Raw genomic sequence first — 57162 nt, 5'->3', positions numbered from 1 at the left:
CAAGCCGATCCGCTTCTAGAGCAGAAGCTTGCTTTTGCTCAACAATTTGCGGCTGAAACGGTGATTCGAGATGAAGACCTAATCTACAGCACCGAAACTAATTTGATTGAACAAGAGAGCGAGCAAGCCGATCGAATTGATGCTGAATGGCGAGAAAGATTAGAGGGGAGAGGCTGATTGTTTGGCAGACTTACCCTCACCCTAGCCCTCTCCCACCGGAGAGGGAACAAGAGCAGAATATCAGCTCCCCTCTCCCGTGGGAGAGGAGTTGGGGGTGAGGGCAATCCTCACTTCACGTCGAATTACTTCACATCGAATTACTTCACATCAATGGTGGAAAGCGCTGTGTTTTGGTAGTAATGACCGAGAATTTGCCGATAATTCAAATTCTGACGTGCCATATTATAGGCTCCCCATTGGCTCATGCCTAATCCATGACCAAATCCGCGACCGTTGATCACAAAACCAGTCGAGGTTGACTTAGTATTGCCCTTTGAACTGGCAACCACTTGCGGCGAAATTTGAGTTAAGTAAGTGCTTTTGAGACCTAAGCGATCGCGGAAAGTATCTCCACTAACCCGGACTCGCCGACCCCGATCCCCTACAATTTCAACTTCTTTAATACGCCCGCAGTTCGAGGTTTTTTTGGTCGGAGTGATGCTCTGGACATTTCCTACCCCAAAGCTGCCCAGTTGACTCGCGCTAACTGGCTTAGACCACACATTAACTGGCGATCCTTCATCAAACTGATCCTTAGTGCCGCGAAGATACGGTAACGCTTGAACCCAAATCTCCTCAGATTTGTCAGTACAGCCGCCTGCAGATGAGTGGAACACGGCATTGATGATTCGGCTATTACTGATTAGCACTTGCCCAGCGGTCGCCCCCACTGCTGCTTGAGTACCGCCCGATTCAGTTTGCACCCCGCCATAAACTTGCCATCCGGCAGTATTTCCGAGATCGAACAGTTGACTTCTCGACCCTTCTCGCTCATACAAAGCATAGCTACGAGCCGCTACCGCTTGAGCTTTCAGCGCTTCTTGAGGCCAACTGCCACTCATCTCGCTGCCCAACACGCTAAAGAGATAATGCTCCAAATCGACGTAGTTGATTACCGTTAGCCCCTTGCCCGTTGGCACGATCGCAACACTGCCGCGATACCAGCGATCGCCAATCCAAACCACACCGTTGGGATCATCTGGCTGAATCCGGATCGCGTTGCCTTGCCACCGATCGAGGGCCACCCCTCCATTTTTTGCCTGAGCCGCAAAGCCATTCATACCTTGAATTTTGCCTAGCGTCTGATTCGAGGCGTCTAACACTCGTGCATCAACAGAGCTTCCAACATTCACCTGAGCAACGTTTTGCTGAATCGCCACTCGCAAGATGACAGAGTTCGCGGCGCGGGCAGGTGGCGGTACGATCGCGGCTAGCGAGATCAAAGCGGCTAACCAAATTTTGTGAGGGGTGATCAGGGTTGAAGAGAACCGGAGGAGCGAACGAAATTTCATCTTCTGAACAGTCCTTACAGGGTAATTAGAGAGAATGGTTGCTACCTGAATTAAGTTGCCACGAGCCACCGAATTGCTAACATCGCTTAATATATGCGAATTTTCCAACAAAGCTACCATTAGTTCTGCTGTTATGCAGCATCCAGTCGCTGCCAAACGTCAGTATTCATCAGAAATTCATAGTTAAATTGGGCGCTGCTCTGAGGATTTACTACTGTTGTTTCGAGCCTCGCCTGCTTAACTCCGTAAAAATTGGGAGCAGCAGTTCTGACCGAATGCCTTGACCGGACTACCGAAGCGAAGGTTCCTGTGTCACCATAATAAGGAATGTGAAGTCACAGGGTTAATTTGAGTTGCAAATTACGTTTTTAGGCACAAGCTCTGGCGTTCCGACACGATCGCGCAATGTCTCCAGTGTGGCGTTGAGGCTCCCGCAGCGCTCCGAAATTTGGCTGTTTGATTGCGGTGAAGGCACTCAACACCAGTTCCTGCGGAGTGATCTGCGCATGAGTCAAATTCGCCGCATTTTTGTGACCCACATGCACGGCGATCACATTTTTGGCTTGATGGGACTGTTAGCGAGTTGTGGTCTCGCCGGAAACGTCGAAGAAGTGGATATCTACGGCCCACCCGATTTAGATGAGTATCTCAAAGCCTCTAGACGCTACTCTCAAACCCGCTTCGCCTACCCGATCCGGGTTCACACGGTACAGCCTGGCGTCGTGTTTGAAGATGAAGAATTTACCGTGAAATGCTTGCCGCTCAAGCATCGTGTGCCTGCGTTTGGCTATCGCATTGAAGAAAAGGATCGGGCGGGGCATTTTGACGTGAATAAAGCAAAAGCCCTTGGCATTCCGTCAGGTCCTGTTTATGGGCAATTGAAACGTGGCGATCGCGTCACTCTAGCTGACGGACGCACGATCGATGGTAAGGATCTCTGTGGCCCGACCGAAATTGGGCGAAAGGTCGTCTACTGTACCGATACGGTCTATTGTGATGCAGCGGTCAAACTGGCAGAAGATGCTGATGTTGTGATTCACGAGGCGACCTTTGCCCATCAAGAAGCAGAAATGGCCTTCCAACGGCTGCACTCGACCTCAACGATGGCCGCTCAAGTTGCTTTAGGAGCGCAAGCGAAATCCTTGATTCTGACTCATTTTAGCCCCCGCTATGCGCCAGGAAATCCGGTAGAACTTCATCATCTGCTTGATGAAGCGCGTGCCATTTTTCCAAACACCCAACTCGCCAAGGATTTCTGGACGTATGCCGTTCCGAGACGGTTATTGCCAGAGTTGACCATTAAGGGTTGACCCCTACGAACTGGACTTTAAGCGATCGCGGATCTTGAGCAACAATGCTTGAGTGCTGACCGGATCTCTAGGCTGAGGCGTCTCAGTGTCAGGCCAATTTGGCAGATCAAAACACGGGCAGCTTTCGGGCGGCATTCCAACCGCTCGGATCGGCACAGGCATCGCGCACCGAGAACACGGATTAATCTCCCAGGCAGAACTTAAAAGCTCGCTGAAGGGTTGCTCTGTTCCTTCGATGTAGCAATCGCCCGATTCTGGCGAACGCACAAAATTCCAAATGTCCTCAACCTCTTGGCTGTAGCGATCGCCCGCAATAATTGTTTTGGGCTGAATTGTCTCTTGCCCATTGCGAACCACTACTTTCTTCCCTAACTGCAACCAGTAGGCAAGATACTGTTTAACTTGTTGCTCAGATGCCATAATTTGTTTGAAGATAAACAACTACACCGGGTCGAGTGATTTTGTCTGAAAATTTATGGCAGTCTCGGAACAGCTATTCTCAACAGAATCACTATTTATGCCGCGCTCTTTCACATTTTATAGAACTGCGTAAGCTGTAAATTACATCTCATTATCTTCTATGGTATCGCGCTAGAACCGCTTCCAGTCAGTAATAAAGATTAAAGAAGCTTGTATCAAAACCGTTTTAATTTCTCCATTTAGCTTAATTTCTGTAGCTGCAAGAAAGTAATTAATGGTAGTTTTTCTACTTAAGAATTTACAGGTCTATCTACAGTTCTACAGTCGTTGCTCTATACGCTCTTGTCTAGCGTTTATGACTGTTGAATTTTGACGATTCAAGTTTAAGAAAGCTGTTGATCTAACGGACAACCAAGCTGACTCAGATTCAGAACATGTCCTCCAGTAACCAGGTAAACCGTATCAGCGATCGCACCTACGCAGCGAGTCAAATGCCCCAGGCGATCGCGAAACGTTCTGCCAATTGGGTAAGCGGGTACGACCCCCCACCCTGTTTCTTCTGACACTAGAATCACATTGCTTTTCACGTTTCTTAAATTTTGCAAGAAATTCTTTAGGTTTTGTTGCCAAATTTCATCATCTTGCTCTACTACATTGGCTAACCACGTTCCTAAAGAATCGATCAGCAGACAGTCATTTTCTGTTGCAGATAGAAATACGGATGCGAGTTCAATTTCAACCGACAGCGTTTTCCAGCTTGTCGGTCGGCGTTGTCGATGGAGGTCAAGGCGGGCTTGCCACTCGCGATCGCTCGGATTCTCTTGAGCCGTTGCCACATAGATGACTGATTTTTGAGCAGCAGTTTCTCGTTCTTGCCTCAAGGCAAGCTGTTCTGCCCATTCGCTTTTTCCCGATTTGGTCGGTCCAGTCACCAAGATAATCTGATTGGCATGGCTAGAATCGGCAGAATGGAAGGGATTTTGTTGCTCAAGCATTGTACAATCTGCACCAGAGATTTTCTGAAAATAAAATTAGTCGCTACAATAACCGCTACAGATTGCGCTTGCAATCCTACTCCAACGCAACATATAGTGGTCATCGAGTGGAACTCATGTAAAGCAGCCCCTTTGAGAGGAGACGAATGCCCATGAAACGAGATCTCAGACGAATTGAAGCTACCCTAAACCAGCTTAGCCAGAAATCAGCCGTAGCGACCGTTTCACGCACGCCTCAATCGAGCGATGCATCCGCTCCTCTCGTCTCCTTTGAAGTTCAAGCAAGAGTCTCTAAATCACCTGCCGCTAAGCTACCTGCCACTATACCTGCTGTAACTGAGGAGATGCCCCCACTTCAGGCTGAAGCGTTACCTTCAACGGTAGAGTCAAATTCCTCTTCCTCTGTCGCTCCTATTCATCCCGCGCCCGAGGCCAAAGAGAGTTTGAATCTGCCGAAGTTCAAGATGCCGAGCTTTACAAGCCATCGTAATAGCGCCAATCCTGCCCTCGCCTCAAGTCTATTAAAGGAACTGTTGACTATCACAGAAGGATGGCAAACCGATTTGGCTCAAGTGCTGCGCGACATTCAAGATTTATATGCAGAAGGCCCGATCGTGGACGGTTGGTTAGAGTCTCGTGCCACTGGTTCAGAGTCTAACCCAGCAGTGCTGCGTCATGCTGAACCTGATCGCTTATTGAACTATGTCGAGGAAATTTGCGCGACGCCCCAAGCCAACACCGCTTCTCAAACGCCAAAACCTGGATACTTTCTCTGCGGGCTAAATGCTGATGGTCAAGTGTGGTCAACGCCTTGTCCTCCAGAGCAAGTTCCAAGTGTTGGACTTGCGATCGCGCGTCATCACAAACTTCGCCAATTGCTCTCTCGCAAACAAGAGTTAGAACATCGCCTCAACCATCTGTCTGAAAGCTTGGTTGTGATGCACGGCCACCTCAAGGAAGAGCAGTAATGGGAGTTCGTGGGTACTCTGTCCTGTAGACCACACTAACGGCAGTGTTTCCGGGATCAGCTATGCTTCAACCCAAGCTTCAACCCAAGGTGTCAGCCATTATTTGCACCCATAACCGCGATCGCTATTTAGGGCTCGCGATCGACAGTTTGCTTCAGCAAGATTTCCCAGAGTTTGAAATCATTGTGGTCGATAATGCTTCGACAGATCAGACGCGTGAGGTGGTAGAAACTCGGCAGAGTGATGCTCGCGTGAAGTACGTTTACGAAGCCGTCACCGGATTATCTGTTGCGCGAAATACAGGAGCAAAAGCCGCTCAGAGCGAGATTTTAGCTTATTTGGATGATGATGCGATCGCCAGCCCTATGTGGCTAAGCAGCTTGTACGAGGCGTATAACGCGAATGAGAAGTTAGCGATCGCGGGCGGTAAAGTCACGTTGCTTTGGACAGACGGGATCACCGCTCCAGTTTGGCTTTCAGACGGGCTTGCCGGAAACCTCGGAGCGTATGATTTGGGCGATTCACTGGTTTACATCACTCAACCCGGACTCACACCCAGAGGCTTAAACTATTCGATTCGCAGAGCGTTTTTAGAGCAGATTGGTGGGTTTGACCCTAATCTAGGGCGGGTTGGCAAAAATTTGCTTTCTAATGAAGAACTACACATGACCAATCTAGCGCTCCATTCGGGCTGGCAAGTAGCGTATCTACCAAACGCGCTAGTCGCGCACCATGTTGCTCCCGAACGAGTCAAGCGACGTTGGTTTTTCAGTCGGGGTTGGTGGCAAGGCATCAGCGAATGCTATCGAGAGCAACTTGCTGGAGAGGCGGGAGTCGGTCAGTTTCGTCGCGGTGGTGAACGGCTGATTCGAGGGTTGTATAAATCCTTGAAGTTTGTCACCAGTCCATCTCAACGCTTTGAGAACCTAGTTTACAGCTATGGTCAGATTGGGTATTTAGTGAAAGCGTTTCAGGGCTTGGTCTCTTCTCGGCATTCTGTGAAACGCTCATAAAGCCCCGACCCTATAATCCTAATTTCATAAAATAGAGTCCTGATTTACGACTTCTGCATCTGCTGGATTAGACATTGAGCAATCCGATTGGCGGCTCCAGGTTTGCCCATACGACGATGCCCGTTCTCTGCGATCGCGCTCAGTCGATCAGGATTATTCAGCAGCGATCGTAAAGCCCCTTTAACTTGGTTGGGTTGCTCGACTAAGGTAACAGAAGCTCCCAGTAAACGAGTTTGCGCCTCCGCAAAGGCAGGTGTGAACTGAGGTCCTGCCCCTACGATCGCGATTGCAGGTTTTCCGAGTCCAACAAATTGTTCAGTGGCAGTTCCGGCCATCGCGATCGCAACATCGGCTCTTCCAATGCATTCTGCAAAGCGTCCTGGCATTAGTACCAGCGTTGATTTCTTATCACCGAGTCCAATCGTATAAGTATGGGTATCCGTTTGCTGCCAGCGATACTCTAATAGTTTGTGATGAAGTTCATCGAGATCGAGTTGGGGCGCGATCGCCGCTAGGCAAGCGACCGGGCGCTCTCCTACGATGCCATTGAGGGCTTGTAGAATCAGTTCCCAGTTGGCGAATACTTCGGACGGACGGGAACCGGGAATGAGGGCGAGGGTGAGAGGAGGGACGGAGGAGGAAGGAGGGAGAACAGGGGCACTCCAGTCTGAGTCGTCCGTCTCCAAGCCGTCCATCATGGGATTGCCTAGATCGAAGGCGGGAATGTTAAAGCGTTGGAGCGTGCCGGCAGTAATGCGATCGCGCGGAAAAACAGCCTTGCACTGCGGACGAGACATCAGCCAACGTTCCCAGGGTTGATAGATGCATCCGGTTGATCGTTCGATGCGATCGTCCCACCAGGAGGAGCGGGGCAACCATCCGGTCTCATCTCGCAAATAGTATTCTGATTTGGCGGTTCCAACAAAGGCAAAGGGTGCGCCGCTTGTCCAAGCAAACAGCATCGGCACAATGTCACCCACGGCTAAAATCAGCGCTGATTTGTGTTCTTTTGCCCACGATCGCACCGCTTTAATTTGCTCTAATGTCAGCTTGAGCAATCCACCTTGAAGGTCTCGTGCTAACTGTCGCCCGTCCATGTAAATGAAACCACCTGATGGCATCACTTTGACGGAACCAATTAGCGGAAATCCGGCGTTTTGATAAACGTGGCCTTCGCCTACAATCGGCAGGACTTCGATTTTGGGACAACCGGGATGCTGTTGCAACGCTTGAAGGATGCGGAGGGCGATGATGTCTTCGCCATGACCGTTGCTGAGGCAGAGGAGACGCATGAGAATGGGGGATAGAGGGAGACAGAGGGGCGTGTGTTGAAGCGAGTTAAGAGATGGCAAGAGGACTGAAATGACTACCTTTCTGATGAGCCAGCCTAACCTTGATCGCGCTCTGTCAAGCTTAACTTGAGGAATAACGGATAAAGCCATCTGGCTTTTTATTTCATCCCTCACCCCTGTAACAAAACCTTGTAAGATTTGGGGAAATTGAGTTCAGAGCGTTCTTGTGTTAGCTGCCTTACTATACGGTCAAGAAGATTTACGGCTAGAAATCGTTCCCGATCCGACGCCGCTTGCAGGAGAAGTGGTCATCCAAGTGGGCGCAGCTACGACGTGTGGAACGGATCTCAAAGTGTGGCGGCGCGGCGGTCATGCCAAGATGCTGACGCTTCCCACGCTGTTTGGGCATGAGGCGGCAGGGCAGATTGTTGCGATCGGAGCTGGGGTGACGGGTTGGAAGATAGGCGATCGCGTCGTTGCCAATAATTCTGCACCCTGTATGACCTGCTTTTTCTGCCAGCGCAGAGAGTTCTCCCTGTGTACAGATTTAAGGTTTAACAACGGCACGTTCGCCGAGTATCTGAAGATTCCTGCCGCGATCGTGCAACACAATTTGCTGCCGATTCCCGATGGGCTACCCGATGCGATCGCGGCTATGACCGAACCGTTGGCGTGTGTTCTACATGGCGTCACCCGCTCGAATGTCAAACCCCAAGATCGCGTTATTCTCTTGGGCGATGGTGCGATCGGCTTGATGTTTGTGGCCGCGTTAGCTCAACAACCGGTTGAGGTTTTTGTGTTTGGTGGCAGCGAGGCTCGGTTGCAAATTGCTCAAAAATTTGGAGCCGCGAAGACATTTAACTATCGACAAATCCCTGATATTCCGGCGTTTGTGAGGGATTTAACCGATGGCTGGGGAGCAGATGGTGTGATCGAAGCGACGGGCGTTCCATCGGCTTGGGAAACCGCGATCGCGTGCGCCCGTCCTGGCGCTACAGTCAATCTGTTTGGCGGTTGTCCGCGCGACACGACAATTACGGTCAACACCGAACAACTGCATTACAATGAACTGACTTTAAAGGGAGTGTTTCACAATACGCCAGAGTTTGTGCGATCGGCACTGGCATTTTTGGCGAGCGGAACCGTTCCATTTGAGTTACTAATTAGCGACTATCAACCGCTTCACAACTTAGAGCAAGTCTTTCAGAATATGAAAGCGCGAACGGTGGTGAAGGTTGCAATTGGGGGGAGCTAAGTGCGCCCAAAGCAGAAACGGCTAGTGTGCGTGGAGAATACAGGTGATTTACAGACTCAGATCGATTCTAGGCATAGGATTTTTTTTACTAATGGGAGCCACGTCCGCTAGAGCGCTTCCCGGACAATCGGCTAGCGAGGTGGCTTCTTGGATGCAAGCCAACCCAACCGTGCGTCCGAGCCGAGGAGAGAAGTTTTTAGTTCGGAAAAATGACTCGGCAGCCCAAAGTTTTTCGTTTCAAGCCTCGCTTTTATCGCCGGGCAGAATTACCGCTCTTTCCAAGGGTGGCATTATTCGCAGCGAAGTTCTGACCTTATTTGATGTCCGCAATGGTGTTAGCTTCAGTCGGCTCAAAGAGTCGCTGCGGACAATCTATGGGATGGGGATCTCCCAAGACTACGATCGCGCCACAACCATTTACACCTACCCCAACGATAAAATCGTCCAACAAGACATTAGGCGGGCAAATCCTCAACAGTCTGCCCTGCAAGGTGAACTCCGCCGAGGCGACCGCTACGCTTATTGGCTAGAAGTTGCCCAAACCTCAGAAGGACGTGCGAACTCAGGACGCCTGACGGTGTTTCTGCGAGACGACGTAGAAAAGCTGGTAGCCGAATTGAGACAGCGTTGATCAGGGCGGCCCAAACCCCTATGCAAAGTGGAGCGTATTTGCTGTGAAGTTGCGTCAACTAATTCCCTTTCTTGATACCACTGCCCAAGATTGGGCTTGGGAAGCCCGAATCTTGCGGTGGCTGACCTTTGTGTGGGTATTTGTCGGATTGGCAGTGATGTTCAGCGCATCCTACCCCGACGGAGACGCGAATTATGGAGATGGGCTGTATTTCGTCAAACGGCAACTGATTGCGATCGCCATCGGCATGATTGGCTTCAATATCCTCGTGCATTCCTCGCTTCGATATATTCAAGGCATTGCAGACTGGGTGTACTTCATTTTGCTCGCAGGTATCCTCATCACGCTGCTACCGGGGATCGGCACGTCAGTCAATGGTGGTGCGCGATGGTTTGCGATCGGCCCGTTCCTCATCCAACCTTCTGAACTGATCAAACCCTTCATCATTCTGCAAAGCGCCCGCATCTTTGGGCAGTGGGAACGGCTCACCTGGACAGTCCGCCTCACCTGGATGGGCATCTTCTGCATCATGCTATTTGCCATTCTGCTGCAACCCAACCTCAGCACCACTGCCCTTTGTGGCATGACCCTCTGGTTGATTGCCCTAGCGGCGGGATTACCTTACATCTACCTATGGGGAACCGCAGGCGCAGGAGTGTTACTCGCTACATTGAGTATTAGTCTGCGGGAATACCAGCGGCGGCGAGTGATGTCATTCCTCAATCCGTGGTCTGACCCCACGCAAGATGGCTATCAACTCATTCAAAGTTTGCTGGCGATCGGGTCAGGCAGCATTAGCGGAACCGGATTTGGACTCTCGCAGCAGAAATTATTTTATTTACCGATTCAATACACTGACTTTATCTTCGCCGTTTTTGCAGAAGAGTTTGGCTTGATCGGGAGTGTGTTACTGATGCTGTTGCTGTCGGTCTACGCAACGATGGCGCTGATTGTGGCGCGTAAAGCTAGAAATGCGATTCATCGATTGGTCGCGATCGGTGTAATGGTATTGATGGTGGGTCAGTCATTATTAAATATTGGGGTGGCGACCGGAGCCTTACCAACGACAGGTTTACCGCTCCCCTTCTTTAGCTATGGTGGAAGCTCGATGATCTCGAGCTTGATTTGTGCAGCCTTGTTGATTCGCGTCGCGCGAGAAAGCAGTGAAGCTGAGGTGGTTACGCTCTCTGACCGTCGCCCAAAAACACTAGTCGAGTTAAAATCCCGTCGTCCATCGCGTCCTACTCCTCATTTTTAAGGTGACGGGTGAGTTCTAGAAGGCGCTCAGCCTTTTGGCAATTGACGTGCAGGGTCAGAGGGACGTGAACTTATTTCACAGCGTGATCGTCATTAAGTAGGTGATCTTTAGAACGAAATTATGAATACTTTTTTAGCTCGCTACATCAGTCTCGGATTGGGCGCAACGATGATGCTTGCTAGCGTTCCAGCCCTTGCAGCAGAACGAGTTGTGCTGAAATATAAAATTTTGCGAGAATCGGTTTCTGTTAGCGAACTGACGACCTTTGCTGACACTGGACAAGCTTCTCCTGACTTGCAAACCTATTTCCGGTTGTCGAAGCAAAATCCTGAAGCGGTTCAGCGATCGCTAACCCGACAAGTGAGCGTCAGCCCAGTCTTGCTCGATCGAGTTCTCAACAGTCCGCTTGGAAATGGCGCATTAGATCAGTTGGGACAAGCGATTCAAACGCCGAAAGGCGGAGCAGAACGCCAAGCCCTAAGAGCCGCTCTCGTTTTGTCTGCAAGTGGTGATGGCAAGGTATCGATTTTAGAGATTTTGCAGAAATACCCAACTGAGGAAGTGGTGGTTGATGGCGATCGCGTTGAAGGGGCATATCGTCAGTTGAATCAGCTTGCAGAGCGCTTTAGAAACCCTTTAGGAAACATTTTTAGATAAGTAACACGAACCCAAACAACAGGGTATCTAGATCTTTAATTTCTTCAAGAAATTAAAGATCTTTGCACAATGAGAAATGCAGTAAGGGCGGCTCTTTCAAGCGGTGTCTACCTAGAAGATCACAACGCTGAAGCAGCCGCCCCTATTCAGTTTCAACCAAAATTCTGTAGAACACTAACCAATCGGCTAACTGCAAATTAGTACGCAAGAGTCTCTAAGGTTTCTCTCAGATAGCTGTGTACTAGGGTGTCTAAACTGAGGGCCTGAAACTGTTCATCTCCTGCATGTTCGAGTTGCCAGCGCTTAAAGCCAGAACTCCCTGCGATCGCCCGCTTCAAACTTTCCCAAACTTGAGGATTACCCGCACTAGGGTCAGAATCTCTAAACGATATCGATGTGTGAGGAATTGCCATAGTTCACCTTAAGTAACGACGGAGAGAAAGCAGCACAGACCAAAATAAAACCCTACAATACAAAGCCAAGTTCAACACGGCAATATAGAACTTGACTTTCTAACAAGCATACCGTAGGGAAATTAAACGTCTGTGCCTAGGACGACATTTAGGATTAGGATTACCCTAATGGGTCACTAGACGAAGAAGAATCTATCTGGGGACTGGAAGCGGCTGACATAGGCGGCTTAGAAGCTGCCAGAGATGCATCTGAAATAACGGGAGGCAAAATCTGATTCACTCGCAGACCAATCACCGAAAAATTGGGAGGAATCTGGTCTAGCACAAAGGTAGGAGCCGCTGCAAATTCTGATTCAGACGCTAACATCACCCGCAACACGCTAAGCGGAACCTGTAAAAACAAATTGGCAGCGAAAAAGCCGATCGCGGCTAGCAAAAGTCCGACTCCGCGCAAACTTGGAGAGATGGGCGTCAGATCAGCTGCAATTGGGGCAATGTTATAGATTTGATTCAATAGAATAACCAGTAGTACGGCCCCGCCGCCAATCCAATTTGGACTGCGACGAGTTCTAAACAGGGTGAGAATGCGGCGCTGATCCTCTGTCAGGTTCTCCGGCTTGATCGAAACGGCAAGCAAACTAAAAATATAAAACGGCTTCTGCCACTGCATCCAGGCAATTGGCACGATTCCGAGGACAAGAATGATGCTCAACTCAAACCACGTTGGAAGAGCAGGATCACCTGCTGCAAATCCCAGTAAGCATAAGAGTAAAGACGCGGGAACGGCTGCCACTCCTGCTAGATGAATCCACAGATACGGATCAGACCAGAACGATCGCATAGTCAACGCCTAATGGATAGCCATGATTCAGTATATGACGTTGCGCCATGAGTGCAAGGCGCAACTCTGAAGGAACCGCTGACAGAGCAGCGAACCGACAGACTTCACGAAGCAAATCCTTTTGAAGCTTGGCAGGGCCAATCGCGATCTCCAAATCTAAAGGATCTAAATCTAATACAAGAAGTGGCGCTTGTCCTCTAGCTGTCGCTAATCTCGTCAGAGGTGCGCTGCTGCTTTAGCTCTTGGAGGCGATGCAACAGCGTTTCAGTTTCGGCTTGCAAATTCAAAAATTTGGCTTGCTGATCGGCTTGATATAGCGTCTTCATCTTTTCTAATGATTTCGCTAATGTCAAGGCCGCATTCAGAGGAGGTTCACAAACAGCGCTGTTACTAAATTGCAGATTTGAAGCGTTAGATGCCATAGGACTTAGTAATTTGTACTTACTCACACCAGTAAACTATCTTAACCTAAACTTTACGCGGGGGAGTACTTTTAATGCATAGTCCAAGTGACGCGGGGTTGGGGTGGTTGTTCCAGGGATTAGCCTTGCTCATTAATGAACATTTACGCGTGCTGACTGGGGGTTGTTCCGTCAGTTCCGCTAATCAAACGCAGCGATCGCAGTAAACTAGAATCTACCCTTGTTGCACTGTAAGAAGTAGACTCCTGTGACCTTAAGCGCGTCTGTATCTCAATCCCCTTCGGAAGCTCTGCCCTCTGACGCCTTGCCGAGAGTGGCAAATTGGCGCGGTTTGATTCACACCTATCGGCGCTATCTGCCTGTGACAGACAGTACGCCAATCGTTACGTTGCACGAAGGAAATACGCCGTTAATTCCTGCCCCTGCGATCGCGGCAGAGATTGGGCGGGGTGTTCAAGTGTTTGTGAAATACGATGGTCTCAACCCGACCGGAAGCTTCAAAGATCGGGGCATGACCATGGCACTGACTAAGGCGAAAGAAGCAGGCGCGAAAGCCGTCATCTGTGCCAGTACCGGAAATACATCGGCGGCGGCAGCAGCCTATGCGCGACGAGGCGGAATGCGGGCATATGTGCTCATTCCTGACGGGTATGTAGCACTGGGTAAGCTGGCGCAGGCGTTACTGTACGGAGCAGAAGTACTCTCAATCAAGGGCAACTTCGATCGCGCTCTAGAAATTGTTCGGGAAGTCTCTGAGAACTACCCAGTGACGCTAGTGAATTCGGTAAATCCCTATCGACTAGAAGGGCAAAAAACAGCCGCGTTTGAAGTGGTCGATGTGTTGGGTGACGCTCCTGATTGGCTTTGCATTCCGGTTGGAAATGCTGGCAATATCAGCGCGTACTGGATGGGCTTTTGTGAGTACCACCAGGAAGGACGCTGTTCTCACTTACCCAAGATGATGGGATTTCAAGCGGCGGGTGCGGCTCCCTTGGTGGGTGGCCAGGTGGTAACACATCCCGATACTTTGGCAACGGCAATTCGGATTGGCAATCCGGCCAACTGGCAGCGGGCGATCGCGGTTCAAGAAGCGAGTCAGGGTGAATTTAACGCTGTGACCGATGATGAGATTATGGCGGCGTATCGGCTGTTGGCGTCTGGAGAAGGCATCTTCTGTGAGCCTGCAAGTGCGGTGTCTGTGGCGGGACTGTTGAAGCACAAAGAAAAAGTTCCGGCAGGGGCAAAGGTGGTTTGCGTGCTGACCGGGAATGGGCTGAAAGATCCAGATTCAGCCATTAAGTTCAGCGAAAACAACTTTAAGCAGAACGTTGAACCGCAGCTAGATGTCGTCGCGCACACGATGGGATTTTAGAAGGTTGCGGTTGACATGGACGATTCATAGGGCAATTCACCCAGAAGGGCGATCGTGCTTGTTCGATAGAGCGATGCGGCAGCTCAGCACTTGAGTCTATTTGTCCTGGATGGTCATTGTCGCGAATGATTAATCTTGCGATTTTAATTTTGTTAGCATATCCACTGCGTCACCCAACGCCATAGAGAGATTCTGACGAGTCTGGATGTGTTGGGCTTTTTCCGTCTCAAGCTCTTGCGCCAAGCGATCTCGCTCTGACCACACTTGAATCAACTGTGCTTTCAGTTCAGCTATTGTGTTCATCTGCTCGACCCTCTGTTCGATCTCAGATGAAACAATCGCCGCATCTGAGATTGGTTGGTGCAGATCTTGCTGTGCCGATTCTTGGGATGAAGCGAATTGCAGTTGGTCTAGCGTTTGCTGCATCGACTCTACTTCTTGGCGGCGTTGTTGTGCTTCAATCTCGTAGCGTTTTCGCCAGTTGTCAGCACTCGCATTAGCGGCCTCTTGCGACTGCTGCGCCGCTTGCAGTTGCCGCTTGAGATCTTGGATTTCGTTCAGCCACTGAACAACGTCTGACATCGCCTATCCTCCCTGTGATCCTTAGCTGATTAAGATACACCAAGTTAGCAAGGTAAGCGGCAATTGACTGCTGGAGTTAATTCTGTTGATCTAATGTTTTTGATTTAATATTTTTGAGCTAATGTTTCCGCCAATTCTGTCGAGCTTGGTCCAGCACGTAAGCAGAGACGATCTGAATTTCTTCGGAGGTTAACCGATCCCGATAAGCGGACATGTTGCCTTTGCCGTTGGTCACAATTTCAGCGATCGCGGCTTCTGTGCCATACCCATTCTTCTCCAACGCCTTCAGCTTCAACGTCTTCCCCCGCCTGATAATGTTTCCTCCATTGATGTGACATCCAACGCAGTGAGTCTCAAAGAGCGTTGCTCCCTGATCTGTCTCTGCCCTAACGGGTAGGACAACCATTGCCCATCCAACCAAGGCACCCAAAACCGCGATCGCAATTCGTTTCAGCACAGATCTACCTATTAACCCCTGCCTCAATCCTCGCACACACGTCTAATTCAAGGCACAATAACAAATGACGTGAGGAAAAAAGGAGTCTCTGTGCTGGTCAGAATTGGCGTCACGGTTTTGTGCTTTGCGATCGCGTTTGTCTTAGCCAGTCTCGTAGAGTATTGGATGCATCGCCTCATGCACGTGTCTGAAAAAATTGGAGAACGTCACCGCGATCACCATCGCCGTAATGAAGGACAGGGCGTGGTTTGGGAGTTTTTTGACTACCTTAAGGGCACGATCGTGATTATGTGTCTCCTGTTCTTTTACTCGCCGGAAGCTGGAATCGGTTGGTTCCTTGGCGGGTTTGTCTATGCGGCGTTCTCATCCTACGCCCATCAGCTACAGCACGAAAATCCAACCAAATGCTTCTGGATGAAAATGCCCGTTCATTATGTCCATCACAAATACGGCATGTGGCATCACAACTTTGGTCTCGCCGTCGATTGGTGGGATCACGCGTTTGGGACGTATAAGGCGGTTGATTGGCTAAGCGAGAAAGAATTGAGTCAGCCAGAGCGCGGTTATCTCGAATTGCGCTGGCGTTAGGGCAAATAGTGCATATGTGGAAAAGGTGGGGGTTAACCTCACCTTTTTTTATCTGAGTATAAATTACGAAAGATTACAATCGCTAACAATTTTGTGACCAGAAATTGCGAACTACAAATCTTAGATTAAATTTTTCGATCACTCTCTAGGGGCAAAATTTCGTCGTGCTATGGTTCCAACAACTGATATGGAGATAGGGACATGACTTACTTCCAAGAAGCGAAAGCCCATTTCATTGCTTCCCATCAGAATCCCATTAATCAAGCGCTCCATCATCTGACGAATCTGCTGGCGATCGCTGCCGTTGTCTACTTGTTTATCGATTGGCAAATCACGCTGCTGTGCCTGGTACTGACGCAAGTGTTTGCTCTCGGTGGACATGCTGTGTTCGAGAAAAACGAGCCTGCCTTTGTGAAATATCCCGGCATCACTATTCTCGCGTCCTTGCAATGGTCGTTTGAGAATTGGTTTGGTGTGCGCCAACTCTGGCAACGCTCCAAATCTAGAGTCAGAGCTTAAAGTCTTTGCCCTCATCCCCTAGCCCCTTCTCCCACGGGAGAAGGGGAATTGGATCTCTTACTCCCCTCTCCCACGGAAGAGGGGCAGGGGGTGAGAGCGTACCCTCTATTGCTACACACAAGCCTTCACGGAGTCCCTATGTATCAAGGTTTACTAGTTGTTGATGCTGACGCCCACAAGTTAGAAAATCCATTGATTATTCGCGACTACATTCCAGAGGAGTATCGCGATCGCGTGGGCTTAATTGTTGACAACCTCGGCGATCAGCGCATGCGAGTGATTGATTTCAATCCCCAAACTGGACAGAACGATCTCGTTCGGCTCTTTCCGCAACCCCAAGGATTGGGTAAGGGTGGGTTTCGGAATTTGCACCCCGAAACGACACTTGGAGCAATGTTTAACGATGTCCGTGTCGCTCACATGGATCAAGAAGGTGTTGATGTTCAGGTGATTTACGGGACGTGGAATCTCAGTTTTTCTAGCTACCTTGATAAGGATTTAGCGATCGCACTTTGTCGCGCCTACAACAACTACATGGCAGATGACTGTCGCAGCCATAGCGATCGCCTCAAGCCGATCGGAGTACTGCCGCTGCAAGATGTAGACGAAGCGGTAAAAGAAATGTATCGCTGCGTGAACGAACTTGGCATGATCGGCATCTCGGTCGCTCCGAATATTGCCGTTCCTCATCCCAAAGCGCCCGATGCTTTCCCTGAAATTCGCACCTGCAAAACGCTGAGCCATCCTGACTTTGAGCCAATTTTGCGGGCAGCCGTAGATCTCGATATTGCGATCGGGCTACATGGCGGACCCGGTTCTTACATGGTGGGTGGGCTGTCTGATCATACCGAAACCTTTGTTCTGAGCCATATTTTTGTGCAGCGCAACCAGCAGCAGCTTGCCCTAGCGCGGATGGTGTTTGATGGCGTATTCGAGCGCTTCCCGACGCTCAGAGTTGGCTTCCTGGAAGGAGGCTGCGGTTGGATTCCCGATCTGGCTCATTCGTTCCACGAGCATTGGGAGAAGCGAATTCGCGATTTTGATCCCAAGCATCCTTACCGTCCGTCATTGGTTGATTTCACAAAACTGATGATTCAAGAACGCGGTATCCACAACAGCAGCAACATCATGTCTCAGGCGAAAAACCTGTTTGATCTGATGTGGACAAAGCAACACGATCCCAGCAAGATTGACGACGCCAGCTTATACGAACACGCTGATCTGCGTCACCGCGATCCGATGGAGTATTTCGCACGCGGACAAATCTTCGCGTCGTTTGAATCCGATGATCCCGCTCCTGCCTATCTTCACACTGGGATGGGCGAAATGGGCAAACACATCGCCTGTTTCTCAGGAGACTATGGGCATTGGGACGGCGTCCTTCGCAATTGCGTTTCCTCTGTTGCCGAAGTGACCGACTACGATCGCGACCATCTCGCCCTGCTGTTTGCGGGAAATGCCTTGGCGCTATATGGCGATCGCTTAAAAAACACTCTGCCCCAAACCACAAGTAGTGATTTGGTTGGGGCCAGACGCTAGTAGTTCGTCAAGCGAAGAATGAGGGGTAAAGTGAATCCGTGTTCTCTTTTGATCCCTCCTTCGTTTGGCATTGAACCCCATCAAGAGAACCGTTTCGGGAACGGGTCGTTCTGATTCTCAGTCAGTCACCTAGACTAGATTTAACGATCCGCATCCACCCATAGTTCTAGTTCTCCCTCTATGCCCTCGATCGCTCGAAAAAATCTCTTTGAAGACATTCCTCGGTTTCTCGTCGCCCAAGCGGGCATTATGTTTGCTGTCAGCCTCGTTACGATCCAAATTGGCATCCTCAAAGGCTTTACTCGCTCCACCGCTCGCCTGATTGATCAATCCAATGTCGATCTGTGGGTGGCCGCAAAAGACATGGTGCATTTGGAGTTAAGTTCTGCGATCGTAGCTGAACGAGTGGTGCAAGCCCAAAAAGTTGAAGGCGTCGATCGCGCCGAAGCTTTGATGATTCGTTCCAGCATTTGGCGCGACCAGTCAGGAAATATCACCCCAATCAGAATTTTTGGATTTGATCCTAGTACCCGCATGTTTGCGGGCTTTGAGATTCCAAAAGGTAAACTTGACTCGCTCAAACAGCCTTACACCGTCATGGTCGATCAAGGCAGCTTGAAATTTTTGAGCCTAGATCAAGTCAGCGATCCTCCAGAGACTTCTCCAGCCAATCGCGGCAGCATTGGAGCGTTTGGGGCACTGCCCGCTCAGATTGTTGGACTTTCCAAAGATACTCAATCGATCGCCTCTAGTGTCTTTATCTTCACATCGCTAGAGAACGCAAACGCTTACGGTACGGCAGGTTTAAACAGTTCAATCAACTGCATTCGACAATCGTCTGGTGAGTTGTCTTGTGTCAATAATTTTGAAAATCAGTCTCTGAACGCCGCTCCGGTAGACGCTCCTCCCCCCCGTCGCCTGACGATCGCTGATCCAATCTCCTTTGTCATGATTCGCGCCAAGGCTGGGCAAGACTTGGGGCAACTGAAGCAGCGTCTCGAATCTACCTTGCCCGGAACGCATGTCTACACTCAAGCCCAAATGTCAACCATTACCCGTAACTATTGGGAACAGCGCACTGGTGTTGGCTTTGTACTTGGACTCGGGGCAACGGTCGGCTTCATTGTCGGTATGGTGATCGTTGGACAAATTCTCTACTCGTCTGTTGCCGATCACCTGCGCGAATTTGGAACTCTCAAAGCAATGGGTGCGTCAAACTGGGTAATATACAGCGTGATTTTGGAACAAGCGCTATGGATGGCAGTCCTGGGTTACATCCCTAGTATTGCTTTGTGTTTGGGGCTGGGTGCATGGACACAAGCGGCTAAAGGCATCATGATTTTGATTACTCCAGCGACGGCAGGCGGCATTTTGGTACTTACGGTGGTGATGTGTGTTGGTTCAGCCCTCTTTGCGGTTCAGAAAGTGATGCGGGTTGATCCAGCGATCGTCTTTAAGGCGTAGTAGAATCTCTAACCAATAATACGGCGATCTTCTGACAAACGATAAAACCGCGACAGAGCAAAGGTTCGGGCGCTGATGTGTCACACCTATCCTCCCTCCGCCAAATTTTATCCTTTAAAATAAGAGTTGAGGTTCTACGCCGTTTTCAGCAGAAGCCCGATTGCTCTAGGTAAACTACTTCTATAAGGAGGTTTTAATCTGAACTCCATCTGGATTCCAGATTTTCGATTAGAAGTAATCTTTAGCAACATCTGTTTGAACTGCTCCCCACACCATCGCTGTCTAAGTTTTGTCCGCCCTTTTTATTTAAACGAATGACTGCTACCTCGATCGAATTAATACACGGTTCTAGGAGTCACACTAGTACTGTTCGTTCTACATACATTGACCGGGCAGAGACAAACGCGATCGCTGCTTGTGGGATCGAGATGGTGTACCACACGGGTGCAGAAAACTATCAAGCCTTAAAACAAGTCGATCTAGAAGTTAAGTTTGGCGATATTCAGCTTTTGATGGGTCCGTCGGGGTCTGGGAAGACGACGTTCTTGTCAATCTTGGCAGGAATTTTGACGCCTAGCGGTGGCAGTGTACGCCTTTTGGGTCAAGAAATCACGAAACTATCTAGCAGCAAACTGGCGCAGTTTCGCCTAGAAAATATCGGTTTCATCTTTCAAGGATTTAATCTGTTTCCAGCGCTGACAGCGCTCGAAAACGTTGAAGTGGCTCTGAAACTAAAAGGGATTCGTAAGACGGCCGCTCATCAGCAAGCTCAAGAGTTACTAGAACAAGTTGGACTGAGTGATAAGGGGAAGCGCTTGCCGCAAGACTTGTCAGGCGGACAAAAGCAGCGGGTAGCGATCGCGCGTGCTTTGGCTGGAAATCCACAACTGATCATGGCAGACGAGCCAACGGCCGCTCTCGACTCTCAAAATGGTCATGCGGTGATCGAACTGCTGCGCAACCTTGCCAAGGAAAAAGGTCGCACCGTTCTGATTGTGACTCACGATCCGCGCATCATTGATGTTGCTGACCACGTGGCTTATCTTGAAGACGGAATTATGCGTGACTCATAATCGATAGATTACTAGTCGATAGACTGCCAGATCCTAGACTCAAGAGAAACAGTAGAAGAGTAATTTCTCTTGCCTGATGATGCCACTGCAATAGGTTTCTTGCACGTTTGTAAGAAGTTTACTGCAGTGGCATCATCATTTATCTAGCTCAATGAGCCTGAAGGTTTGCCATAACCGCTGCATCAGCCAGCACAAGATGATGAATTTGAGTTGCGACGGAAACTCAATCGCTAAATTGCACCACTCGTAACGAGATTCCATTGGAGCCTGTTAACGTTCCCTCCATAACTTTGAGAATAGAGAGAAAGACTAGAGGTAACGGCTCAAATAAAACGCTCCGCTTCGGGGTCAAAGACGACGGCTTTTGGAAGCTCTTTCATCGCTTTGAGAACCAACACATAATCATCGAAATACTCTAAGTCGGGATCGGCATCACAACTGATATCAAACCGGAATCCATAAGTCGCTAACGTGGATTGATCAGCGCGATCGCTGCCAAATAATTCCACAATGCCTTGAGTTTCTTCTAAAACGGTGGGAGAGGAATCTGCCCAGACGTATAGCGACCAATCATTAATAAACAGCGTCAGTTGAGATTCCTCTCGAAATACTTCGATTGCGCCACTCCGTCCTGCTGGCGTTGAACTGAGCGCCGATCGCAGTTTCGCCTCAACTTGCTGAAGCGACACCGAAGTGTCGGTAGGGAGTAACACCATTGCTGTGTATGACATCTAGAACGTTCTCACTCAACAATAAAGCCGATTTCCGAAAAAACTCGTGACAAGGAATTCTCTAGTCTTAATTCTTTAGTCTTCTTAATTCTTTAGTCTATAGAGGAAAGGGTTGCGAAAAATGCGTTTCCCTGTAGAATTGCACAAACTTATCAAACAAATCCTAGAGGCAGGTGCTTTGCTGGCAGCAAAGAATTTCAATTCGTGTAGATCATCCGTTCTAAGTATGTTATCAATGATAGAAATCACCCAATTTTCGTTCATAGCATCGGTTCGAGGCTACACTAAACACTGATTTTTACCGTTCTCTAACTATTGCCTGTGTACGTCAAGCGCGTTGAACTAACTAACTTTAAATCGTTTGGGGGCACGACGCCAATTCCGTTGCTGCCAGGATTTACTGTGATTTCAGGTCCAAACGGATCTGGAAAGTCGAATTTGTTAGATGCGCTACTGTTCTGTTTGGGTTTAGCAGGCTCGAAAGGAATGCGGGCGGAGCGGTTGCCTGACTTGGTGAATCAAACGCAGAGCAGCAAAGGCCGATCAACTGTGGAAGCGATCGTCACGGCGACGTTTGATCTGTCAGATGAATTGGATGTTCTCAATGCGTTAATCAACCCGAATGAAGAGAACGCGGATGTTTCACTGAATCATTCTAATGGTCATCTTACCAACGGCAATGGACACGCTTCAAAAGATCATGAGTTAAATGGGCACACCGATAAGAATGGCAATGGAAACGGCATCATTAACGCAGAGTGGAGCGTGACGCGCAAGCTCCGAGTCACACAACAAGGAACTTACACTTCAAATTATTTTATCAATGGTGAACCGTGCACGTTAACTGAGCTACACGATCAGTTAAATCGCTTGCGTATTTACCCTGAGGGTTACAATGTTGTGCTTCAGGGAGACGTAACCCGGATTATCTCGATGAATGGACGAGAACGGCGGGAAATTATTGATGAATTAGCAGGCGTAGCATCGTTCGATCGCAAGATTAATCAAGCTAAAGATAAACTCAACGCGGTTAAAGAACAAGAAGATAAATTTCGCATCGTTGAAACTGAATTGATTGCTCAGCGCGATCGCTTAGCGCAAGACCGGATCAAAGCCGAGAAATATAAGAAACTCCGGGCGGACGTGCAGGCAAAAGAACTGTGGGAAGTCGTCATTCGCTTCCAAGATGCAGAAAAGAACGTTAGAAAGGTACAGGAGCAAATTGAGTCTGATGACAAGCAAACGATCAGTCTTACAGAACAATTAACCGTCTTACAAACAGAGATTGAGAAAACATCTGTTGAATTAGAAAAACTCAACGTGATTGTGCGATCGCTGGGCGAAGAAGAACAGATTGCCATTCAGTCAACCTTAGCCACTCGTGAAGCAGAACTGAGGCAACTCCAGCGTCAAGCAGAAGATTTAACGGCGGCAAGAGCCGAATTAGCCAAAGGGTTAGCGCGATCGCAGCAAGACCTCAGTGAGCATCTGCAAATGCTAGAGTCCCTGACTCTAGAGCAACAGAGCGTTGGTTCGAGAGAACTTGCGATCGCCACTCACCACCGCGACACCGCTCGCCAAAATTTAGAACAAAAACGCGAGGAAGCGAGTCATTCTGCGGCGAGTGCAGAAGCGTGGGTACAAGAACAAACGCAACTCCATCACCAAATTGAAACCTTAACGAAAACGCTTGAACCTCAGCGTACCGAACAAGCGCGGTTGCGCGAGAAAACCGAGCAACTCGAACGCCAAGTCCAAGAGCAAGCCAACATGCTACAACAGGCGGAACAGCAGCTTGCTCAGAAACAAACAGAATCTGCCGATCTCACTGCTCAATTAGAGGTGCAGACCCATCAAGTTCAATTCTCTGCCCAAGCCGTTTCGGAAGCCGAAGGTGAATTAAAGCTTCAACAAGAAACTCAAACGCGATTGTTAAATGAACAACGAGAAAAACAACGCAAGTTAGATAGATTAGAAGCGCAGGCGCAAGCCACTCAAGAAGCGCAAGGCACACAGGCATCTCAAGTCATTTTGCAGATGGGATTGTCGGGCGTGTGTGGGCTAGTGGCACAATTAGGACAGGTTGAACCGCGCTATCAGCTTGCGGTCGAGACGGCAGCAGGCGGACGATTGGCAAGCATCGTCGTGGAGGATGACGCGATCGCAGCGGCGGCGATCGAAATTCTCAAACAAAAACGCGCTGGACGCGCCACGTTCTTACCGATCAACAAAATTAGAGCGCCTCATATTCCGAACCTTTCGACTCAGCGACCAATGCGCGGCTGTGTCGATTACGCCGTCAATCTGATCGATTTTGAAGACAAGTATTACAACATTTTTGCTTACGTCTTTGGCACAACGCTGATTTTTGAAACGCTAGAGGATGCCCGTCGTCATCTCGGACAGCACCGCATTGTCACCCTGACCGGAGAATTGCTAGAAGCCAGTGGCGCGATGACCGGAGGCAGTACGGGACATCGATCGTCGCTGAAGTTTGGCAACGCTACTGCCGCTGAGTCACCCGAAATTGTTTCGCTGCGATCGCGCCTCAACGAAATTGATCGCATTCTGGCGCATTGTGACAGCGCGATCGCCAAAGCCAGCGATCGCCAAAAAGAGCGAACTGGAGCGCTCATCGAAGCACGGCAACAACTCCGAGAACTCCAGATTAAGGCGGAGCAAACCCAAAAAGAGGTCAAGCAACTCGAAAAGCAGCGCGATCTCCTCGCGCCACAGCTTAAAGCCAATCGAGAAGCTCTGGCGACGGCTCAGCATCGATTGCAAGCGCTAGATACTGGAGTGCCGATTCAAGAACGGCAGCTCGACGAGATTCGTCAGGCTTTAGCAACATTAGAGCAGTCTCAAACGCACAGCGAATGGCAACACATTCAAGCTGGGTTGCGATCGCTAGAAGCCGACCTGAATGAGAAAGAACTGGCGCTCCGGGGAATTGAACAACGCATCCAAACCCTCGAAACTCAGCGTCAGCGACTGCAAGAGAAGATCGAACAGGGACAAATTCGGATTGGGGAGCAGCGATCGCAGCAAACCATCCAACTTCAGCAGCAAACCGAAAATTCCAATCTGCAAGTCACCGTTCGGCAACAGGTTGCCGAATTGAGTGCCGCGATGTCCGCGCTGGATCAAAAACTAGGCGAAGAACGGCGCAAGCGAGATGCGATCGATCGTCAACTCCGAGATCAGCAAACCAACCAGCAGCAACTGACCTGGCAACGCGATAAAGTCCATGAAACGAGCCAAGCCCGCCGCGCTGAACTGATCGAACTGCAAGCACAATTAGAAACCCAGCGTGCCGATTTGCCCGATCCCTTACCTGAAATTCCAGCCGACGCCGATCGCAACTTAGGACAACTCCAGCACGAGATTCGCTCGATGCAGAAACGGCTCCAAGCAATGGAACCCGTGAACATGCTGGCGCTGGAAGAGTACGATCGCACCCAAGCCCGCCTCGAAGAACTGACTGAAAAATTAAGAACCCTAGAAGACGAGCGCACCGAACTGTTGCTCAGAATCGAAACGTTCACAACCTTGCGTCGCCGCGCCTTTATGGAAGCTTACGAAGCCGTAGACATCAACTTCCAGGCGATTTTTGCGACCCTTTCTGAGGGCGACGGACGGCTGCAACTCGAAGATCCTGAAGATCCCTTCAATGGTGGACTCAACCTGATTGCTCACCCAAAAGGCAAACCTGTTCAGCGACTTGCTTCGATGTCGGGAGGCGAAAAATCCCTGACGGCGCTCAGTTTTATCTTTGCTTTGCAGCGCTATCGACCCTCCCCCTTCTATGCCTTTGACGAAGTAGACATGTTCCTAGACGGCGCAAACGTGGAGCGATTGTCTAGAATGATCAAACAGCAGGCACAGCAAGCGCAGTTTATTGTGGTGAGTCTGCGTCGTCCGATGATTGAATCGGCGCAACGAACAATCGGGGTCACTCAAGCGCGGGGAGCCTACACCCAAGTTTTGGGGATCAAACTGCCGCAAAGTGCCCCTGTTTAGAGCATCGCTTAAACCATTTCTACCGAATCTTTCCGGTAGGGATTCCCGCTACCCTCAGATCGCATACCCGTAGGTATATGATGATGGGGTTCGGAACTATGATTTTAGTAATTAGACCAGATTTGTAAGCAGGATTCGGGACATAATGACAGAAGAATTTCGCCAACGCTCCGACATTCTTGGAACTCAGGTCATCACCCGCACCGCCGGAAAGCGACTGGGCGTCGTCAGTCAGCTTTGGGTTGATATCGATCGCCAAGAAGTCGTCGCCCTGAGTCTCCGCCCGAATCTGTTCTACGGCACGCCTCAGCCGATGATGCTCTCCAGCATTCGCCAAATTGGAGATGTAATTTTAGTGGATGATGAAGATGTGATCGAGGATGTTGATCTCGACATCTACAGCAACTTGGTCGGCTTCGAGGTGATCACCGAGACGGGCGAGTTGCTGGGCAAAGTGAGAGGCTTTCGGTTTGATATCGATAGCGGCAGGATTGATACGTTAGTGATTGCATCGATCGGGCTTCCCCTCATTCCTGATCAGATCGTCAGCACCTACGAACTTCCGATTGATGAAGTGATTAGTAGTGGCCCAGATCGGTTGATTGTGGTTGAAGGCTCAGAAGATCGGATGAGCCAAATTACGGTTGGTGTTCTAGAACGGTTGGGGCTTGGCAAAGCTCCTTGGGAACGGGAAGAAGAAGGTCAGTATTTTGCGCCCATTAAAACCGAGAATCAGCTGCCGTCAGGTCAACAAATTCCGATCGCAGCGCCTCCTCGCTATGAACCCAGCTATGAACCTAGTGTTGAGGAACAAACGTGGGACGAAGACACCTGGGAACCGGAACCGATTCAAATGCGATCGCCAGAACCTCCCATGCGTCAAGCTGAACTCTATCCTCCTACGTATGAAGAGGACGACGAGGACGATAACTGGAGTGCGGCGAGTAATAGTGATGTCTACAGCCAAAGCGATCGCTATGAAGACGAGCCCGAATACGAGGAAGATTTCGTTGATGAAGATGTAGAAGACATTGAAGTTGACTTTGTAGAGATTCAGGAACCCGCTTCTCCGCCGCTTCAACTGGCTGAGCCTACCGAAGATCCGTGGGCAGACAAAACGGAGGATGACTACAAGCCTCAAGAACTGAAGCTGCCTGAGAAGCCGCTTGAGAAACAAAAGGAGCCAGAATACGAGGAAGAAGGATATTAATCCTCAACTCCAATAGGCTTCACAAATCAGGGCTAAGACGTTTGACCTTCTGCCATACTGGAGAAAAGAACGTTTTGCCCTGATTTGCTTATGTTTGGTACATTTCAGCAGAGTAGCCTCCGCATTGAAGTTGATGCTTCCCAAGAAACGTTGCGGAACGGATTGACCCATCCGCGTGAGTTGCAAAAATGGCTCTGGTTTGAGCGATTGTCTGCTGGGTTGCCCGATACGTTGCAGCCTGGAGTGAAATTTACAGGTCAGATTGGCGCGATCGCAATCCAACACCAAGTCGAACTTGCTGAACCGAACCGGATTCGATTCTTACTGAGCCAAGGCATTGATGGCTTCCATGAATGGGCATGGGGGGACGGCTGGGTGCAGTCGAGAATTGAAGGGATCTCGCTGTTGCCGATTAATTTGGGTCAAACCATCAGTTTATTGAGCCTGAAGCAATATTTGGCGAGTCAAACGTCGCAGACGGATGCTTGAGAAAATGAGGAAATCGAAGCAGTTGCTGAGCAGTTTAGATTCGACGATCGCGCTAGAAGGCACTAAGGATGGCAGCCGTCTAGAGCAAAGATATGCTAGTTGAAATGAGTTTCAGAGACAACGGCAGTCAGCAGCGTCTAGTGACCTTAGACTTCCACCGACAGCTTTTATTCCGTCTGTTGCACCGCGACGTTGGATTGAGAGTGCTGAGCAACCTGTATCAATAATCGTAAGGCTTCATTTACTGCTTCATCATTGGGAAAAGCTTGGGCAACATCGGGATCTAGAAGCACTAGGTTTGTCCCTGTGCGATAGCGCTCAACATACTTGCCTTTAGCACCACCTTGCATTTGAGCAAAGTCGTACTCAGAACGCAGTTCGTCTTCCATTTCGTTCTCAATTTCCTTCTTCATAAAACCTCCGCTCCTGTTGAGTAGCTTTTCGGGCGCTAATGATTCGTACCTTTTCTCCTCGATCAGTATGTGCAACTATTAAAAGTCGCTCAAACCGAGATATACCAATAATAACGTAGCGATTTTCTCCGATCGAATGGTCAGGATCAGGGAAAGTTACAGATAGAGGGTTGTTAAATACGGTTGCGGCTTCTTGAAAGGAAACACCATGCTTCTCAAGGTTTAATATCGCTTTGTCCGGGTTCCATTCAAATTTCATCTGTAACTCTTCATAACTTGCAATTGGAACTTTCGGCGAGTTATGCAGGTGTACGATCCAACTCAGCGCCTTTCACAACCTAGTGAAAGTCTACTCTTATCCACAGCATCCGCGATCTCATTAACGCAACGAGAAGATTGAGATCACCCACTCCACCGCCATGTCATGCTGCCGATCTTAACGCTGCAAAAAAACGCTCTGGCTCATCATAGTTGGGAAAGATGAACGGTGCTCCCTCGTTGTGCAAGCTCTCAGCTTCATCACCAGATGCAATACCGATAAACTGATATCCTGATTTTCTTGCTGAACGAATATCCCAAACTCCGTCGCCTACATAGACGATACTGGAAAACGTTTGACCATACTGCTTTTCGGCTCTAATCAGCGCGATTGCTGTAATCCCCTCACGAGATTCGTCATCATCGGAAAAAGCATACGGAATGGTTTGAATTGGGAGATTAGCAGACTGAAGTTTGAAAAGGGCTGAGGCTGTCCAAGCACCACCCGCATAAGCGACATGGTGATCAGAAGACGTAAGCAGTTCGGATAGGATACTAGATGCCCCTGATACCGGTTGAATGCCGCCAATGCTTGCCGCCCCCTTTGCTAACAATTCAAGAAACCGCATTTGGAATCTTGCAACTTCATCAAGAGATGGATTCCGACCAAGCTGATGCTGACAAACTTCCTTCAAAATACAAGCATCAGTGACATGGCTGTAGGATGTCCAATCATTTGAAACCTCGGAAAACCTGAAGACCTCAAATAACGCTTGTAGAAATGCTTCATCGTCCAGGTCATTCGATTGGGTAAGAGTGCCATCAATATCGAACATTACTAATTGCATAGTGATCCTGCAACACCTTACAAACAACACTACTTCGACATCAAACTCTCACCTGAAATCTCAGATTAAGTTTAACAAAGTCAGCATATTACCTCTCGATGCGGCTCTACGGCAGAAAGCGTCTTACTGTCGGTGATCGCACCCTCGCCCAGTTCGACTATGTGATGCCCAATGGCAGACAATATGCGCTAAATCAACTAGGTAGCTTCTATGACGATCGCACCCTAACCTTGCGCAAATTTACTCTTCAATGGCTTAGCTTTTCTCAAACGGCTGGTGATCTCTCAAACGGCTGGTGATTTATAGATAGGGTCGCGACCTTTAGGTTAAACCTCTGGAGCTAATCAATGAAGGGAGCAAGATTAATAGATAAGGTCGCGACCTTTTTCTCAAACCTCTGGAGGTTATCTATGAATAGAGCAAGGTTGATAGATAAGGTCGCGACCTTTAAGTTAAATCTCTGGAGGTTATCTATGAATGGAGGTAGGTTTGGCTCAAACCTTGCGACTTTCGCTGCGATCGCTGCAATTTAAGCAGATTTGCCTTGATGCATTTAAGTGTTTTCTTGCAATTTTTGCGCAAAGCACGGATTGCAGCGCTAGTGCTACTGTCAATCGCTATCTGCAATGTCTCTCTAACTATCTCAGAAAGGTTGATCTCAGGAAAATAGCGGCTGTTGGACTGAATCACATAGGCGTTGTCCTGCAAACCATAGATGCTCAGTTCATCTGTTTTAAACAACCAAACTTCTGGCACACGATACGGCAGATAATCATTGACATCGGTGTAACTCGTCACGTCAATTTCAATGACTAAATCGGGTGGCGGTTCAACACTCCAATCAATCCGTCTTTTGCCTGTTACTGCCGCCCAATTATCGATGTAAAAGCAATAATCTGGCTCAAATCCACTTCTCTCTGGCAGTTGCATTGTGATAAGCGTGTAGGCTTGATACTCTTTCCCGGAGTGATCCAGCAGTTCTTTAGCCACATCTGCCAGAATATTAGCGTCGAACCCATGCGCGGGTAGAGGAGCCATCAGCAAAATTTCTCCCGGTCGGTATTTGATGCGGGGGATCGATTTGTCGTCGCCTCGTTGTTGAGTCAATGCGAGATAGTCCTGCCAGTTCCCTAGTAAGCGGACAACCGTTCCAGGGGGCAGGTTGATGTTTTCAGGAGATACGATCGCATACATTGAACCACCACCTTTTTGCAGTGCCAATCGATCAACCAACGTTGATTGATCGATTCTGTTTCTTGATCGTAAACGCATCAATCAAGAGACTTACGGTTTTCCGATCCGAAAGTTATTAGCACTCAGAGGCTGTGAGTGCTAAATTATCTACTTGGAGAACTGCGAGACAAAACTCACTATGGCAAAGATTGTTGTCTTTAACGACGAGTCCCGGCAAGCGCTCGAGCGGGGCGTAAATGCCCTAGCTGATGCAGTGCGTGTCACCTTGGGTCCACGCGGACGGAACGTACTGCTTGAGAAGAAGTATGGCGCACCTCAAATTGTGAACGATGGGGTGACGATCGCAAAAGATATTGAACTCGAAGATCCATTAGAAAATACAGGCGCTTCGCTGATTCGCGAAGTTGCGTCTAAAACGAAAGATTTGGCAGGCGATGGCACAACCACCGCAACCGTCCTTGCCCAAGCGATGATTCGCGAAGGTATGAAAAACGTAGCTGCCGGAGCAAATCCGATCAGCATTCGTCGCGGCATCGAAAAAGCGATCGCAACCCTCGTAACTGAAATCAAAGCGGCGGCAAAGCCCGTTGAAGGCAATGCGATCGCACAGGTTGCCACCGTGTCTTCTGGTGGTGATGAAGAGGTGGGCGCGATGATTGCCCAAGCGATGGACAAAGTCGGCAGAGACGGCGTGATTACGGTTGAAGAATCAAAATCCCTGGCGACAGAGATGGAGATTGTTGAAGGGATGCAGATCGATCGCGGCTACCTCTCTCCTTACTTTGTCACCGACGTTGAGCGGCTGATCGTTGAGTACGAAAACGCTGCTATTTTGCTTTGCGACAAGAAAATCAGCTCGATTCAAGAACTCGTTCCGGTACTCGAAAAGATTGCCCGTGCGGGTCAGCCGTTGCTGATCATTGCTGAAGACATTGAAGGTGAAGCCCTGGCAACGCTAGTAGTCAACCGTCTGCGCGGCGTTTTGAACGCAGCCGCAATCAAAGCACCCGGATTTGGCGATCGCAGAAAGCAGATGCTCGAAGACATCGCCGTTCTGACCGATGGTCAGGTGATTTCTGAAGAGATCGGCATGAGCCTCGACACCGTCACTCTTGAGATGTTGGGAACGGCTCGCAAAATCACGATCACTAAAGATGCCACCACGATCGTGTCTGACAACGACAACAGCGAGAACGTTAAAAAGCGTGTTGAGCAATTGCGTAAAGAACTCGATCGCAGCGATTCGGACTATGACAAAGAAAAGATTTCTGAGCGCATCGCTAAACTAGCAGGCGGCGTGGCCGTCATCAAAGTTGGAGCCGCAACCGAAACCGAACTGAAGAACCGCAAACTTCGCATCGAAGATGCTCTCAACGCAACCAAGGCAGCCGTTGAAGAAGGCATCGTTCCCGGTGGTGGTGTTTCGCTGATTCACCTTGCTGGAAAGGTAACAGCAATGGCAGCAAACCTCAGCGCTGAAGAGCGAGTCGGGGCTGAAATTGTGGTGCGATCGCTCGATGCTCCGTTGCGTCAAATTGCCGACAACGCGGGCGCAGAAGGTTCGGTTGTCGTCGAGAAAGTGCGTGAAATGGAGTTCAACCACGGCTTTAACGCCTTGACGGGCACTTACGAAGACCTGATCGCGGCTGGAATTGTTGATCCGGCTAAAGTCGTTCGGTCGGCGCTGCAAGACGCGGCTTCGATCGCAGGCATGGTACTAACGACTGAAGCGCTCGTCGTTGAGAAGCCTGAACCCAAAGCTGCGGCTGGCGCTCCGGGTATGGATCCGATGGGCGGCATGGGCGGTATGGGTGGCATGGGTGGCATGGGCGGCATGGGCATGATGTAGTCTGCCGCTCTAAGTTATAAAAAGCGTCCTAAAAAGCAGTCGAGCTAATTTAAGCTCGACTGCTTTTTCATCTTTATGGACAACTGCTACTCGGCTTACGGGATCCTAAATTGATACGATTTAGCCTCGATAAATCTAGCGTAGAGTTTTCATACTGATTCTGATTTCCTACTTTCTTCCAGCGACCCAACTTGAGAAATCCACCCGGATCAAATGAGGTGTTGGAGCGACTAGCAGGATTGGGCGACGGCTCATATGGAATAGCAACGCCCGTGAACGTATTGCCATTCACTGTGCCTTTCACACAACTTCCTTCATTATCAATTTGTCCAAACGTTCCAACGATCTGGTTTCCTCGCTTGTTAAACAGAAACAAGACACCGCCTTGCTTGAGGAGTTGGTCACTGCTCAGTACTCCCGTTGCCTTGCCATTCCAAAAGCGGTAGCTGCCATCTGGTAGAGCCGAGACGGTGCCACCCGTTGGCGATGGAGTTGATCCTGACGTGGATTGGCAGATCAACGTATCGTTTACCGCTTTGAAGCCGTCGCCGTCGCTAGAGCCTCGCAGTTCGTTGTAGTATTTCGGATCGCTTAAGAAGAGCTGCCGTGCTTGTGCAACATTAGTTTTATAGAGAATCAGTTCTCGCTCTGACGCGATCGTAGCGGCAACCGTTCCACCAACGGGCGTTGGCAACTGTTCATACTTAACCGTGGTATTTCCGTCCATTTCGGTCAGAGTAACTAACGTCCGCATTCCTAATGGGTTAGGAGTTCCAGCGTTGGAATTGAAGCTACACGTGGTGGTTGGCGTTACAGCTTGAGCGGGGGCTGATGGAGCAATGATCCCCGCGATTGTCGCAAGAAGCAATACAGAAACTGGATTGAACGCCAAAAGCAATCTAGATTTGAAGAAATTCATATTCTACGGGTAGCCTTAAAGATTGATGCTTTGCGATCCTACAGGGTGCAGGTGCCCTGATATCAAAACAGACACGTGTTTTAACGAATACCTGAATTAGCTTTGCCAGGCTCCGAAGGATCGCTTATTGCGATAAAACCTTCGTGTTCCCTAACTGAGGACTTGACTTCCTGAAATCCCTTTGTTAGGGTCTAGAGTAATCAACATTCTTCCGAATCATTTTTTAGCGATGCACTACAGCCCATCCTACTTTTACTTTTTTTGGCGAGAGGCGGTTCACCTGGCGTGAATGAAGCTTGTCTTCGCCTGGTGAACCGCAGAGTCGCATCTGCGGTTTTTTAATGGCTTGAAGATCTGTCCTACACTCCCCTCACCCCTTCATCCCTCATACCTCATCCTCCCCATGTCTCTCCTCACCTCTTGGTTTTTTAGCTTTTTTTGGACCCAAATCAGTTCTGGGTGAGATTTCTACATGAAATTCTTCAGCCTGGAACTCAATCAGTTCCAGGCTTTTTTGTTATTAACCAACCCTCTCTTAAAGGAGTCATTTCAATGCAAGGCGCACCCCTAGTTACCAAGCTCAATTCTGCTCACAAAACGATCGTGCCGCTCTCCGATCTCGTCTCAATTGGCGGCGAAGAAGTCGTAATTATCGGTGGACCCTGTACGGTCGAAAGTCTAAGCCAAATGGAAACCGTCGCTCGACATCTCAAGTCGGCTCCCATCCAAGCGCTTCGGGGCGGCGTTTACAAACCGCGCACCTCGCCCTATGCATTTCAAGGCATGGGGATCGAAGGATTAGATATTCTTGCCTCAGTCCGGCAACGCTATGACTTACCTGTGGTGACAGAAGTGATGGCGATTTCGCAGATCGAAGAAATTTCTGCCTATGCCGATATGCTGCAAGTTGGCAGCCGCAATATGCAAAATTTCGATTTGCTAAAAGCGTTAGGACAGGCGAATAAACCGATTCTGCTTAAACGCGGACTGGCGGCGACGATCGAAGAATTTGTCATGGCGGCAGAATACGTTGCCAGTCATGGCAATTCCCAGATTGTGCTATGTGAGCGAGGCATTCGCAGCTTCGATACCTACACCCGTAATGTGTTGGATCTGGGCGCAGTGGCAGCCCTGCGTCAAATCACTCATTTACCGATTTTGGTTGATCCTAGCCATGCGGCAGGCAAACGAGAACTGATTGCTGATTTGTCGAGAGCCGCGATCGCATGTGGAGCCGACGGACTCATTATCGAATGCCATCCCGAACCCGAAAAGTCAGTTTCCGATGCGCGGCAAGCTCTTTCCCTAGAAGATATGGCAGCCTTGGTTCGCAGCCTAGAGCCAATTGCAGAAGCGGTTGGACGAAAAATGTACGGACGAGAGCTTGTGATTAGCGCTCGTCACTCCGAAGAAATCGCCTAGCTCTTGACCGATGGAGGGCAACCGTCACTGGGCGGTCATCCCTCGATCGGCGGCGATGATCGAACTCGTTAAGAACAATGCTCTATTTAGAAGTCTGAAGGTAAGTCTAAAAATATTCTGCACGGGCGAAGTCTAGCCCAAACGGATTAGCGAAGCAGTTGAGGCGATGCTTTACGATCGCCGAATATTCAAACAGCACCAATCGCCGCGTTTCCACAGGGCTGCAACGATCCAACCATTCGCTTCTAGAGTGTCAGCCACAGGTTTTGCTTGTTCTAACAGAATTCCGCTCAAAATTCCCCAGGTTGACGCTTTAACCAGGGGAGTCCACTGAGGAATTAAGTCAATGATCACCTCTGCCAAAATGTTGCACACCAATCCATCTACGGGTTCAGCCAGCATTGTTGCTAACTGTTGAACGCTTCCTTCTTTCACAATCAATTTTCGTGGATCGATTTGATTCAGAATGATGTTTTCTTGCGTTGCTTTTACCGCTAACGGATCGGTATCCACGGCGTAGGCTTTTTTCGCGCCTAGCAATAAGGCTCCGACAGACAAAATTCCTGACCCGCAGCCAACGTCCGCTAAAACCACATCTTGAGGATTTTCGCCAAGGCGCATTTCTAGCGCTTCTAGGCAAAGCTGAGTGGTGGCATGATCGCCAGTGCCAAACGCAACGCCGGGTTCTAACTGTAGAATAATCCGATTTTGCACCTCTGGTTTTGGCAACCACGCCGGATTAATTAAGAAGCGATCGCCAATCTCTTGCGGCTGCCAATGTACTTTCCAGCTACTCGCCCAATCTTCCTCATCAATCAGTCCCCACTGCACGATCGGAGTCGGCAATCCGGCGCACAAAGCATCTTGGCGGATCCACAGCGATAGAGCAGACAGATCTAATAGCTGCGCTTTTTGCTGGGGCAAGTAACCTGCAACCAAGCACGACGATCCGGTCAGTTGGCTTGATGTTCCTCGGCAACCGAAATTATCGAGTCGCCAATAGACCAGTTCATCTAGTGCCGCATCGCAGAGGACTTGAATTTCCCACCAACTGTTTGACATAGAGCGAGCAAAAGGGATGAGGGATGAAAGATTTAATTCTCTCATGCTTCATCCTTCATCCCTCATCCCTGTTTATCCTCGTCCCTGTTTATAACGTTACGGTGTAGGCATCTCGAATACCTGAAACCTTTTTCACTTCCTCTAAAATGTTATCGGGCAGGGGATCATCAATGCTGAGAACCATTACGGCATCCCCGCGAACGATCTTACGACCGACTTGCATACTGGCAATATTGACGTTAAAGCCACCGAGTAACGAGCCAATACTCCCAATGATTCCCGGCATGTCTCGGTGCAGGGTAAACAGCATATAGCGGTTGGGTGGAACGTTGATCGGAAAGTCATTTAAGCTGGTGATCCGAATTTCATTGTCGCCGAGCAACGCTCCGGTCACAGAATGCTCACCAAGAGAGCCTTTCGCCGTTAATTGCAAGGAACCCGCATAGTCTTTGACCGACGCATCCCGAGTCTCGATGACACGAATTCCTCGTTCTTTCGCTTCGATGCTGGCGTTCACATAGTTGACTCGTTCTTGCAAAGCATGGGATAGCAACCCTTTTAAGGCGGCAATCACGATCGGCTGGCTTTGATTGGTCGCCAGTTCCCCACGCAAGCCGATATTGAGCGATTCGATCCGTCCGCCTGCAAGCTGACCGACCAGATTTCCTAACGTTTCTGCAAGCTGTAGATAGGGTTTGAGTTGCTCTAATAGGTCAGGACGCAAACCAGGGATGTTGACGGCCGATCGCGCAGGTAGTCCGAGCAAAACATCGCGAATTTGTTCGGCAACATCGACCGCGACGTTGACTTGCGCTTCTTCGGTGGAAGCTCCTAAGTGGGGGGTGAGGACGATTTCTTTGCCCAACGACGTGAGCGGACTTTCTCCTAATGGTTCGGAGCTAAATACGTCTATGGCGGCTCCCGCAATTTTTCCTTCTGCCAACGCTGTCGCTAAGGCTTGCTCATCGATAATGCCCCCTCGCGCACAGTTGATGATGCGAGTGGTCGGTTTCATCCGGGCGATCGCATCGGCATTGATCAAGTTTGCGGTCTCTGGCGTCTTCGGAATATGCAGCGTGATGTAATCCGATTCTTGAAACAGCATATCGAGTTCGACCAATCGGCAATTGAGCTGTTCTGCCCGTTCAACCGACACGAAGGGATCGTATGCCAATAGTTTCATACCCATCGCTCGCGCAACGGTGGCCACGTGAGCACCAATTTTGCCAAGTCCAACGACCCCTAGAGTTTTGTTGTAGACTTCATTTCCGGTAAAGCTTTTGCGATCCCACTTGCCACTTTTAGTCGCTTGGTTAGCGGCGGGAATGTAGCGCGATAGAGACATCATCATCGCCAGCGTGTGTTCTGCCGCCGCGATCGTATTGCCTTCTGGAGAGTTGACGACCACAATACCGCGTCGCGTCGCTGCCGGGACATCAACGTTATCGACGCCGACCCCTGCCCGTCCAATAATTTTGAGATTCGTGCCCGCCTCGATCACGTCTGCCGTTACTCGGGTTCCCGAGCGAATCATGAGCGCATCATAGTCTGGAATGATCTGCACGAGTTGCTCAGGGGGCAACCCAGTTTTGACATCGACTTGGGCAACCTGCGAGAGAATATCAATTCCCACTTGATCAATGGGATCGGAAACAAGAACCTTGGGCATAACTACTGCTGTTGAATGAGAGGTGTTGGATGAGAGGAGATGAGGGGCGGAGCGGACTAAGGGGTAGGACTCATTCCTTGTGCTAGTGTTGCCACAGGCGTCCCTTCTTGCGGAGTGCAGGCGTCCTTCATCCTTTCAAGACGTTCCCCAAACAGTCATTCTAGTAGATCGGTGTCACTCGCCTTGCTCCTCAGCCAAAAAAATTCGGATCAGCGGTGCTCTCCTGTATTTGACAAGGAATCGAGCGTCCTCTAGAGTGAGTCAAAATACTACATCAGGAGCAAAACCAATGATACAAGCTGTAAAGCGTTTCTCAGGACTGGCTGGCTCAACGGTTGTATGGTTTGGGCTGGCAAGCTTAGTGCCTGCAATTGCGACCGCACCGATTGCCCCACAAATTAGCCCAGCAACACTGAACGGTCAACGTGTTTATGTGTTGAACATGACTCGTAGTGGCGATAAAGTCTTAGTGCGTTGCTATCCAGGACAGCAACCCAAAGTCGCGGTGCAAGCCAAACCAAACGGAACGAAAGAAGGAACCTTGACTTGCGGAAACTAGACACTGCACTTCAGGCTTGGCTAAGCAACTCCTCTAAAACGTAGAGTTCAGATCCCTGTTTTTAGCTTGAGAAATCAGAATCAAACGGCTCTAGAAACTAAGGTGAATTGCTGGAGTTACTGGCGCACCAATTTGAACATTATCCGGTAGCGTTTCGATCGGTAACGTTTGGTAGCGAGTCAAGCGCGAGTAGTTTATGAGTTAGAGCAAATTCAGCAATCTCAAGATGCCGTGCAGTCAGGACATGGCTATCTATACCGCCGCAGGATAAAGACATCTTAACTGCCTCGGTAGGTGCTGTAAGCCCAAGGAGAAGCCAACAATGGAACATGGTAGTGAGCCGTGGCATCCGCAATACTAAACTGAATCGGAACCCGATTTAGAAACGGTGGATGCGGCAAGTCATGGCTTCCTTTAGCAAAATAATCCCCGATCGCAAAAACCAACTCATAGGTTCCGGGCTGAAAGGCGTCATCGACGAGCAGCGGTTGCTCGGTGCGTCCATCCGAGTTTGTCGTCGTGGTTGTTAGGCGGGTTCTCTCGCTGGATGATTCATCGATCCACCAGAGTTCGATCTTCAGGCCATCCGCCGGACATCCGCGAGCCGTGTCTAAAACGTGAGTGGTAAGTTTGCCCATCAGTTTAGCGGCCCACCTAGAATTGTGTTGGCGATCGCAGCCATAATATTCGAGCCATCTTCCCGCTTTAGTTCTTCATACCATTGCTGCGTTTTTTCTGGCTGTTTACCGTGGGTGATATCAGACCGTTTGCGAGCACGGTGAATGATGTCAGCGACCCGACCAATTCGAGCGGCTTCATATCGCTTGAGCGCATCCTCTACGCCCAAATTGGTAGTTTGCAGATAGTTTGCTAAAACCAACGCATCTTCCAGTGCCTGACAGCCTCCTTGTCCGACATCCGGCGCAGTGCCGTGGGCGGCATCTCCAAGCAACGCAACTCGACCCCGCACTAGCGTCGGTAACGGATCAACATCATGGATTTCGACCCGGCTGGTTGTCGTCGGATCGAGCCGTTCAATCAAGGTTTGAACAGGAGATGCCCATCCTTTGAAGAAGCTGAACAGTTCTTCTTGATAGGTTTCAGGCTGGCTCACCGTGCCTTTGGGGAGCGGAACATCGAGGAAAAAGTAAAAGCGATTAGCGCAAGGCGCAACTTCAGAGAAAATGGCTCCGCCAAGCTCCGAAGGAGCGCGTCCAACAGGCATCAGCGAGGCTCGTTTGTGTGCACCCACATACAGTACCCAACTGTTTTTAGGGGCAAGATCTTCACTTGCGGGGATTAATCCATTCCAGTTAACGTAACCGACATACTTGCGCTCAACTGGATAGCCCAAAACATAGCTACGCAATACCGAATGGGTTCCATCGGCTGCAACCAGCACGTCACCTGTGGTTTGATGCCCGTCTTCAAAGAACGCGGTGACTCCCTTCTCATCTTGCTCAACGCTTAGGCATTTAGAATTGAGTTGCACCGTCTCCACTCCAACCGCACGAAGTAATAGTTGTTGTAGCTCGGTTCGGGTGACTGGATAGGGGCGTTGCCCAACGTGGTCGATCAGCGGCTGCAAACTAAAATCAGTCAGCGTTTCACCTGTGGAACTGTAGTACGCCATCCGATCCATCTGTCCGCCGACCTGTGCGATCGCTTGACCCAATCCGAGTCGGTTGAGCACTTTAACGCCATTTGACCACAGTGAGATTGCTGCACCTGCGGAACGGAGTTCTTTGACGCGATCGTAGATCTCAACGCTATATCCTGCTTGCTGAAGCGCGATTCCAGCCGTGAGTCCTCCCATTCCTGCACCAATGATGATGGCTTTTAAGTGCTCCACAGCAATCTCTCCCTATTTGGATTCGGTGCCAATCAAATTCTTTCTGTATTATTGGCAACAGTGAATGCTTTAGCAGTTCAGACTGGACACTTCCGGTTTGAAAATTGGTTTGAAGATCGGTTTGAAGATCTGAGTTGCTGACTGCTCTTCCTCGTATGTTATTTTGGCTTCTGTTGGAATAATTTTAACCACATCTACAGAATTGTGTTAATTATCGGCTAGTGCAATCAAATTCTGATTCACAAAAACCTTCTGTCTGTTCAGAGGTCATTGCAGTAAATATCTTCTTTTGCGGTACTGGCGATCGCGGCTTATGTTAAACATGCGCGCCAATCGTCCGTCGCTTAAGCGAGCAAAGTATAGGTCTCTACTTGAGTTGATCGATTCTCAAACAGTGTCGCGATCGCGCTGAATTCATGCCCAAAATTCTACAGGACTGACGCATTGACAACGGATCGGGCTGGAACCAGATCTAATTCCAATGCATCAGCTCTGTTAATGCATCAAACTACGAATTGCTTCTAGAACGCCTCGCGCCTTACTCAGCGTTTCTTCGTATTCCGTTTCGGGTACAGAATCAGCAACTAGACCCGCTCCCGCCTGAACACTGACCCTATGGTTGCCATTACCTAACGATCGAACCACCATAGTACGAATCGCGATCGCGCTGTTCAACTGGCCCTCAAAATCGTAATAGCCATAGACGCCAGAATAAACGCCCCGGCGACACGGTTCGAGATCGTGAATAATTTCCATCGCCCGAATCTTCGGCGCTCCGCTCACCGTTCCTGCTGGAAAACAGGCTTTGAGCAAGTCCCAAGCAGTTTTACTTGGCGATAGTTGACCGACGACATTACTGACAATGTGCATCACGTGAGAATAGCGCTCAATCACCATGAGTTCGTCTACCTGAACCGAACCGTTGATGCAAACTCGACCCAAATCATTACGACCGAGATCAATCAGCATCACATGTTCCGCGACTTCTTTGGGATCCGCCAACAAATCCTTTTCTAACGCCACATCTTCTGCGTGAGTCTTGCCGCGACGACGTGTGCCCGCGATCGGGCGGACGGTCGCAATTTTCGGCTGAGTTGGATCGCCCGCTAACTCTGCTTTTACCATCACTTCAGGACTCGATCCAATAATTTGCCAGTCGCCAAAGTGGAAGTACGCCATGTATGGTGAAGGATTGACCAACCGCAGCGATCGATACAGTCCAAACGGCTCACCGCTATACTCTGCCGATAGCTGCTGAGAGATGACTACCTGAAAAATATCGCCTGCTCGAATGTGATCCTTCGCCTTCTCAACGTTGGTGCAAAATTGCTCTTTTGTGGTGTTGCTCGTCCACTGAAGCGCTGCTGTTTCAGAAGTTGGGGCTTTCCACGGCAGCAGATGGGCTTGCTCGGATAGGGGAGACTGGAGTTTGCCCACAAGTTGAGAGACGCGATCGCAGGCTTGCCCATACGCCGTCTCTAGATTCACGCTCGGATCGCGCAGATCGGCATATGCGATCGCCCAAATCTTCCGTTTCACCTGGTCAAAAATCAGCAGGTTATCGATCTGCATCCACAACCCATCTGGCACGTCATTCTCAGTCGCCGAATAAACCGGAACTCGTGGCTCCATCCATTGAATCAATTCATAGCCCCAAAACCCAAACAGCCCGCCAATTCCAGGCGGTAACTGGGGTAACTTCACGGGGTGAACCGACTCAAGGCATTGAGACAATGCATCAAACGGATCGCCTTGGTAGACCTGCTGCGTGCCGTCCCGCTGAGTTTGAGTCGTGCGATCGCCTCGTGCTTCTAATACCCAAAGCGGATCGCAGCCCAAAAAGCTGTAGCGCCCAAGCGTTTCTCCGCCTTCCACCGATTCCAACAAAAAGCTGTAGGGCTGTCCTGCACAAACTCGATACCATGCCGACACTGGGGTATCTAGATCCGCCACCCATTCTTGATAGACCGGAACAAAATTTCCCTGCTTCGCAAGTTCTGCGAACTGAGACAAGTCTGGAAAGATCATGACGTTTCTAGAGGAATGAGGGACACCTTACGGCAAGGCTGACGCAAGGAGGAGGAATACAGGATGAAAAATAGAGGCTGCAAGGCTTAGGATACAGCAGACTCACCCTAGAACTCAAACGCCCTATTTATCTCTCTTCCTTCACCCCTCGCGAAAGCCGGGCATTGCTCTCTTTCATCCCTGATCTCATCCCTAAAAATTAGGAGCCAAACTCTAGAGCAGAAACTCTGAGATGGCTCCTAATAGCGATGTTAATTAGAAAACGTGCGATTAAGGATCGTAGGTTTTCTTGCTGCTGAACTTCAGTCTAACGGGTTCTCCATTAGCACCGATGTTGCGGGGTACGCTGTTGACCGCAACGCGACCAGGATTTACCTTTTCGGGGAATACACCATCTGAAGGGTGCAAATACTGCAATTCGCCGTTGGGGAATTCACGATAGATCTTGTAATCGGTGATTTTGAACTTCGTGCGAAGTTGTCCACCGAGGGTAAGACAGTGTTCCTTGCGAGCTAAATACAGCAAGTTGTCACCTTGACGCATTTTTGCAGCGCCACTGATCGGCATCTCAAAAACCTGTTCTTTGGGACTAGACCAGGTGATGGCATATCTTTCTTCTACTAGGGCTTTGGTGAGCAGTCCGCCTGTGCTGCCACCAAACAATGGAGCTTGTCCTTTAAGAGTTTCTGACATAAGGTCTCGCTCTAAACGTTTTTAGGCATCCTATCACCGAGGGTTTACTTCAATGTCGAAACTGTAATAGTTGTTAATAGGAGAGGAATGCCAAGTCCTCTAGTGATTGCGTCTTCGGCGAGTGGACATTGACTGCTGTTCTTCGAGCGACACCGTGGGAATGGTGAAGTGAAACTGGCTCCCGCGATCTTTACCCCCCGATTCTGCCCAAATTCGTCCGCCCCAATTGGTAATAATTTGACGGCAAATCGCCAGTCCAAGTCCAGTTCCTCCGGTTGTGCGACGCAGTGCGCCTTCTTCTTGATAAAAGCGATCGAAGACGGTTTCGAGCCGGTTGGCTTCAATTCCTCGTCCTGTATCGGAGACGGTGACTTCTAGCATCTTGCTGCCGATGCGCTTTGCTTGGATCGTAATCCTGCCGTCGGGATCGGTAAATTTACAGGCGTTGTCTAACAGCTTGGTCAACACTTCTACAAGCCATTCTCCATCGACCTTCACCAAGGGTAGCTCGGTCGAAAGTTGGGTCACAATTTGTGGAATCGGATCGGCAAATCGGCGGGCTTGAACGCTGCTCAGGGCGAGATCAACACATTCCCAAAGGGGCAAAGGCTCCATTCTCCATTCGACGCGTCCGCTCTCTAAGCGTGAGAGCGTCAGGAAGTCTTGAATGAGCTTTCGCATTCGCTCCCCGTCCGTCAGAGCGGAATTTAACAGCACTTGCCGCAGGTCAGGCGACATGTCAGGCTCACTGGCAAGACTTTCTAAACAAACCTGAATGGTCGATAAGGGGGTGCGGAGTTCGTGTCCGGTGATCGCGATCAAATTGCTGCGCGTGCGATCGAGGGCTTCTAGCTGTTGGTTGAGGTCTTCTAGATTCTCAAACGCTTCGGCTTGGATTAAAGCGACGCCGATTTGACTTGCGATCGCTTCGATCATTTCTAGTTCATGCTCATTTAGGTCGTGGGGTGTTGGGTTGCAGAAATGCAGCTCTACCATGCCCAGAAGTTGATTTTGATGCAGTACCGGAACCATCAACCACGAGCGAATATGCCACGTTTGCGCTAGGGCTTGAATCGTGAATTCTCCGTCTTTAATCACCGAGAGTCGGTCATCGGCTTGAGTGTCTTGAATATAGACGGGTTCTTGCTCCTGCACCACTTGCTCAAACAGCGGATTGCCTTGCAGCGTCCAAGTTCGACCTGCCAACGATGGCACAGGCTCATCGCAGATGGAACCGAGATATTCATGATCAAGCGTGGCGCTAGTGTCGATCGCTTTACAGCGATAAATCAAACACCGACCTACGCCTAATACCTGTCCGAGTTCCGTCGCTGCCACTTTGAGGATCTCGTTGGGGTTGAGCGATTGCCGCACGGCGGCTGTAATCAGGTTGACCAATCGCTCTTTTCGTTCTTGCTCCGCGATCGAGCGGTAGGCTTTTGTCAGTTTGTACTGTCCTGCCTGAAGATACGTCACCAATCGCTGCGCAAAGGGAGCCGGGTCAACATGAATGCCGCCTGAGTGCGCTTCGGTTTCAATTTGCTCAAGAACGCCATCTGTTTTAGATTTTAATTCCGGGCGGTACTGGGCAATTCGGTGCAGCAACAATTCGGCTGCTTTGCAAACCATTGCGCGATCGAACGTCCAAATTCCTTCAAAGCGCCGAGCCTGATCCACATGTAATTCAGGGGTGTCAGTCCGCAGTTCTGGCAATTCTCGCTCTTTGCAAATCAAACACGAGGCGTACTGCTGTCCTAAAACAACCAGATGCCACTCCTTGCTGAGGGCATCTTTTGGATCAAAAGCGATCGTTTCATAGTGATTCGATTGGTTTGTAAAATCGGTTTCTGGAGCGGCTAGAACGTAGACTTGATCCGTTCGTTCAGAAATGCGTAAGTAGCGATGTGCCTCTTGCCGATAAAACCGTTCCCGCTGAAAGCTCGCAATGACCAGTGGATGATCGTCTCCCGCCAAAACTTGGTCTTCCATGGCATGAGAGAGAGCCGTCATGGAAGATTTGAAATACATTTGGGGATGCACCTGAGGAAGGGCTTTGAGCAGGGCATCCAGGACGGAATCGGAGATGATCATTGATTGTGTTACGAGCCAATCATATCGATCTTGGCGGATAAGGAGGGGGTGATGATAGTCTAGCGGGTTGAGCTTCACAAGGTGGAAATACTGTAAAACTCTGTAACGCAATTTGTTGAGAGGCGCAAAATGCTCGACGCGATAGAAAGCCGACGCTATCAGCAGGCATCGCCTCTAACCTGGATGCCGCATATTAAGGATTTGCAAATTTATTGCTGCCGCCATGACATCCATCTGGAAATCTTAATTCCCAAGTTGGACTGGTCACTGCCGTTGATTAGAGCCCAGTTTTGAAAGCTTGCGCTGTTGCAGCGTCATTGCTGCTTAATCTTGTCCTGAAGCGTTGTTCAACGTATCGCTAACAACAGATTGAAGATGATGCTCTACATCCAATTAGGTGCGCTTTTGTCTTACTGAAGAGTGACGCACAAAAAACGTATAGCTAGTTACCTAGGAAGAAGGAATGAAACAAACGTTAAGCTTTAGCACGCCAAGCGCTGCTAGAGGCGTACTTTATTCTCGTTCGGTAGCATACCAAACGTAGAAATTTAAGTCAAGGAGATTTTAATGTTTTATCACACAAAACGGTTACAATACTTTACTCCACCAACGCAGCCCGATCCGGTTTATGCCAAGAGGCTGCAAGAGCTGATCGGCGGTAGCTTCGGGGAAATGACCGTGATGATGCAGTACCTATTCCAGGGCTGGAACTGTCGCGGACCTGCTAAATACCGAGATATGTTGCTGGACATCGGGACTGAGGAAATTGGTCACGTGGAGATGCTCTCCACAATGATCGCCCATCTACTGGACAAAGCACCGATCAAAATGCAAGAAGAGGGTGCAAAAGATCCTGTAGTCGGTGCCGTTATGGGAGGCACAAACCCCCGAGACGTGATTATGGCGGCGATGAACCCCCAGCACGAAATTGTTTCTGGTGGCGGTGCAATGCCTGCTGATAGCGTTGGCTTCCCCTGGAATGGTCGCTTTATTGTCGCAAGCGGCAACTTGATGGCGGACTTTCGTTCTAACCTCCATGCCGAGTCTCAGGGCCTCTTACAGACTATACGGTTGTATGAAATGACCGATGACCCAGGCGTGAAAGACCATCTCAGTTTCATGATTGCCCGCGACACGATGCACCAAAACCAGTGGTTGGCCGCGATCGAAGATCTGCAAAGTGAAGGATTTGGGGATGCCGTTGTTCCTAGCATCGCTTACGAATACGGGAAAAACGAGCACGCTTATCAGTTCTGGAACCACTCCGAGGGGCAAGAAAGCGCCGAAGGTCGTTGGGCAAAAGGACCTTCCATGGATGGCAAAGGTGAGTTCCAATATGTGGCAGATCCGCAGCCTATAGGCCCACAACCCGAACCGCCGCAGCCTGATCCACGCTTGCAGTCTACGCCCATGACTCCTCAGGCTATCCAGAAAACGGCGACCAGCAAACCGAATATCATTGATCGCGTGGTTGACGCGGTCGATCGCATTACTCCTGGCGGTCAAGAGTAATAGACAGGGTTAAGGCATAAGGAGTCAGGAGTTAGAGCAGCCTATGCTTGCTGAGTCTAGTGGGCAATACCTCTTTCCCACGCTCTTTGATTCCCACCCGAGTTCTTTGCTCACCGAAGATCGATACAACGACGCACTGTAAAAAGTTGAGGATAGGAGGATTAAGTCTAATCCTCCTATCCTTGTAAAAACTTTATTAATCGTGTCTTTGCGACACGGCATCGAAGCCAATTAATTAGGTCTACAACACTGCCTATTGGTTAGCAGATTTAGTAATGCTACTAATCAGGATTTGGAAAATGATTCTGCCATTTCTGCACCCATTCTGCCAAAGCCGCTTCTAGCTCAGGCGGCGCAGCGTTCTGAGAGACTGCGATCGCTTCCCCCAAAGACGCACTAGACCCTTGTTTCGCACCTTGAGCCGTCGTTGAAATATTAATCCACAGGCAGCGGGTATCGCGTAGAGGAGCTTGTCCTAGCACCCACGGAAGTAGACGCTTTATCACCACTGATGGATAGATTTCACGGCGGCGAAACTCGTTGCCGTGAACTAAAGTTTCACCGTGGGATGCAATACAAGTGCTGAGGTGCGGAATCCCTTGCTGATAAAACAAAACATAAGTGCCGACCCCTGCGCGATCGCGAATCACAAATTCGGGTTGATTGAGCGTGAGGGTAGAATCTTGAAGGATCGAAGGCACGTCTACATATCCCCTCATCAGATACCGTGTCTCAACTGAAATTGGCATGTCCTGACGCAAATATTGGTAGTGACGACCCGCGATCGTGAATTCATCCAATCGGGACACCAAAGCGGGGCTGAGGGTTTGCTGCGCAGCGATTGGATTACTCTGAAGCAGCCGCCAACCTGGAATTGAGACGTTTGCTGGAAAGGCGTAGGTTGACGTTTGGGTTGATAGGGTATCGGTTGGTATAAAGGTTTTTGCGATCGCAAGAACGCTTGCACCAAGTACGATCGTTAACATCCCGTTCTGAAGCCGTTCCCCGTGTTTCATGTCGTGCGTTGAGACAACTGATGGTAGTTGGATTTACCTTATTCAGTTAATCGAGCGATCCTGAGGTTCTCCGGACAGAATTACTGAGGATTGATAGCGCTTTCAATTTCGCCTTCGGCTTGTAGCGCGATCTCTCTAAGGTGATCTAACGTTTGTTGATCCGCGTGTTGCCATAAGCCTCGCTGGTTAGCTTCTAGCAATCGCTCTGACATATCTCGCAGTGCCCATGGGTTTTTCTGCTGCACAAAGGCCTGCACAGCCGAATCGAAGATGTACGCTTCAGCGACACCTTGATACATATAATCTTCAACGCATCGCGTTGTGGCATCGTAAGCAAATAGATAATCTACTGTTGCTGCCATTTCAAATGCGCCTTTGTAACCGTGGCGCATGACTCCCGCAATCCATTTGGGGTTGACTACGCGAGAGCGATAAACGCGATCGATCTCGTCTTTGAGCGATCGCACTTTTGGGTTTTCTGGCAAAGCATGATCGCCAAAATACGTTGCAGGATTTTTACCTTGAAGCGATCGCACGGCAACCGTCAACCCGCCTTGAAATTGATAATAGTCGTCGGAATCTAATAGATCATGCTCTCTGTTGTCCTGATTGTGTAGAACAATTTGCATATCTCGCAACCGATTTTCAAATGCTTCTGAAGCAGAATGAGCAACACCGGAGCCAACATAGGCGTAACTACTCCAGTTAATGTATGCACGAGCGAGATCGTGATCGTCTGTCCAGTTTTGCGCCTCGATCAGTCCTTGCAGTCCAGCACCATAGGCACCAGGCTTTGAGCCAAACATCCTGAAGCGCGATCGCTCCTTCGCTTGGTCTTGAGTGAGTCCCAGTTCCTGCCAATTTTGGGTTTCTTGTTGAACGGTTGCAGCAAGTGGATTCTGTTCAGCAGGTTCGTCTAAGTTAGAAACTGCAATTACGGCTTGATCGAACAAACTAATCAGGTTAGGAAAAGCGTCTCGAAAAAATCCAGAAATTCTCAGCGTAACATCGACTCTAGGACGACCCAAAAGTGATAGAGGCAAGATCTCGAAGTCAATGACGCGACGAGATGCGCCATCCCAAACAGGTTGAACGCCTAATAATGCCAGGGCTTCGGCAAGGTCATCGCCGCCCGTTCGCATCGTCGATGTGCCCCACATGGAAAGCCCAAGAGTTTTGGGATAGTCACCGTGTTCTTGGGTGTACCGCTCGATTAGGGCTTCTGCGGCTTTGCGTCCAACATCCCAAGCACTCTCAGTAGGAATAGCTCGAATGTCCACCGAGTAGAAGTTACGTCCGGTTGGAAGAACGTCCGGGCGTCCGCGTGTAGGTGCGCCAGAGGGGGCAGCAGGGATGTAGCCGCCGTCTAAGCCGTGGAGGAGATTGGTGAGTTCTTGGCAAGTATTTCGGAGGGCCGGAAGGAGTGCGGTTTGAATCCAGTGGAGTTCAGGGTGAAGATGCTGGAAGTGAGGCGGTACGGATTGGAGTTGGGGATCGGCTAACAATTTTTCAACGACGTTGGCCGCTTGATCTTCCAACGCTGCGATCGCGTCTCCAACCGTTCTCCACTCGCGATCCACTAGCACCTCTGCTGGATCAGCCGTTAGCGGATCGAAGTCTAGGTTCCAATCTTTTGCTAAAGCGCGGGTGAGTCCGAGACGTCCGGGTTGGGGGTGACGGGCGATCGCAATGATTAAATCCCGCAGTTGTCGCCCTTCTGGGCATTTGCCAAAAATATGTAACCCATCGCGGATCTGAGCTTCTTTGAGTTCACAAAGATAGCGATCTAAATTTGTAATTAGATCATCGATGGATTCGATCGCAAATTCTTGGACTAAATTTTCTTGCTGCACCAAAGCAATAATGCGATCGCGAATCACGGGCAATCGCGTTGGATCTAAACTTTGCGCTTCGTAGTATTCGTCAATTAACGCTTCTAGCTTTTGTAAGCCGCCGTACAGTTCCGCACGTGTCATGGGTGGCGTGAGGTGATCAATAATCACGGCTTGAGCGCGACGTTTGGCTTGAGCGCCTTCACCCGGATCATTGACGATAAACGGATAGAGATGAGGAATGGCTGCAATCGCAACTTCGGGATAGCAATTCTCGGAAAGCGCAATGCTTTTACCCGGCAACCATTCTAGGTTTCCGTGTTTGCCCACATGCACAATGGCGTTAGCGTGAAAGTGCGATCGCACCCAGTAATAAAACGCCAAATATGAATGTGTGGGTTCTAAATCTGGAGCGTGATAATTTAACGATGGATCAAGATCATAGCCACGTGCAGGTTGAATGCCGACAAACACATTCCCTAACTGAATTCCTGCGATTGGAAATTCTTGATCCGTTAAATCATTCCAGCGACTTGAAATGCCTTTTTGAATCAAATCAGGCAGCGTTGCAAAATATTCTTGATACTCTTCTACCGATAGCCGTTGTTGTATTTCTCTTAACTCTCTTGATTCGACATCGTTTGTGATTCCCTGTGTTAATCGTTTAATTAACTCATTAGATGTCTCTGGTATATTCTCAACGCTATAGCCAGCTTGTTCTAACGATTTTAAAATCTCTATGCAGCTTTCAGGAGTATCCAATCCAACACCATTTGCAAGGCGACCGTCGCGAGTGGGATAGTTCGCTAGAATTAGCGCGATTTTTCGGTCAGAAACAGGAGTTTGGCGGAGCTGAGCCCAATTAGCAGCCAGATCAGCGACAAATTGGATACGATCGCGCATAGGCTTGTAGGTAACAACATCCGTTTGCAGTTCGGGGTGGCGAGCTTGCACCGTCTTAAACGAAACCGCTCGACTAATAATTCGTCCATCCACTTCGGGAAGCGCTACGTTCATCGCGGTATCGCGTGGTGAAAGCCCCTGAAAGTTCGATTGCCATTGTTCAAGCGTACCGCTACTTAGGATGACTTGAAGGACTGGAACATCAAGCGTTTTCCAAAAATTGGATGGGGATGATGGAGAAGAAATTGAGAAACTGGTGGTATTAAGCAGGACATGAATATTAGATTGAAAGTAAGTTAGCAGTTCGGCTTGAACGTCGGGATCGCGCAATGATGAAACAAACACTGGAACTGGAGCTAAACCACAATTTACTAATGCCTGACACAATGCATCGATCACATCTGTGTTTCCAGAAAGATAATGCGCTCGATAAAATAAAATTCCAGCTTCAGGACAATTTGTTAATACGGTTTTAGCCTCTTGCCACTGATATAGTCCAACCTTTGGTACAACGCTAGGAGAAACGACTTCGTAATTTTGAGTTAAACAAGTATTGGCAAGAAATTTAAGCGCATTCTGACTATTTTGAATGCCGCCCTCTGTAAAATACTGCCAAACCTGATTAGTCGCTGACAATGGGAGCGTAGAATGGCTCATTAAATCTGGATCAGGTCGATCGTCCCCTGGTAACACGATCAGCGACGCCCCACTGCGATCGCACGTTTCTTTAACGACTTCTAACCCGTATGACCAATACGATCGTCCGCCCAACAATCGCAGCACAATTACTTCTGCATGTTCTAGAACGTCTTCAGCGTAGGTATCGATCGTGAGCTGTTGTTGTAGATTTAACAGGTTCGCGACGCGCACCGCCGGAAAGCCCTGTGGCAAGTCAGAAACCGCTTTGGCTAGGGTTTGAATTTCGGTATCGGCAGCAGTCAGAATAACGATCGGAGCGGGCGTTTGTTCGATAAATACAACACCTTCTGTGTCAGGATTCCAACCGCCGGGAATTGCCGCTAAACGATGCATAAAATAATTTAATTTGTAGATTGGGGAACGCGGGTTATCGGTAGGAATGACGGTGCAAATGTAATCAGTCGCATGGTGATATCCCTCGTAGAGGCGCGACATGTCGCGCCTCTACCCGACGGTATGCCAACAACCCAAAATTCCAGGACAAAATGGCAAACACCATCACTGATCAAACATGATCGATTCAAATCATCGATTCATGTGTTCCTGCAATAACCGCTGTGCCCTGGGCTTGTACAACAGATGAAACAATGATTCGATATAGCGCAACATGTCCTCCCGATTCTCTTGCGAGGAATAATTCCAGAAGCCGTAGATTTTAGCCAGCGACAGCAAGCGACTCGTATGAATCTTCCAAGTGTATGTACTGTAGACACGATCGATGCTCTTCTGAGAAATTTGATCCCAATAAGTTGGATTGCGATCGCACTGCTCAAGAAATTCTACAACGACCGATGCAACCTCTTCGTGATCGGTTGGATTAATGTAAAACCCATTAACTTTGTTCTGAATAATCTCTAACGGACCGCCAAAGCGCGTAGCAAAGGTTGGCAATCCGGTGATCATCGATTCGAGAATCGTTAATCCGAACGCTTCAAACAATGCTGGCTGCACAAAAATGCCCTTGCGATCGGCAATGACTCGGTAAACCTCCCCCGTATCGCTCTTCGATAGCCGCACTCCAAGCCAACGAATCTTTCCATGCAGATTGTATTGATCAATCAAATGGTATAGCTTCTCAATTTCGCTAATTTCTTCGTGATCGGTTGAATCTTCGGTGCGGAGTTTACCTGCGATGAGGATCAAATTGCAGCGCTCTTGCAGTTCGCTGCTCTTGCCATAGGCTTCGACCAGTCCAGTCAAATTTTTAATTCGATCCAGCCGCGCCATTGAAAATAACGGGCGCTTGTTCGGATCGTCTAACTTGCCAAAAATCTGCCCTGAATCATCATCGTTAAACAGAAGATTTTCTAAGCGATCGCGCTCAGCGTGCAACCGCTCTTCGTCTCGCGTGAAGGGGAAAAATACGACTTCGTTGACTCCCGGCGGCACAACGTTAAACTTAGGACTAAACAACTCAACGCCGCTCACAACGTGATACAGCTCTGGCATCGTAAACGACTTGTAGGACTCATACTGACCCACGCTTTCAGAGGTTCCGACAATTTCTTGATAGGTGCTGCTAATCACAAAATTAGCCGCATTCATGGCAATGAGATCAACGGTAAATTGCAGTGAGAAATGATACTGATCTTCTAAATCTTGCCAATAGAGATTACTAAACAAATATTTCGATTTTTCTAACGCATGGGCAACAATGCAATGCGTCACTTTCAAACGGCGAGCTAATAAGAATGCGACTAAGTTGCCGTCGGAATAGTTACCCACAATCAAATCTGGCGCTCCTCGAAACTCTGCTCTGAGTTCTCGCTCTGCATCCACGGCAAAGGTTTCGAGATAGGGCCAAATTTCAAAACGAGAAATCCAATCTTGCGTCAGTTTTGGATTAAATTCGCGGAACGGAACACGCAAGATCCAAGCATCATGAGTGCCATGAATTTTTTCTAAACGCTGATTACACGTAGTTCCATCACTGTTAGGAATCAATCGCGTCAGCACCATTACTTTGGGAGAAACGTTCAAAACCCCCAGCCCAGCTAAGTGCAAATCTTCCTGAAGCTGCTTCTCTAGACTTTTAACTTGATCCAATACATACACAACTTGGCCGCCCGTGTCCGGTCTGCCTAACACGCCTTCTTGCCCAAACCAGCCGTGAACCGAAACTAACACCACTCGAAAGATCATTGGAATGCGCGAAATAAACGCTTCCAACGCTTGGTGATCGGGCGAATCGATTAAACCATCTAAAATCTCTAGCGTCTGCCGCACTCGCTGCGCCGTATTGCCCCATCCCGGCTCAAATCCAAGGTTCTGTAAATCAAAGCGAAAGGTTTCGTATGCCTGATCGGGGCTGAAATGGCTGACCATCTCTAGTGCCTGTTTCACCCGATCCGATAGCTGCTGCTGGGTCTGAATCCGTTCATTAATCAGCAGTTGAGAGCCGTCGTAGCAATGCAGCCGCAAAAAATTAAACAGTAAGTCTTGCCCCTGCCGCGGATCATTAAATAATTTGCTCGACAAAAATCGATTCAGATAGTCTACGCCCTTACCAATATTTTTTGGATCGCGAAGTGAGGGCGAATAGTCGTAGAACGGCTGAAAATCAATTTCAAAGATGTCACCCTCTTGCGGGTTGTAGTGATTGACAAAGCGATCGCGCAAATCCAGCAATTCTTGGATAGTCAGTTGCTCAACCGATAGATCGTCAAGCAGCCGATACACCTCTTGTTGAGCAATTCGCGGTCGGATAATCAGATACAAACTCTCATCATCCAGAATGATTTCTTGAGTGAAATAAATTAATTTTCCTAATTGCGAAGATGTATAAAATTCCTGAGACTTTTCGCTACGTTGGCAATAGTCTCCAAAGGCTTGCAGAATTTCATTTCTTAAAAAATAACGCTTGTCTGTTGCCCGTAAAAGGCAAGCAAACTCTCGATAATCTATTCTTTCGTTGCTGCTCAGAACGGCTTGAATTAGCTCCGACATTGTGACTCCTTTTTCAGTGATCCAACTAGAGTGTAAAGGACATATGTAACCAAAGATGTCAGTATTGCCTTTAAAGTTCAAAGGCTGAAATGGTTCAATTAGACTCAAGCCTTTATCTGCTTTGAGCTTGCGACTCTATCTCCTAATGTAGACATTTCAAATATCTTTAGGTTGAAAGAGAACCATGTACCGTTTTAGCTAGATTCCTTGTGATTTTCAAATATCTCAGCGGCAACCTATCCTCCTGAGCTCTACCCTTGCAATACGCTCCGCGAATCAATATGATTTAGTCCGTTAAAGCCCCGAGTTCCGGCATGACTTCTGACACCTCTGTTTCTACTCCGTCTGATCCCTCACCTCCGACTGAGACATCTTCTAGCCCTTCAAAGCCCCCTGTTGAGGGTTCTCCATCTGAGGCTTCTCCATCTGAGACTTCTTCAACGTCGTCTAGTCCAGTAGAACCTGTAACGGAGGAATTGCCGAAGCTCCTCGATATTCCTCAGAGTATGCAAGTCCGTCTGAAAAATGAGGACGGAAAGCTATTGCTGATTTTGCCCCCCGATGCAGAACAGACCAAATCGCCCGTTGGCTTCTCTTGGAACGAGATTTGGCAACAGTTTAAGCAACAGTTGCTTGGTCGTGAGCGATTTTGGCAACCTAACACGGCAGTGCATTTAGTAGTGGGCGATCGCTTGCTCGACACTCGCCAACTTCAAGCGATCGCAGACGAACTCGCCGAACTGCAACTTCAACTGCGGTGGGTCTACACTAGCCGCCGCCAAACTGCTGTGGTTGCTGCCACGGCTGGGTATTCTGTCGAGCAGCAAACCGCTGTTGCGCCAGGAGCAAAACCGGTGGGTGGCTCCTCTGGGCTAGAAGAGCCGCTTTACGTGCAGATGACCCTGCGATCGGGCACCGAAATTCGTCATAACGGAACTGTGGTCGTGTTGGGTGATCTCAATCCTGGCAGTTCTGTGATCGCGGGAGGAGACATTTTAGTTTGGGGGCGATTGCGCGGTGTAGCGCACGCAGGGTGTAAAGGCAATAGTCGCTGCCTGATCATGGCACTGCAACTCGAACCGACTCAAATTCGGATCGCTGATTTTGTTGCTCGCGCTCCCGAGAATCCGCCCGCACAATACTATCCAGAAGTTGCCTATGTCTCTCCAAAAGGGACGATTCGGATCGCGAGAGCCGCTGATTTTCAGCGTCAGAGTGCCAACAGCAAGGATGAGAGATAGAAAGCGGGGTAAGAGAAGAAGCGGTTTTTCCGGCATGACCATGAGCAGACTCAGACGATTGAGCGTAACATCTCACGCTCTGTACTCGGATCAAACGCTTAGCTCGTAAAACAATCTGTTCTTCCAAATCGGAATGGCTGCATGACGTTGTCATTGGCGGTTGATAATCGTCATGAATTTGGACGAGCGGTTTGATATTAATCCTCGCGTCTAGAACATCACCTTCTACCGATTCGGTTCTAGCTTCGGCAGAGGTTTTTATCTAACTAAATCGACTCGAAACTAAACTGACGGGTGCAAAGTGCCAAGACATGAACCCCACCTACCCCTAAAGCAAGCCATTTGAGCCGTGCTGTTTAGAATTTCGCTACGACAAGAGGATAGCTTTGGACGTATTCCATCTCCTATCACTTCATTCAAATCGCTTCTCAGATTTGAAGCTTCCTTATCTTTCAGCAAGTTGAAGTAATCTCCATAGAACTATACGAGAATCTAGTGACCGTGTAGCGAAGGTAAGCTTAACCTGAGTTTCTGGGATGGATCAGTTTCTGAGTGTTTTGTATCGGAATATCACAATTCTCGCTTTTTATTAATAAGTGTTGCGACTACTTGATCCCTTTGTTAGGGTATGCAGGTCAAGCGATTGCAGATTGATTCTTGTATTTAGGAGTTGTGTCTCATGCTTTACTTCACTCTCGACTCTAACCCCATCCCCTGAATTCTGGAATTGGCTGTGGGAGGGGAACGTAGCGAAATGTAGATCGCTCTAGCAGCAGGCGCTCACTTAAAGCCCCACTCAAAAATTTCCCTCAGTTCTTTGCATCCTCTATCAGTTCACAAAGGCAGAGAACACCTAAAACCTCAATACTTGGAGGCTTTAACATGAATATTCAAGGAAAGACCGTTCTAATCACGGGCGCTTCTCGTGGCATTGGACGAGCGATCGCACTGGAATTTGCTCGACAAGGAGCGCAACGACTGATCTTAGTTGCACGGACGCATGAACGATTGATCGAGGTGGCAACTGAAATCGAAAGCCTGGGAGTTGAAGCTGTTCCTTTAGCTTTAGATCTAGCTCACTCTGTAGAAGTCAATATTGCCGTCGCTTAAGCTTGGCGCGATTACGGACCCATTCATCTTCTCATTAACTGTGCGGGTGTCGCCCACCAAGCGCCCTTTTTGCAATCCCAACTGCCGAAGGTGCAAGAAGAGATTGCCCTCAACCTCATGGGGATGTACACCATTACTCGGCTGATTGCTCGACGGATGGCAGTCCAACGACAAGGAACGATCGTGAATGTGTCGAGACTCATGGGGAAAATTGCTGCCCCGACAATGGCAACATATTCCGCGACCAAGTTTGCGATTTTGGGATTCACTCAAGCGTTGCGGGGCGAACTTGCAGCACATAATATCCGAGTCGTTGCCCTACTACCCTCTCTGACTGATACAGATATGGTTCAGAACTTTCAGTGGTTTCGGTGGGTCATGCCGACCACCCCTCAAAAAGTAGCTCAAACCCTGATTGCGGGACTCAACAACAAGTCGCCCGAAATCTTGGTGGGGTGGCAAAGTCATCTTGTGGTGTGGGGCAACCGCCTGATGCCTTGGCTGATCGAGAATATTTCACGATTAGCGGCTCCCCTTTCCGAGAATCGTCAGGCACTTGATGCCAGACTGAGAGAAGCTAGAGCAGATTCTCGTTGAAGCATTCTAATCAAGAGTTTCAAAGTTTCGCACTTGAAATCCTGTTAACAAGTAAACACTGTTAACAAGCCGAATTTCATTCACGAGAGCCTCCCAAACTATGGCAAACTATGGGAGGTATTTTGATGCTCACTCTCCCCCGCTCCTAGAACAAGTCCTTCAATGGTCAAATCCTCCTGCCGCCTCACTTGCTCCTAGGAAAGACCAGACCTATTGTGACTCTTCCCAGCTTTTGTTGATCTAGAACTTTCAAGCAGCGTGAAACTCAGCATTTACGTTGGATAAATCAAAGATCGTGTCCGTCTCAGCAATGAGTTTTCCGTTTTTGAGGATGTTGTAGAAACCAAATCACCAAAAAAGCTGGGAAGAGCCTATTTAATTAGTCACTGTAAAGCTTTGGAAGCGCTTTTAGTCCGAAAGCTACGGGAACGCATTAGGGATTAAACAACCCGTAGTAAATGGCGGCAACCCCTAAGATGGGAAGCAGCACGACCAGTATTGCAATAAGGGGAGACAGGGAATTGGACTGATTTTTGTTTTTGGCAGTAGGATTAATCATTTTCTCAGGTTGGCTAGTTGAATGTTGGGTGTATGGTTTGTGCGGTTTTGTGACCTTCATGTATGACGGCTCTTGAGGGTAAGTCACTTTTTCCTCAGGCTTTCCTTGTGCTTCTTGATAACTCATGTCTATCGACCGTAATTAAACCGAAAAGCAAGGCTGGAATCTGTTCGTATCAGCAACGATAAAGTGATTGGTGAACGGGTTAATAGATGCCTCAACTCACCAGTAGAATCGTCAACTTAACAACTAGTCCCAGCACAATTATCAATCTGTTGCTTCAGCATTGCCCAGTCATTGGATGAGTTGGAAGCTAGTATCTGGACTTGACGATCATTCTGCACTTCAACAATGTCCTTGTTTAAGGACCTTGCTATAGATTACTGAAGAGCTTAACCAACGAGGTGTAGCAGATCACGCACGACACTGTACCCTCCCAAATCCCAGATCAGATAGGCAAGGAAACCGATCATGGCGAGCCGACCATTCCATAGCTCAGCTTGAGGGTTCCAACCAAACAGAAAAGCGTTGCGATCGACACCGTTGTATGCACTTGCGACAGGAGGTAAGTCAGTGCTGGGACGAGTTTTTTGAGATTGCATGGTTTGAATTCCTTAACGAATTGTTATGCTTCTAATCGTAATGAAACCGGTGGCTGCCAAAGTCTATCTGTAGTTCCAAGTGGTAGTCCTGCTAAAGCATGAAACTAGATAGCATTAAAAAGTGACGTAAAGTACAGAGCATCCTAAACTTCAAACCATTGAATGTAAGGATGACTGCAAAGATAAGATTGCGATTCATCTGCTAACTCAAGTTGCGAGTTACGAGAGGTGGCATCGTAGGGTGAATCAAATTGCAGG

The 57162-nt window shown here is 49.1% G+C and carries 55 protein-coding genes and 2 pseudogenes (1 of these 57 only partly in view); 27 read left to right on the top strand and 30 right to left on the bottom strand.

The features are described from left to right. On the top strand, window positions 1-177 hold the 3' end of the coding sequence (locus AC5I6P_RS17555) for a hypothetical protein (RefSeq protein ID WP_495695072.1). The gene continues 1128 nt to the left of window position 1, outside the view; only the last 177 of its 1305 coding nucleotides appear in the window; the start codon falls outside the window, past its left edge; the stop codon is at window positions 175-177. A 140-nt stretch (window positions 178-317) separates the two neighbouring features. Here AC5I6P_RS17555 and AC5I6P_RS17550 read toward each other — a convergent pair whose 3' ends face one another. Next, on the bottom strand, window positions 318-1511 hold the full coding sequence (locus tag AC5I6P_RS17550; RefSeq protein ID WP_495695071.1) for a SpoIID/LytB domain-containing protein: 1194 nt from the start codon (window positions 1509-1511) through the stop codon (window positions 318-320). Between the two features lie 353 nt (window positions 1512-1864). Between AC5I6P_RS17550 and AC5I6P_RS17545 the strand changes: the two genes are divergently transcribed. Further along, the gene (locus AC5I6P_RS17545) at window positions 1865-2821 is read left to right on the top strand and encodes a ribonuclease Z (protein WP_495695070.1); all 957 of its coding nucleotides are present in this window, start codon (window positions 1865-1867) and stop codon (window positions 2819-2821) included. Window positions 2822-2824: 3 nt separating this feature from the next. Here AC5I6P_RS17545 and AC5I6P_RS17540 read toward each other — a convergent pair whose 3' ends face one another. Then, window positions 2825-3241 (bottom strand): hypothetical protein, encoded by a 417-nt coding sequence (locus tag AC5I6P_RS17540; RefSeq protein WP_495695069.1) that lies wholly within the window; start codon window positions 3239-3241, stop codon window positions 2825-2827. 383 nt (window positions 3242-3624) lie between these two features. Further along, on the bottom strand, window positions 3625-4236 hold the full coding sequence (cobU, locus tag AC5I6P_RS17535) for a bifunctional adenosylcobinamide kinase/adenosylcobinamide-phosphate guanylyltransferase (RefSeq protein WP_495695068.1): 612 nt from the start codon (window positions 4234-4236) through the stop codon (window positions 3625-3627). Between the two features lie 146 nt (window positions 4237-4382). Between cobU and AC5I6P_RS17530 the strand changes: the two genes are divergently transcribed. Together AC5I6P_RS17530 and AC5I6P_RS17525 are read left to right on the top strand one after the other, a co-directional pair. Further along, complete coding sequence (locus AC5I6P_RS17530; RefSeq protein ID WP_495695067.1) at window positions 4383-5204, top strand: hypothetical protein; 822 nt, start codon at window positions 4383-4385, stop codon at window positions 5202-5204. 62 nt (window positions 5205-5266) lie between these two features. After that, on the top strand, window positions 5267-6217 hold the full coding sequence (locus AC5I6P_RS17525) for a glycosyltransferase family 2 protein (protein WP_495695066.1): 951 nt from the start codon (window positions 5267-5269) through the stop codon (window positions 6215-6217). A 44-nt stretch (window positions 6218-6261) separates the two neighbouring features. On the opposite strand, the gene AC5I6P_RS17520 is transcribed toward AC5I6P_RS17525, so the two are convergent. Further along, entirely contained in the window at window positions 6262-7509 is a 1248-nt protein-coding gene (locus tag AC5I6P_RS17520) for a lipid-A-disaccharide synthase-related protein (RefSeq protein ID WP_495695065.1), read from the bottom strand. Window positions 7510-7735: 226 nt separating this feature from the next. Here AC5I6P_RS17520 and AC5I6P_RS17515 point away from each other — a divergent pair, with 226 nt between their 5' ends. The 4 genes from AC5I6P_RS17515 to AC5I6P_RS17500 all read left to right on the top strand — a co-directional run bounded on the left by AC5I6P_RS17515 (window position 7736) and on the right by AC5I6P_RS17500 (window position 11310). Continuing rightward, window positions 7736-8764 carry a zinc-dependent alcohol dehydrogenase gene (locus AC5I6P_RS17515; RefSeq protein ID WP_495695064.1) on the top strand — a complete coding sequence of 343 codons (1029 nt, stop codon included), beginning with the start codon at window positions 7736-7738 and terminating at the stop codon, window positions 8762-8764. 91 nt (window positions 8765-8855) lie between these two features. Continuing rightward, window positions 8856-9395, top strand: coding sequence for a hypothetical protein (locus tag AC5I6P_RS17510; protein ID WP_495695063.1), 540 nt, complete (start codon window positions 8856-8858; stop codon window positions 9393-9395). Window positions 9396-9438: 43 nt separating this feature from the next. Further along, window positions 9439-10653: an FtsW/RodA/SpoVE family cell cycle protein gene (locus AC5I6P_RS17505; protein ID WP_495695062.1), complete on the top strand. Its 1215-nt coding sequence runs from the start codon at window positions 9439-9441 to the stop codon at window positions 10651-10653. Between the two features lie 120 nt (window positions 10654-10773). Next, on the top strand, window positions 10774-11310 hold the full coding sequence (locus AC5I6P_RS17500; protein WP_495695061.1) for an alpha/beta hydrolase: 537 nt from the start codon (window positions 10774-10776) through the stop codon (window positions 11308-11310). 197 nt (window positions 11311-11507) lie between these two features. Here AC5I6P_RS17500 and AC5I6P_RS17495 read toward each other — a convergent pair whose 3' ends face one another. The 4 genes from AC5I6P_RS17495 to AC5I6P_RS17480 form a co-directional block, all read right to left on the bottom strand. Then, window positions 11508-11723, bottom strand: a complete 216-nt coding sequence (locus AC5I6P_RS17495; protein WP_495695060.1) for a hypothetical protein — start codon at window positions 11721-11723, stop codon at window positions 11508-11510. Window positions 11724-11883: 160 nt separating this feature from the next. After that, on the bottom strand, window positions 11884-12564 hold the full coding sequence (locus AC5I6P_RS17490; RefSeq protein ID WP_495695059.1) for a low-complexity tail membrane protein: 681 nt from the start codon (window positions 12562-12564) through the stop codon (window positions 11884-11886). Further along, a complete protein-coding gene (locus AC5I6P_RS17485) occupies window positions 12545-12718 on the bottom strand; it encodes a hypothetical protein (protein ID WP_495695058.1) in 174 nt (57 codons plus the stop codon). The genes AC5I6P_RS17490 and AC5I6P_RS17485 overlap by 20 nt, the downstream gene beginning before the upstream one ends. Window positions 12719-12761: 43 nt before the next feature. Then, window positions 12762-12986: a hypothetical protein gene (locus AC5I6P_RS17480; protein ID WP_495695057.1), complete on the bottom strand. Its 225-nt coding sequence runs from the start codon at window positions 12984-12986 to the stop codon at window positions 12762-12764. 74 nt (window positions 12987-13060) lie between these two features. Here AC5I6P_RS17480 and AC5I6P_RS17475 point away from each other — a divergent pair, with 74 nt between their 5' ends. Further along, complete coding sequence (locus AC5I6P_RS17475; RefSeq protein WP_495695056.1) at window positions 13061-13192, top strand: hypothetical protein; 132 nt, start codon at window positions 13061-13063, stop codon at window positions 13190-13192. 41 nt (window positions 13193-13233) lie between these two features. Continuing rightward, entirely contained in the window at window positions 13234-14358 is a 1125-nt protein-coding gene (thrC, locus tag AC5I6P_RS17470; RefSeq protein WP_495695055.1) for a threonine synthase, read from the top strand. Between the two features lie 129 nt (window positions 14359-14487). On the opposite strand, the gene AC5I6P_RS17465 is transcribed toward thrC, so the two are convergent. Continuing rightward, on the bottom strand, window positions 14488-14940 hold the full coding sequence (locus tag AC5I6P_RS17465; protein ID WP_495695054.1) for a hypothetical protein: 453 nt from the start codon (window positions 14938-14940) through the stop codon (window positions 14488-14490). A 118-nt stretch (window positions 14941-15058) separates the two neighbouring features. Further along, window positions 15059-15397 carry a c-type cytochrome gene (locus AC5I6P_RS17460; RefSeq protein WP_495695053.1) on the bottom strand — a complete coding sequence of 113 codons (339 nt, stop codon included), beginning with the start codon at window positions 15395-15397 and terminating at the stop codon, window positions 15059-15061. A 90-nt stretch (window positions 15398-15487) separates the two neighbouring features. Here AC5I6P_RS17460 and AC5I6P_RS17455 point away from each other — a divergent pair, with 90 nt between their 5' ends. From AC5I6P_RS17455 to AC5I6P_RS17435, 5 genes are all read left to right on the top strand, one after another. Next, a complete protein-coding gene (locus tag AC5I6P_RS17455; protein ID WP_495695052.1) occupies window positions 15488-15985 on the top strand; it encodes a sterol desaturase family protein in 498 nt (165 codons plus the stop codon). Window positions 15986-16186: 201 nt separating this feature from the next. After that, window positions 16187-16504, top strand: coding sequence for a DUF962 domain-containing protein (locus AC5I6P_RS17450; RefSeq protein ID WP_495695051.1), 318 nt, complete (start codon window positions 16187-16189; stop codon window positions 16502-16504). Window positions 16505-16642: 138 nt separating this feature from the next. Then, on the top strand, window positions 16643-18043 hold the full coding sequence (locus AC5I6P_RS17445) for an amidohydrolase family protein (protein WP_495695050.1): 1401 nt from the start codon (window positions 16643-16645) through the stop codon (window positions 18041-18043). A 180-nt stretch (window positions 18044-18223) separates the two neighbouring features. Next, window positions 18224-19507 carry an FtsX-like permease family protein gene (locus tag AC5I6P_RS17440; RefSeq protein ID WP_495695049.1) on the top strand — a complete coding sequence of 428 codons (1284 nt, stop codon included), beginning with the start codon at window positions 18224-18226 and terminating at the stop codon, window positions 19505-19507. A gap of 314 nt (window positions 19508-19821) precedes the next feature. Beyond that, entirely contained in the window at window positions 19822-20580 is a 759-nt protein-coding gene (locus tag AC5I6P_RS17435) for an ABC transporter ATP-binding protein (protein WP_495695048.1), read from the top strand. 135 nt (window positions 20581-20715) lie between these two features. Here the strand turns inward: AC5I6P_RS17435 and AC5I6P_RS17430 are convergent, their stop codons facing one another. Together AC5I6P_RS17430 and AC5I6P_RS17425 are read right to left on the bottom strand one after the other, a co-directional pair. Continuing rightward, complete coding sequence (locus AC5I6P_RS17430; RefSeq protein WP_495695047.1) at window positions 20716-20841, bottom strand: hypothetical protein; 126 nt, start codon at window positions 20839-20841, stop codon at window positions 20716-20718. Window positions 20842-20903: 62 nt separating this feature from the next. Then, complete coding sequence (locus AC5I6P_RS17425) at window positions 20904-21311, bottom strand: hypothetical protein (protein ID WP_495695046.1); 408 nt, start codon at window positions 21309-21311, stop codon at window positions 20904-20906. 321 nt (window positions 21312-21632) lie between these two features. Here AC5I6P_RS17425 and smc point away from each other — a divergent pair, with 321 nt between their 5' ends. From smc to AC5I6P_RS17410, 3 genes are all read left to right on the top strand, one after another. Further along, entirely contained in the window at window positions 21633-25331 is a 3699-nt protein-coding gene (gene smc / locus AC5I6P_RS17420; protein WP_495695045.1) for a chromosome segregation protein SMC, read from the top strand. A 145-nt stretch (window positions 25332-25476) separates the two neighbouring features. Next, a complete protein-coding gene (locus AC5I6P_RS17415; protein WP_495695044.1) occupies window positions 25477-26541 on the top strand; it encodes a PRC-barrel domain-containing protein in 1065 nt (354 codons plus the stop codon). 90 nt (window positions 26542-26631) lie between these two features. Next, complete coding sequence (locus AC5I6P_RS17410; RefSeq protein WP_495695043.1) at window positions 26632-27030, top strand: hypothetical protein; 399 nt, start codon at window positions 26632-26634, stop codon at window positions 27028-27030. 167 nt (window positions 27031-27197) lie between these two features. Here AC5I6P_RS17410 and AC5I6P_RS17405 read toward each other — a convergent pair whose 3' ends face one another. From AC5I6P_RS17405 to AC5I6P_RS17395, 3 genes are all read right to left on the bottom strand, one after another. Continuing rightward, complete coding sequence (locus AC5I6P_RS17405; RefSeq protein WP_495695042.1) at window positions 27198-27443, bottom strand: hypothetical protein; 246 nt, start codon at window positions 27441-27443, stop codon at window positions 27198-27200. Continuing rightward, window positions 27427-27702 (bottom strand): BrnT family toxin, encoded by a 276-nt coding sequence (locus AC5I6P_RS17400; RefSeq protein ID WP_495695041.1) that lies wholly within the window; start codon window positions 27700-27702, stop codon window positions 27427-27429. The genes AC5I6P_RS17405 and AC5I6P_RS17400 overlap by 17 nt, the downstream gene beginning before the upstream one ends. A 163-nt stretch (window positions 27703-27865) precedes the next feature. Continuing rightward, window positions 27866-28549, bottom strand: a complete 684-nt coding sequence (locus tag AC5I6P_RS17395) for an HAD family hydrolase (protein WP_495695040.1) — start codon at window positions 28547-28549, stop codon at window positions 27866-27868. A 98-nt stretch (window positions 28550-28647) separates the two neighbouring features. Between AC5I6P_RS17395 and AC5I6P_RS17390 the strand changes: the two genes are divergently transcribed. After that, window positions 28648-28848 carry a hypothetical protein gene (locus AC5I6P_RS17390; RefSeq protein WP_495695039.1) on the top strand — a complete coding sequence of 67 codons (201 nt, stop codon included), beginning with the start codon at window positions 28648-28650 and terminating at the stop codon, window positions 28846-28848. 172 nt (window positions 28849-29020) lie between these two features. Here AC5I6P_RS17390 and AC5I6P_RS17385 read toward each other — a convergent pair whose 3' ends face one another. Beyond that, window positions 29021-29770, bottom strand: coding sequence for a Uma2 family endonuclease (locus tag AC5I6P_RS17385; protein ID WP_495695038.1), 750 nt, complete (start codon window positions 29768-29770; stop codon window positions 29021-29023). A gap of 151 nt (window positions 29771-29921) precedes the next feature. Between AC5I6P_RS17385 and groL the strand changes: the two genes are divergently transcribed. Continuing rightward, window positions 29922-31592 (top strand): chaperonin GroEL, encoded by a 1671-nt coding sequence (groL, locus tag AC5I6P_RS17380; protein WP_495695037.1) that lies wholly within the window; start codon window positions 29922-29924, stop codon window positions 31590-31592. Between the two features lie 73 nt (window positions 31593-31665). Here groL and AC5I6P_RS17375 read toward each other — a convergent pair whose 3' ends face one another. Then, window positions 31666-32511, bottom strand: a complete 846-nt coding sequence (locus AC5I6P_RS17375; protein WP_495695036.1) for a hypothetical protein — start codon at window positions 32509-32511, stop codon at window positions 31666-31668. Between the two features lie 552 nt (window positions 32512-33063). On the opposite strand from AC5I6P_RS17375, the gene aroF reads away from it, so the two are divergent. After that, window positions 33064-33933 (top strand): 3-deoxy-7-phosphoheptulonate synthase, encoded by an 870-nt coding sequence (aroF, locus tag AC5I6P_RS17370; protein ID WP_495695035.1) that lies wholly within the window; start codon window positions 33064-33066, stop codon window positions 33931-33933. A gap of 171 nt (window positions 33934-34104) precedes the next feature. Here the strand turns inward: aroF and prmA are convergent, their stop codons facing one another. Together prmA and serA are read right to left on the bottom strand one after the other, a co-directional pair. Beyond that, window positions 34105-34995 (bottom strand): 50S ribosomal protein L11 methyltransferase, encoded by an 891-nt coding sequence (gene prmA / locus AC5I6P_RS17365; protein WP_495695034.1) that lies wholly within the window; start codon window positions 34993-34995, stop codon window positions 34105-34107. An 88-nt stretch (window positions 34996-35083) separates the two neighbouring features. Beyond that, window positions 35084-36664, bottom strand: a complete 1581-nt coding sequence (gene serA, locus AC5I6P_RS17360; RefSeq protein ID WP_495695033.1) for a phosphoglycerate dehydrogenase — start codon at window positions 36662-36664, stop codon at window positions 35084-35086. A gap of 289 nt (window positions 36665-36953) precedes the next feature. Here serA and AC5I6P_RS17355 point away from each other — a divergent pair, with 289 nt between their 5' ends. Then, entirely contained in the window at window positions 36954-37223 is a 270-nt protein-coding gene (locus AC5I6P_RS17355; protein ID WP_495695032.1) for a hypothetical protein, read from the top strand. 139 nt (window positions 37224-37362) lie between these two features. Here AC5I6P_RS17355 and AC5I6P_RS17350 read toward each other — a convergent pair whose 3' ends face one another. From AC5I6P_RS17350 to AC5I6P_RS17325, 6 genes are all read right to left on the bottom strand, one after another. Beyond that, window positions 37363-37500: a hypothetical protein gene (locus AC5I6P_RS17350; RefSeq protein ID WP_495695031.1), complete on the bottom strand. Its 138-nt coding sequence runs from the start codon at window positions 37498-37500 to the stop codon at window positions 37363-37365. Window position 37501: 1 nt separating this feature from the next. Continuing rightward, entirely contained in the window at window positions 37502-37861 is a 360-nt protein-coding gene (gene uraH, locus AC5I6P_RS17345) for a hydroxyisourate hydrolase (protein WP_495695030.1), read from the bottom strand. Next, window positions 37861-39075 (bottom strand): FAD-dependent urate hydroxylase HpxO, encoded by a 1215-nt coding sequence (gene hpxO / locus AC5I6P_RS17340; RefSeq protein WP_495695029.1) that lies wholly within the window; start codon window positions 39073-39075, stop codon window positions 37861-37863. The genes uraH and hpxO overlap by 1 nt, the downstream gene beginning before the upstream one ends. 495 nt (window positions 39076-39570) lie before the next feature. Next, the gene (trpE, locus tag AC5I6P_RS17335) at window positions 39571-41103 is read right to left on the bottom strand and encodes an anthranilate synthase component I (RefSeq protein WP_495695028.1); all 1533 of its coding nucleotides are present in this window, start codon (window positions 41101-41103) and stop codon (window positions 39571-39573) included. Between the two features lie 270 nt (window positions 41104-41373). Further along, window positions 41374-41796 (bottom strand): photosystem I reaction center subunit II PsaD, encoded by a 423-nt coding sequence (locus AC5I6P_RS17330; protein WP_495695027.1) that lies wholly within the window; start codon window positions 41794-41796, stop codon window positions 41374-41376. Between the two features lie 99 nt (window positions 41797-41895). Then, window positions 41896-43887 carry a DICT sensory domain-containing protein gene (locus tag AC5I6P_RS17325; RefSeq protein ID WP_495695026.1) on the bottom strand — a complete coding sequence of 664 codons (1992 nt, stop codon included), beginning with the start codon at window positions 43885-43887 and terminating at the stop codon, window positions 41896-41898. A gap of 129 nt (window positions 43888-44016) precedes the next feature. On the opposite strand from AC5I6P_RS17325, the gene AC5I6P_RS17320 reads away from it, so the two are divergent. Then, complete coding sequence (locus tag AC5I6P_RS17320; RefSeq protein WP_495695025.1) at window positions 44017-44181, top strand: hypothetical protein; 165 nt, start codon at window positions 44017-44019, stop codon at window positions 44179-44181. A gap of 273 nt (window positions 44182-44454) precedes the next feature. Further along, window positions 44455-45399, top strand: a complete 945-nt coding sequence (locus AC5I6P_RS17315) for a manganese catalase family protein (protein ID WP_495695024.1) — start codon at window positions 44455-44457, stop codon at window positions 45397-45399. 281 nt (window positions 45400-45680) lie between these two features. On the opposite strand, the gene AC5I6P_RS17310 is transcribed toward AC5I6P_RS17315, so the two are convergent. The 3 genes from AC5I6P_RS17310 to AC5I6P_RS17300 all read right to left on the bottom strand — a co-directional run bounded on the left by AC5I6P_RS17310 (window position 45681) and on the right by AC5I6P_RS17300 (window position 52795). Further along, entirely contained in the window at window positions 45681-46415 is a 735-nt protein-coding gene (locus tag AC5I6P_RS17310; protein ID WP_495695023.1) for a cyanoexosortase A system-associated protein, read from the bottom strand. A gap of 80 nt (window positions 46416-46495) precedes the next feature. Beyond that, window positions 46496-50284, bottom strand: a complete 3789-nt coding sequence (cobN, locus tag AC5I6P_RS17305; protein WP_495695022.1) for a cobaltochelatase subunit CobN — start codon at window positions 50282-50284, stop codon at window positions 46496-46498. A 90-nt stretch (window positions 50285-50374) separates the two neighbouring features. Then, window positions 50375-52795 carry a sucrose synthase gene (locus tag AC5I6P_RS17300; protein WP_495695021.1) on the bottom strand — a complete coding sequence of 807 codons (2421 nt, stop codon included), beginning with the start codon at window positions 52793-52795 and terminating at the stop codon, window positions 50375-50377. A 314-nt stretch (window positions 52796-53109) separates the two neighbouring features. Here AC5I6P_RS17300 and minC point away from each other — a divergent pair, with 314 nt between their 5' ends. From minC to AC5I6P_RS17285, 3 genes and pseudogenes are all read left to right on the top strand, one after another. Beyond that, window positions 53110-54036 (top strand): septum site-determining protein MinC, encoded by a 927-nt coding sequence (minC, locus tag AC5I6P_RS17295; RefSeq protein ID WP_495695020.1) that lies wholly within the window; start codon window positions 53110-53112, stop codon window positions 54034-54036. Window positions 54037-54084: 48 nt separating this feature from the next. Then, window positions 54085-54231: pseudogene (locus AC5I6P_RS17290) on the top strand (IS1 family transposase); the annotation flags it as partial. A gap of 687 nt (window positions 54232-54918) precedes the next feature. Then, window positions 54919-55743, top strand: a pseudogene (locus AC5I6P_RS17285) (SDR family NAD(P)-dependent oxidoreductase). Window positions 55744-56176: 433 nt separating this feature from the next. Here the strand turns inward: AC5I6P_RS17285 and AC5I6P_RS17280 are convergent. Together AC5I6P_RS17280 and AC5I6P_RS17275 are read right to left on the bottom strand one after the other, a co-directional pair. Next, complete coding sequence (locus tag AC5I6P_RS17280; RefSeq protein WP_495695019.1) at window positions 56177-56428, bottom strand: hypothetical protein; 252 nt, start codon at window positions 56426-56428, stop codon at window positions 56177-56179. Between the two features lie 266 nt (window positions 56429-56694). Then, window positions 56695-56904: a high light inducible protein gene (locus AC5I6P_RS17275; RefSeq protein ID WP_495695018.1), complete on the bottom strand. Its 210-nt coding sequence runs from the start codon at window positions 56902-56904 to the stop codon at window positions 56695-56697. Between the last annotated feature and the right edge of the window lie 258 nt (window positions 56905-57162).

The organism is Myxacorys sp. (assembly GCF_059501405.1).
Note: the sequence above shows the minus strand (reverse complement) of the source record. Positions and strands in the feature narration are given on the sequence as shown.

Bases quoted from the DNA above. Each gene is read 5' to 3' on its own strand.
- AC5I6P_RS17315 (WP_495695024.1), top strand. From the start codon at position 44,455: ATGTTTTATCACACAAAACGGTTACAATACTTTACTCCACCAACGCAG.
- uraH (WP_495695030.1), bottom strand. From the start codon at position 37,861: ATGGGCAAACTTACCACTCACGTTTTAGACACGGCTCGCGGATGTCCG.
- AC5I6P_RS17445 (WP_495695050.1), top strand. From the start codon at position 16,643: ATGTATCAAGGTTTACTAGTTGTTGATGCTGACGCCCACAAGTTAGAA.
- AC5I6P_RS17425 (WP_495695046.1), bottom strand. From the start codon at position 21,311: ATGTCATACACAGCAATGGTGTTACTCCCTACCGACACTTCGGTGTCG.
- AC5I6P_RS17330 (WP_495695027.1), bottom strand. From the start codon at position 41,796: ATGTCAGAAACTCTTAAAGGACAAGCTCCATTGTTTGGTGGCAGCACA.
- AC5I6P_RS17375 (WP_495695036.1), bottom strand. From the start codon at position 32,511: ATGAATTTCTTCAAATCTAGATTGCTTTTGGCGTTCAATCCAGTTTCT.
- minC (WP_495695020.1), top strand. From the start codon at position 53,110: ATGACTTCTGACACCTCTGTTTCTACTCCGTCTGATCCCTCACCTCCG.
- AC5I6P_RS17490 (WP_495695059.1), bottom strand. From the start codon at position 12,564: ATGCGATCGTTCTGGTCTGATCCGTATCTGTGGATTCATCTAGCAGGA.
- AC5I6P_RS17530 (WP_495695067.1), top strand. From the start codon at position 4,383: ATGCCCATGAAACGAGATCTCAGACGAATTGAAGCTACCCTAAACCAG.
- AC5I6P_RS17550 (WP_495695071.1), bottom strand. From the start codon at position 1,511: ATGAAATTTCGTTCGCTCCTCCGGTTCTCTTCAACCCTGATCACCCCT.
- AC5I6P_RS17510 (WP_495695063.1), top strand. From the start codon at position 8,856: ATGGGAGCCACGTCCGCTAGAGCGCTTCCCGGACAATCGGCTAGCGAG.
- AC5I6P_RS17310 (WP_495695023.1), bottom strand. From the start codon at position 46,415: ATGAAACACGGGGAACGGCTTCAGAACGGGATGTTAACGATCGTACTT.
- AC5I6P_RS17390 (WP_495695039.1), top strand. From the start codon at position 28,648: ATGCGGCTCTACGGCAGAAAGCGTCTTACTGTCGGTGATCGCACCCTC.
- AC5I6P_RS17350 (WP_495695031.1), bottom strand. From the start codon at position 37,500: ATGTCTTTATCCTGCGGCGGTATAGATAGCCATGTCCTGACTGCACGG.
- AC5I6P_RS17325 (WP_495695026.1), bottom strand. From the start codon at position 43,887: ATGATCATCTCCGATTCCGTCCTGGATGCCCTGCTCAAAGCCCTTCCT.
- prmA (WP_495695034.1), bottom strand. From the start codon at position 34,995: ATGTCAAACAGTTGGTGGGAAATTCAAGTCCTCTGCGATGCGGCACTA.
- AC5I6P_RS17395 (WP_495695040.1), bottom strand. From the start codon at position 28,549: ATGCAATTAGTAATGTTCGATATTGATGGCACTCTTACCCAATCGAAT.
- AC5I6P_RS17480 (WP_495695057.1), bottom strand. From the start codon at position 12,986: ATGGCATCTAACGCTTCAAATCTGCAATTTAGTAACAGCGCTGTTTGT.
- AC5I6P_RS17520 (WP_495695065.1), bottom strand. From the start codon at position 7,509: ATGCGTCTCCTCTGCCTCAGCAACGGTCATGGCGAAGACATCATCGCC.
- AC5I6P_RS17440 (WP_495695049.1), top strand. From the start codon at position 18,224: ATGCCCTCGATCGCTCGAAAAAATCTCTTTGAAGACATTCCTCGGTTT.
- AC5I6P_RS17525 (WP_495695066.1), top strand. From the start codon at position 5,267: ATGCTTCAACCCAAGCTTCAACCCAAGGTGTCAGCCATTATTTGCACC.
- AC5I6P_RS17450 (WP_495695051.1), top strand. From the start codon at position 16,187: ATGACTTACTTCCAAGAAGCGAAAGCCCATTTCATTGCTTCCCATCAG.
- AC5I6P_RS17410 (WP_495695043.1), top strand. From the start codon at position 26,632: ATGTTTGGTACATTTCAGCAGAGTAGCCTCCGCATTGAAGTTGATGCT.
- aroF (WP_495695035.1), top strand. From the start codon at position 33,064: ATGCAAGGCGCACCCCTAGTTACCAAGCTCAATTCTGCTCACAAAACG.
- AC5I6P_RS17465 (WP_495695054.1), bottom strand. From the start codon at position 14,940: ATGTCAGACGTTGTTCAGTGGCTGAACGAAATCCAAGATCTCAAGCGG.
- AC5I6P_RS17430 (WP_495695047.1), bottom strand. From the start codon at position 20,841: ATGGAATCTCGTTACGAGTGGTGCAATTTAGCGATTGAGTTTCCGTCG.
- AC5I6P_RS17540 (WP_495695069.1), bottom strand. From the start codon at position 3,241: ATGGCATCTGAGCAACAAGTTAAACAGTATCTTGCCTACTGGTTGCAG.
- trpE (WP_495695028.1), bottom strand. From the start codon at position 41,103: ATGATCTTTCCAGACTTGTCTCAGTTCGCAGAACTTGCGAAGCAGGGA.
- AC5I6P_RS17355 (WP_495695032.1), top strand. From the start codon at position 36,954: ATGATACAAGCTGTAAAGCGTTTCTCAGGACTGGCTGGCTCAACGGTT.
- groL (WP_495695037.1), top strand. From the start codon at position 29,922: ATGGCAAAGATTGTTGTCTTTAACGACGAGTCCCGGCAAGCGCTCGAG.
- AC5I6P_RS17415 (WP_495695044.1), top strand. From the start codon at position 25,477: ATGACAGAAGAATTTCGCCAACGCTCCGACATTCTTGGAACTCAGGTC.
- AC5I6P_RS17320 (WP_495695025.1), top strand. From the start codon at position 44,017: ATGCTCGACGCGATAGAAAGCCGACGCTATCAGCAGGCATCGCCTCTA.
- AC5I6P_RS17435 (WP_495695048.1), top strand. From the start codon at position 19,822: ATGACTGCTACCTCGATCGAATTAATACACGGTTCTAGGAGTCACACT.
- cobN (WP_495695022.1), bottom strand. From the start codon at position 50,284: ATGTCGCGCCTCTACGAGGGATATCACCATGCGACTGATTACATTTGC.
- AC5I6P_RS17405 (WP_495695042.1), bottom strand. From the start codon at position 27,443: ATGAAGAAGGAAATTGAGAACGAAATGGAAGACGAACTGCGTTCTGAG.
- AC5I6P_RS17500 (WP_495695061.1), top strand. From the start codon at position 10,774: ATGAATACTTTTTTAGCTCGCTACATCAGTCTCGGATTGGGCGCAACG.
- AC5I6P_RS17495 (WP_495695060.1), bottom strand. From the start codon at position 11,723: ATGGCAATTCCTCACACATCGATATCGTTTAGAGATTCTGACCCTAGT.
- AC5I6P_RS17475 (WP_495695056.1), top strand. From the start codon at position 13,061: ATGCATAGTCCAAGTGACGCGGGGTTGGGGTGGTTGTTCCAGGGATTA.
- cobU (WP_495695068.1), bottom strand. From the start codon at position 4,236: ATGCTTGAGCAACAAAATCCCTTCCATTCTGCCGATTCTAGCCATGCC.
- AC5I6P_RS17300 (WP_495695021.1), bottom strand. From the start codon at position 52,795: ATGTCGGAGCTAATTCAAGCCGTTCTGAGCAGCAACGAAAGAATAGAT.
- AC5I6P_RS17275 (WP_495695018.1), bottom strand. From the start codon at position 56,904: ATGCAATCTCAAAAAACTCGTCCCAGCACTGACTTACCTCCTGTCGCA.
- AC5I6P_RS17400 (WP_495695041.1), bottom strand. From the start codon at position 27,702: ATGAAATTTGAATGGAACCCGGACAAAGCGATATTAAACCTTGAGAAG.
- AC5I6P_RS17280 (WP_495695019.1), bottom strand. From the start codon at position 56,428: ATGAGTTATCAAGAAGCACAAGGAAAGCCTGAGGAAAAAGTGACTTAC.
- serA (WP_495695033.1), bottom strand. From the start codon at position 36,664: ATGCCCAAGGTTCTTGTTTCCGATCCCATTGATCAAGTGGGAATTGAT.